Source organism: Pseudomonas citronellolis (genome assembly GCF_900112375.1).
Classification (GTDB): Bacteria; Pseudomonadota; Gammaproteobacteria; order Pseudomonadales; family Pseudomonadaceae; genus Pseudomonas; species Pseudomonas citronellolis.
In genome coordinates, this window is the sequence record NZ_FOLS01000007.1 from 2,620 (window position 1) to 59,154 (window position 56,535).

The 56,535-nt window shown below is 70.5% G+C and carries 47 protein-coding genes (1 of these 47 only partly in view); 16 read left to right on the forward strand and 31 right to left on the reverse strand.

All coding sequences use genetic code 11. From position 1 onward, the window contains the following. Positions 1-374 precede the first annotated feature (374 nt). From ycaC to BM060_RS08370, 3 genes are all read right to left on the reverse strand, one after another. Entirely contained in the window at positions 375-1,001 is a 627-nt protein-coding gene (gene ycaC / locus BM060_RS08360) for an isochorismate family cysteine hydrolase YcaC (protein WP_074979124.1), read from the reverse strand. Positions 1,002-1,054: 53 nt separating this feature from the next. Beyond that, positions 1,055-1,741 (reverse strand): hydrolase, encoded by a 687-nt coding sequence (locus tag BM060_RS08365; RefSeq protein ID WP_074979126.1) that lies wholly within the window; start codon positions 1,739-1,741, stop codon positions 1,055-1,057. A 99-nt stretch (positions 1,742-1,840) separates the two neighbouring features. Beyond that, positions 1,841-2,707 carry a pirin family protein gene (locus BM060_RS08370; RefSeq protein ID WP_074979128.1) on the reverse strand — a complete coding sequence of 289 codons (867 nt, stop codon included), beginning with the start codon at positions 2,705-2,707 and terminating at the stop codon, positions 1,841-1,843. Between the two features lie 84 nt (positions 2,708-2,791). Between BM060_RS08370 and BM060_RS08375 the strand changes: the two genes are divergently transcribed. Next, entirely contained in the window at positions 2,792-3,712 is a 921-nt protein-coding gene (locus tag BM060_RS08375; protein WP_074979130.1) for a LysR family transcriptional regulator, read from the forward strand. A 37-nt stretch (positions 3,713-3,749) separates the two neighbouring features. Here the strand turns inward: BM060_RS08375 and BM060_RS08380 are convergent, their stop codons facing one another. From BM060_RS08380 to BM060_RS08400, 5 genes are all read right to left on the reverse strand, one after another. After that, a complete protein-coding gene (locus tag BM060_RS08380; protein WP_009622089.1) occupies positions 3,750-4,217 on the reverse strand; it encodes an aminoacyl-tRNA deacylase in 468 nt (155 codons plus the stop codon). Between the two features lie 134 nt (positions 4,218-4,351). Beyond that, positions 4,352-5,734: a tripartite tricarboxylate transporter permease gene (locus BM060_RS08385; RefSeq protein WP_074979132.1), complete on the reverse strand. Its 1,383-nt coding sequence runs from the start codon at positions 5,732-5,734 to the stop codon at positions 4,352-4,354. After that, positions 5,734-6,225, reverse strand: a complete 492-nt coding sequence (locus BM060_RS08390; protein WP_074979134.1) for a hypothetical protein — start codon at positions 6,223-6,225, stop codon at positions 5,734-5,736. The genes BM060_RS08385 and BM060_RS08390 overlap by 1 nt, the downstream gene beginning before the upstream one ends. 32 nt (positions 6,226-6,257) lie before the next feature. Beyond that, the gene (locus BM060_RS08395) at positions 6,258-7,184 is read right to left on the reverse strand and encodes a hydroxymethylglutaryl-CoA lyase (protein ID WP_074979136.1); all 927 of its coding nucleotides are present in this window, start codon (positions 7,182-7,184) and stop codon (positions 6,258-6,260) included. Further along, positions 7,181-8,479, reverse strand: a complete 1,299-nt coding sequence (locus BM060_RS08400; RefSeq protein ID WP_074979138.1) for a hydroxymethylglutaryl-CoA reductase, degradative — start codon at positions 8,477-8,479, stop codon at positions 7,181-7,183. The genes BM060_RS08395 and BM060_RS08400 overlap by 4 nt, the downstream gene beginning before the upstream one ends. Positions 8,480-8,617: 138 nt before the next feature. Here BM060_RS08400 and BM060_RS08405 point away from each other — a divergent pair, with 138 nt between their 5' ends. After that, positions 8,618-10,006 carry an aminotransferase-like domain-containing protein gene (locus tag BM060_RS08405; protein WP_074979141.1) on the forward strand — a complete coding sequence of 463 codons (1,389 nt, stop codon included), beginning with the start codon at positions 8,618-8,620 and terminating at the stop codon, positions 10,004-10,006. On the opposite strand, the gene BM060_RS08410 is transcribed toward BM060_RS08405, so the two are convergent. Further along, the gene (locus tag BM060_RS08410; protein ID WP_135499934.1) at positions 9,982-10,527 is read right to left on the reverse strand and encodes a GNAT family N-acetyltransferase; all 546 of its coding nucleotides are present in this window, start codon (positions 10,525-10,527) and stop codon (positions 9,982-9,984) included. The two genes, BM060_RS08405 and BM060_RS08410, sit on opposite strands and share 25 nt — an antisense overlap. A 185-nt stretch (positions 10,528-10,712) precedes the next feature. Between BM060_RS08410 and BM060_RS08415 the strand changes: the two genes are divergently transcribed. Next, complete coding sequence (locus BM060_RS08415) at positions 10,713-11,090, forward strand: hypothetical protein (protein WP_074979143.1); 378 nt, start codon at positions 10,713-10,715, stop codon at positions 11,088-11,090. A gap of 552 nt (positions 11,091-11,642) precedes the next feature. On the opposite strand, the gene BM060_RS08420 is transcribed toward BM060_RS08415, so the two are convergent. From BM060_RS08420 to BM060_RS08430, 3 genes are all read right to left on the reverse strand, one after another. Next, positions 11,643-14,003, reverse strand: coding sequence for a TonB-dependent siderophore receptor (locus BM060_RS08420; RefSeq protein ID WP_371857795.1), 2,361 nt, complete (start codon positions 14,001-14,003; stop codon positions 11,643-11,645). 164 nt (positions 14,004-14,167) lie between these two features. Further along, positions 14,168-15,130: a FecR family protein gene (locus BM060_RS08425; protein WP_074979147.1), complete on the reverse strand. Its 963-nt coding sequence runs from the start codon at positions 15,128-15,130 to the stop codon at positions 14,168-14,170. 52 nt (positions 15,131-15,182) lie between these two features. Further along, positions 15,183-15,680 (reverse strand): sigma-70 family RNA polymerase sigma factor, encoded by a 498-nt coding sequence (locus tag BM060_RS08430; protein WP_074979149.1) that lies wholly within the window; start codon positions 15,678-15,680, stop codon positions 15,183-15,185. A 168-nt stretch (positions 15,681-15,848) separates the two neighbouring features. Between BM060_RS08430 and BM060_RS08435 the strand changes: the two genes are divergently transcribed. The 8 genes from BM060_RS08435 to BM060_RS08470 all read left to right on the forward strand — a co-directional run bounded on the left by BM060_RS08435 (position 15,849) and on the right by BM060_RS08470 (position 26,199). Continuing rightward, the gene (locus tag BM060_RS08435) at positions 15,849-16,358 is read left to right on the forward strand and encodes a DUF4142 domain-containing protein (protein ID WP_074979151.1); all 510 of its coding nucleotides are present in this window, start codon (positions 15,849-15,851) and stop codon (positions 16,356-16,358) included. Between the two features lie 130 nt (positions 16,359-16,488). Further along, positions 16,489-16,803: a hypothetical protein gene (locus BM060_RS08440; protein ID WP_074979154.1), complete on the forward strand. Its 315-nt coding sequence runs from the start codon at positions 16,489-16,491 to the stop codon at positions 16,801-16,803. A 154-nt stretch (positions 16,804-16,957) separates the two neighbouring features. Further along, entirely contained in the window at positions 16,958-17,932 is a 975-nt protein-coding gene (locus BM060_RS08445; protein ID WP_074979157.1) for a DNA-binding protein, read from the forward strand. A 218-nt stretch (positions 17,933-18,150) separates the two neighbouring features. Further along, entirely contained in the window at positions 18,151-20,799 is a 2,649-nt protein-coding gene (aceE, locus tag BM060_RS08450) for a pyruvate dehydrogenase (acetyl-transferring), homodimeric type (protein ID WP_074979160.1), read from the forward strand. Between the two features lie 11 nt (positions 20,800-20,810). Beyond that, positions 20,811-22,421, forward strand: coding sequence for a dihydrolipoyllysine-residue acetyltransferase (aceF, locus tag BM060_RS08455; RefSeq protein ID WP_074979162.1), 1,611 nt, complete (start codon positions 20,811-20,813; stop codon positions 22,419-22,421). Between the two features lie 707 nt (positions 22,422-23,128). After that, positions 23,129-25,126 (forward strand): FUSC family protein, encoded by a 1,998-nt coding sequence (locus BM060_RS08460; RefSeq protein ID WP_083426740.1) that lies wholly within the window; start codon positions 23,129-23,131, stop codon positions 25,124-25,126. Next, on the forward strand, positions 25,113-25,325 hold the full coding sequence (locus BM060_RS08465; protein ID WP_009622113.1) for a DUF1656 domain-containing protein: 213 nt from the start codon (positions 25,113-25,115) through the stop codon (positions 25,323-25,325). Before BM060_RS08460 ends, BM060_RS08465 begins: the two co-directional genes overlap by 14 nt. Before the next feature lie 13 nt (positions 25,326-25,338). Beyond that, complete coding sequence (locus BM060_RS08470; protein WP_074979165.1) at positions 25,339-26,199, forward strand: efflux RND transporter periplasmic adaptor subunit; 861 nt, start codon at positions 25,339-25,341, stop codon at positions 26,197-26,199. 252 nt (positions 26,200-26,451) lie between these two features. Here BM060_RS08470 and BM060_RS08475 read toward each other — a convergent pair whose 3' ends face one another. From BM060_RS08475 to BM060_RS08495, 5 genes are all read right to left on the reverse strand, one after another. Then, positions 26,452-27,582 (reverse strand): MFS transporter, encoded by a 1,131-nt coding sequence (locus BM060_RS08475; RefSeq protein ID WP_074979168.1) that lies wholly within the window; start codon positions 27,580-27,582, stop codon positions 26,452-26,454. Positions 27,583-27,657: 75 nt separating this feature from the next. Continuing rightward, positions 27,658-29,214, reverse strand: a complete 1,557-nt coding sequence (locus BM060_RS08480) for an amino acid ABC transporter permease/ATP-binding protein (RefSeq protein WP_074979171.1) — start codon at positions 29,212-29,214, stop codon at positions 27,658-27,660. Between the two features lie 59 nt (positions 29,215-29,273). Continuing rightward, entirely contained in the window at positions 29,274-30,077 is an 804-nt protein-coding gene (locus BM060_RS08485) for an ABC transporter substrate-binding protein (protein ID WP_083426741.1), read from the reverse strand. Between the two features lie 35 nt (positions 30,078-30,112). Continuing rightward, positions 30,113-31,156, reverse strand: a complete 1,044-nt coding sequence (locus tag BM060_RS08490; RefSeq protein ID WP_074979173.1) for an isopenicillin N synthase family dioxygenase — start codon at positions 31,154-31,156, stop codon at positions 30,113-30,115. Between the two features lie 15 nt (positions 31,157-31,171). Beyond that, on the reverse strand, positions 31,172-32,014 hold the full coding sequence (locus tag BM060_RS08495) for a sugar phosphate isomerase/epimerase family protein (RefSeq protein ID WP_074979176.1): 843 nt from the start codon (positions 32,012-32,014) through the stop codon (positions 31,172-31,174). Between the two features lie 803 nt (positions 32,015-32,817). Here BM060_RS08495 and BM060_RS33245 point away from each other — a divergent pair. From BM060_RS33245 to BM060_RS08515, 4 genes are read left to right on the forward strand one after another with little or no spacing between them, the layout of a single operon-like run. Beyond that, positions 32,818-33,078 (forward strand): PAAR domain-containing protein, encoded by a 261-nt coding sequence (locus tag BM060_RS33245; RefSeq protein WP_074979178.1) that lies wholly within the window; start codon positions 32,818-32,820, stop codon positions 33,076-33,078. Positions 33,079-33,125: 47 nt separating this feature from the next. After that, positions 33,126-33,644: a PAAR domain-containing protein gene (locus tag BM060_RS08505; protein WP_074979180.1), complete on the forward strand. Its 519-nt coding sequence runs from the start codon at positions 33,126-33,128 to the stop codon at positions 33,642-33,644. After that, positions 33,641-34,342, forward strand: a complete 702-nt coding sequence (locus BM060_RS08510; RefSeq protein WP_074979181.1) for a VRR-NUC domain-containing protein — start codon at positions 33,641-33,643, stop codon at positions 34,340-34,342. Before BM060_RS08505 ends, BM060_RS08510 begins: the two co-directional genes overlap by 4 nt. 15 nt (positions 34,343-34,357) lie before the next feature. Further along, entirely contained in the window at positions 34,358-35,443 is a 1,086-nt protein-coding gene (locus tag BM060_RS08515) for a DUF3396 domain-containing protein (RefSeq protein WP_074979183.1), read from the forward strand. A gap of 87 nt (positions 35,444-35,530) precedes the next feature. Here the strand turns inward: BM060_RS08515 and BM060_RS08520 are convergent, their stop codons facing one another. The 6 genes from BM060_RS08520 to BM060_RS08545 all read right to left on the reverse strand — a co-directional run bounded on the left by BM060_RS08520 (position 35,531) and on the right by BM060_RS08545 (position 40,956). Further along, on the reverse strand, positions 35,531-36,448 hold the full coding sequence (locus BM060_RS08520) for a ketopantoate reductase family protein (RefSeq protein WP_074979185.1): 918 nt from the start codon (positions 36,446-36,448) through the stop codon (positions 35,531-35,533). An 81-nt stretch (positions 36,449-36,529) separates the two neighbouring features. Beyond that, a complete protein-coding gene (locus tag BM060_RS08525) occupies positions 36,530-37,291 on the reverse strand; it encodes an ABC transporter permease (RefSeq protein ID WP_069865087.1) in 762 nt (253 codons plus the stop codon). Continuing rightward, positions 37,288-38,487, reverse strand: a complete 1,200-nt coding sequence (locus BM060_RS08530; RefSeq protein ID WP_074979187.1) for an ABC transporter substrate-binding protein — start codon at positions 38,485-38,487, stop codon at positions 37,288-37,290. Before BM060_RS08530 ends, BM060_RS08525 begins: the two co-directional genes overlap by 4 nt. Continuing rightward, positions 38,453-39,289: an ABC transporter ATP-binding protein gene (locus BM060_RS08535; protein ID WP_061561722.1), complete on the reverse strand. Its 837-nt coding sequence runs from the start codon at positions 39,287-39,289 to the stop codon at positions 38,453-38,455. The genes BM060_RS08530 and BM060_RS08535 overlap by 35 nt, the downstream gene beginning before the upstream one ends. Beyond that, the gene (locus tag BM060_RS08540; RefSeq protein ID WP_074979189.1) at positions 39,286-40,347 is read right to left on the reverse strand and encodes an acyl-CoA dehydrogenase family protein; all 1,062 of its coding nucleotides are present in this window, start codon (positions 40,345-40,347) and stop codon (positions 39,286-39,288) included. The genes BM060_RS08535 and BM060_RS08540 overlap by 4 nt, the downstream gene beginning before the upstream one ends. Positions 40,348-40,401: 54 nt before the next feature. Beyond that, positions 40,402-40,956, reverse strand: a complete 555-nt coding sequence (locus tag BM060_RS08545; RefSeq protein ID WP_074979191.1) for a carboxymuconolactone decarboxylase family protein — start codon at positions 40,954-40,956, stop codon at positions 40,402-40,404. A 105-nt stretch (positions 40,957-41,061) separates the two neighbouring features. On the opposite strand from BM060_RS08545, the gene BM060_RS08550 reads away from it, so the two are divergent. Further along, positions 41,062-41,979, forward strand: coding sequence for an AraC family transcriptional regulator (locus BM060_RS08550; protein WP_074979194.1), 918 nt, complete (start codon positions 41,062-41,064; stop codon positions 41,977-41,979). Here the strand turns inward: BM060_RS08550 and BM060_RS08555 are convergent. The 8 genes in view from BM060_RS08555 to BM060_RS08590 are tightly spaced (at most 23 nt apart) and all read right to left on the reverse strand, a layout consistent with a single transcriptional unit that may run on beyond the window. Continuing rightward, the gene (locus BM060_RS08555) at positions 41,961-43,376 is read right to left on the reverse strand and encodes an isochorismate synthase (protein WP_074979196.1); all 1,416 of its coding nucleotides are present in this window, start codon (positions 43,374-43,376) and stop codon (positions 41,961-41,963) included. The genes BM060_RS08550 and BM060_RS08555 overlap by 19 nt on opposite strands. Beyond that, positions 43,373-43,693, reverse strand: coding sequence for an isochorismate lyase (locus BM060_RS08560; protein ID WP_074979199.1), 321 nt, complete (start codon positions 43,691-43,693; stop codon positions 43,373-43,375). Before BM060_RS08560 ends, BM060_RS08555 begins: the two co-directional genes overlap by 4 nt. A 23-nt stretch (positions 43,694-43,716) precedes the next feature. Then, positions 43,717-44,481 (reverse strand): thioesterase II family protein, encoded by a 765-nt coding sequence (locus BM060_RS08565; protein WP_074979201.1) that lies wholly within the window; start codon positions 44,479-44,481, stop codon positions 43,717-43,719. Between the two features lie 5 nt (positions 44,482-44,486). Further along, positions 44,487-45,602 (reverse strand): saccharopine dehydrogenase NADP-binding domain-containing protein, encoded by a 1,116-nt coding sequence (locus tag BM060_RS08570; RefSeq protein WP_074979203.1) that lies wholly within the window; start codon positions 45,600-45,602, stop codon positions 44,487-44,489. Next, complete coding sequence (locus BM060_RS08575) at positions 45,599-51,016, reverse strand: non-ribosomal peptide synthetase (RefSeq protein WP_074979205.1); 5,418 nt, start codon at positions 51,014-51,016, stop codon at positions 45,599-45,601. Before BM060_RS08575 ends, BM060_RS08570 begins: the two co-directional genes overlap by 4 nt. Beyond that, on the reverse strand, positions 51,013-54,504 hold the full coding sequence (locus BM060_RS08580; RefSeq protein WP_074979207.1) for a non-ribosomal peptide synthetase: 3,492 nt from the start codon (positions 54,502-54,504) through the stop codon (positions 51,013-51,015). Before BM060_RS08580 ends, BM060_RS08575 begins: the two co-directional genes overlap by 4 nt. Beyond that, positions 54,494-56,254 carry an ATP-binding cassette domain-containing protein gene (locus BM060_RS08585; RefSeq protein WP_074979209.1) on the reverse strand — a complete coding sequence of 587 codons (1,761 nt, stop codon included), beginning with the start codon at positions 56,252-56,254 and terminating at the stop codon, positions 54,494-54,496. Before BM060_RS08585 ends, BM060_RS08580 begins: the two co-directional genes overlap by 11 nt. Beyond that, positions 56,251-56,535, reverse strand: the 3' end of a protein-coding gene (locus BM060_RS08590) for an ABC transporter ATP-binding protein (RefSeq protein WP_074979211.1). Its footprint extends 1,446 nt past the window's final position; only the last 285 of its 1,731 coding nucleotides appear in the window; its start codon lies beyond the right edge, outside the window; it ends in the stop codon at positions 56,251-56,253. Before BM060_RS08590 ends, BM060_RS08585 begins: the two co-directional genes overlap by 4 nt.

Consider the following 56,535-nt stretch of genomic DNA (forward strand, 5'->3'; position numbering starts at 1 on the left):
GTCCCTGTAGCCCGCGGGGCTCTCGCGACATCCATGTCGCATGACCTCCTGAGCGCCGGTTTCGCTCGGCCTTCTGAAGGGGCGTTTCGGTGCGCGCGGAGGTTTCTCTGGAAATCCGTAGGGCGCATAACACCTACGGCGTTATCCGCCGAATCGCGGACGGAGTCCGCTCCTACGGTTACTGGGAAGCACGGGCGTAGGAGCGGACTTTGTCCGCGATTGGATTCTCCGGCCACGCCGGACGCCCCGGTGGTACGAACGGCGCCCTCTCCCTTCAGGGAGAGGGTTACGGACTTTGCCCTCGAACCGCCGGCCGGGCGTCCCCAGCCGGCGGCCGATTGGAGCGCGCACCGCTGCACCGGTGCGCGCCGGGCTCACTTCCCAGCAGTCAACGTGCTGTAGCTGGTGATCAGGTTGCGGTAGTCCGGGATATGGCTGGAGAACAACGCCGCCAGGCCCTCGATGTCGTTGCGCCAGTCGCGGTGCAGTTCGCAGGCCACGCCGAACCAAGTCATCAGTTGCGCGCCGGCGGCTTCCATGCGGCGCCAGGCGGCGTCGCGGGTGACTTCGTTGAAGGTGCCGGAGGCGTCGGCCACCACGAAGACGTCGAAGCCCTCCTCCAGGGCCGATAGCGCCGGGAAGGCCACGCAGACTTCGGTGACTACGCCGGCGATGATCAGTTGCTTCTTGCCGGTGGCCTTCACCGCCTTGACGAAGTCCTCGTTGTCCCAGGCGTTGATGTTACCCGGGCGGGCGATGTACGGGGCGTCGGGGAAGAGTTCCTTCAGTTCCGGCACCAGCGGGCCGTTGGGGCCGCTCTCGAAGCTGGTGGTGAGGATGGTCGGCAGCTTGAAGTACTTGGCCAGGTCCGCCAGGGCCAGCACGTTGTTCTTGAACTTGTCCGGTTCGATGTCGCGCACCAGGGACAGCAGTCCGGCCTGGTGGTCGACCAGCAGCACGGCGGCCTGGGTTTTGTCGAGGCAAACATAGGGCTTGCTCATTGCGCTTTCCTCTTGCTGGGGGAAACGCCCGGCCCGCGCCGGGCAAGGGGGCATCAGCGCTGCGAATCCAGCGCTTCGTGGTTGCTCACCACCGCCTGGGCCTTGGTGTAGCTTTCGATCAGCAGGCGGTAGTGCGGGAAGATGTGGCTGTAGGCCTCGGCCCAGTCGGCGGCATCGGGGCGGTTCCAGGTGCGCTGGATTTCCGAGCACACCGCGGCGGTGTCCATGGGCACCACGCCGGCCTGCACCACGCGGGCCAGGGTGATTTCCTGGGCGGCCTTGGAGTAGGTGCCGGAGGCGTCGATCACCGCGAACACCCGGTAGCCGGCGTTGACCGCGGCGATCGCCGGGAAGGCCATGCACACGCTGGTGATGGTGCCGGCGATGACCAGGGTCTTCTTGCCGGTCTTCTCCACTGCGGCGACGAAGTCGGGGTTGTCCCAGGCGTTGATCTCGCCCTTGCGCGCCACGTACTGCGCGTGCGGCGCGGCCTCGTGGATCTCGGGGATCAGCGGGCCGTTGGGGCCCTGGGGCACCGAGGCGGTGGTGATCAGCGGGATCTTCGCCAGGCTCGCGATCTTCGCCAGGGTGATGGCGTTGGCGCGCAGCTCGGTCATGGGCATGTCCTTGACCGTCTGGAACAGCCCGCTCTGGTGGTCGATCAGCAGCATGGCGGTGTCGTCGGGGTCGATCACCGGGCGCTGGCCGTCGAAGTTGGCGACGTTGTCGAATCGGCTCATTTTCGTTTCCTCGCAAGTGGGCGTCCTGCCCGAATGGCCCGCGCGTCCCGGGCGGGCGTCCAACCAGACTAGGCGCTGGCCGAGTCCGGCACGTGACGCTCAGCCGGCCATCTGTCCGAAACGCCCGTGGCGGAAGTCGTCGAGGGCCTGCTCGATCTGCTCGCGGCTGTTCATGACGAAGGGGCCGTAGCCGACGATGGGTTCGTCCAGCGGCTCGCCGGACAGCAGCAGCGCCAGGGCGTCGCTTTCGGTCTCGATGTGGATGGCATCGCCTTGCCGTTCGAACAGCACCAGTTGGCCCTCCTCCGCCCGTTGCCCGCCGTTCAGCCGCAGGCTGCCGCGCAGCACCACCAGCGCCGTGTTGCGGCCCGGCTCGACGCGCAGCTCGAAGGCCTTGCCGGCGTTCAGGCGCAGGTCCCACAGGTCCAGCGGACTGAAGCTGTGGGCCGGACCGCGATGGCTGCGGTAGTCGCCGGCGATCACCCGCAGCTGGCCGGCGCCGCCGGGCAGCTCGGCGCGGGGGATGCTGGCGTCCAGCAGGGTCTGGTAGGCCGGCGCGGCGAGCTTGTCGCGCGCCGGCAGGTTCACCCACAGCTGCACCATGTGCAGGGTGCCGCCGCTACGGCTGAAGGCTGGGGCGTGGTATTCCTCGTGGAGGATGCCGGCGCCGGCGGTCATCCATTGCACGTCGCCGGGGCCGATGCGCCCGCCGGCGCCGCTGGAGTCGCGGTGCTCCAGCTCGCCCTGGTAGACCAGGGTGACGGTCTCGAAGCCGCGGTGCGGGTGCTGGCCGACACCGCGGCGCGCGCCGTCGCCGGGGAAGTCCTGCGGCCCGGCGTGGTCGAGCAGCAGGAAGGGGCTGAGCTGGTCGCCCAGGCGGTCGTAGGAGAACAGGGTGCGGACCGGGAAGCCGTCGCCGACCCAGTGCGGACGCGGGGCGCTGTAGATGCCGAGGATGTCTTTCATGGGGTGCCTCCTGAGTGCATGGAGACACCTTAGGACTGCAACGCTACAGCCGGTAGACTGCGAAAATCACCTTCAGCGTTCCATATGGAGAACAGCGCCGTGGAAGACCTCAACGACCTCTACTACTTCGCCCAGGTGGTCGAGCATGGCGGCTTCGCCCCGGCCGGGCGGGCCCTGGGCGAGCCCAAGTCGAAGCTCAGCCGGCGCATCGCCGCCCTGGAGGAACGCCTGGGCGTGCGCCTGATCCAGCGTTCCACCCGGCACTTCTCGGTGACCGAGATCGGCCAGGACTACCACCGCCACTGCCTGGCCATGCTGGTGGAAGCCGAGGGCGCCGCCGAGGTCATCGAGCGCCACCGCGCCGAGCCCCAGGGCCGGGTGCGGCTGAGCTGCCCCACGGCGCTGCTGAACTTCTGGGTCGGCCCGATGCTGGCCGAGTTCATGCTGCGCTACCCGCTGGTGGAGCTGCAGGTGGAAGCCACCAACCGCCAGGTGGACCTGATCCAGGAAGGCTTCGACATTGCCCTGCGCGTGCGCTTCCCGCCGCTGGAAGGCAGCGAGCTGGTGATGAAGGTGCTGGGCGAGAGCCGGCAGATGGTGGTGGGCGCGCCGGCCCTGCGCCAGCGCCTGGGCGAGCGCCCCTCGCCCACCGAGGTGGCGGCGCTGCCGACGCTGCACTGGGGCTCGCCGCAACGTGAGTACCAATGGCAGCTGGACGGCCCCGAGGGGGTACGCGCCCAGGCCCGCTACCAGCCGCGGCTGATCACCGACGACCTGATGGCGCTGCGCCAGGCGGCGCTGGCCGGGGTGGGCGCCGTGCACCTGCCCTCGGTGGTGGTGCGCGAGCAACTGGCCGGCGGCAGCCTGGTCAACCTGCTGCCGGACTGGGCGCCGCGCACCGGCATCGTGCATGCCGTCTACCCTTCCCGGCGCGGCCTGCTGCCGTCGGTGCGCGGCTTGCTGGACTTCCTCGGCCAGGGCTTCGCCCACAGCGACATGGCCTGACGCCCGGGGCCTAGCGGCGCAGGCGCCCGCCATCCCGCTATTCGCAGAAGCGCCCTTGCCGCGCCTCGGGCATCAGCTCCAGGTACTGGCGGCCGCTCATGTGCACCACGGCGTTGTGGTCACCGGCCTCGAAGTAGATGTCCGCCTGCTCGCCCAGGGATTCATCGATCAGGGTTTCCAGGCCGAACAGGCTGCCCACCGCCGGGATGGCGCCGGGCGCGCAGTCCTCGAAGCGCGCGGAGAAATCGCCCTCGCGGGCCAGGCGCCAGTTGCGCCGGGTGAGCTTGTGCACCTTGTGCAGGTCGACCTGGCGGCTGGCCGGCACCACGGCCATCAGCCAGTGGCCCTGGAAGTCGTCGAGGATCACCGGCTTGGCCATCTGCTGCGGCGGCACGCCGGCGCGGCGGGCGGCCTCGCGGGTGGTCATGGACGTGGCGTGGGGCAACAGGTCGTAGCGGCTGCGGTGCTGCGACAGGCAATTCTGCAAGCGACTGGACATGCTCATGGCTCACCTCCGGGAAGCGGCGCCGCCCCACTGCCCCGTGGCGCCGGCGCGGCCGGCTGGCGGAGGCTTCCCGCCCCCGTTTGCTCCAGTCTAGCGCCGCCGCCCCGGCACGGGCGGCGGGCCGACCAGGGGCGTCAGTCGGCCAGCGCGAGCAGCGCCGGCACGCTGAGCACGGCGGTGTAGAAGCCCATGAACTGCACGCCGATGTTGAAGCCCAGGAAGCGCCCGAGCAGGCCGCCGACCAGGCCCATGCTGAGGATCACCAGCAGGCCCAGCAGCCCGCCCTCCCACAGGCCGACCACCAGGATCAGGCCGACGAAGGTGGCGATCACCGCCTCGTGGCTCACGCGCTGCGAGACGAACGCGGCGGCGCGGTGGGCGAAGTTCATCGCGAAGGGATAGGCGACGAGCGCCGCCACCAGCACCGCCAGCAGGCCGACCACGAGGAATTCCCAGGGCCCCATCAGGCTGTGCAGGTTGTGCACCTGGCCGCTGGCGGCATCCACGTGGAAGCGCGGCGGCGCGTTGAACAGCGGCGCCGCCGGGCCCGCGGCCACCGGGCTGAGCGGCAGGCCGAAGGCGATCAGCGGGATCATCGCCTCGGCGATGTAGGTGGATTCGGTCACCCCGTTGCGCACGGCCAGCACCGAGGTCAGGCGGTGGTAGGCGTGGCGGATGCGCGAACCGACGACCTCGCCGAGGATCACCGTCATGGCCACCGGGCTGAACACGAAGGTGGCGCTGGACAGCGCGGCGGTGCCGAGGGTCCAGCCGGTCTGGCGGCGGTCGAGCACCTTGAGCGGGTTGGGGAAGTAGCCGTCCCAGCCCTTCACGTCCGGCGCCAGGGCGAAGGTGCGCGGCTCGCTGCGGCGCATGCGCTGGCGCTCGGCGGGCGCCAGCAGGGCGAACAGCGAGACGATCAGCGGCCCCACGGCGATGCCGAGGAAGTAGCTGACCGTAAGCTTCACCCCGTGCTGGGCGGTCAGCGTCTGCAGCGCCACGATCAGCAGCACGAAGGGCCCCAGGGCCAGCAGCGCGGCCCAGCGCCCGGCGGAGAACCAGGCGATGGCCAGGGCCGCGCAGAGGAACACCCAGGGCGCCGCCTGCTTGATGGCCGCGCCGAAGGGCGCCAGCAACACCGCGAAGAGCACCGCCAAGGGCACGGCGATGAACGCCGCCAGCACCGCGCCGGAGATCATCTTGCGCAGGGCGATGTGCGGCACGCCGAGGTTGCGCAGGAAGTTCGCCTCGCGCATCAGCGGCGTGGCCATGGTGTCGCCGGGGATGCCCAGCAGCGCCGTGGGCACCGCGTGGGTCATGTGCTTGGCCACCGCGCCGGCGAGGAAGAAGGCGAACACCCCGGCCGGCGCCACGCCCAGCAGCACCACCAGCAGGGTCAGCGGCGCCAGGGTGGTGGTTTCGTCGCTGCCGGAGACCAGGCCGATGGCGGCGAACAGCAGCGCCCCGGTCACGGCCATCAGCAGGGCGATGGGCAACTGCTCGATGAAAAGCTCCATCAGGCCGCCCCTCCCGTTGCCGGCGCCACGGCGGGCGCGGGCTTCTCCCGGGGCGCGCTCGCCTGGGCGAACAGCTCGTACAGCTGGACTTCCTTCAGCTCCGCCAGCACCTCCGGCGGCAGTTCGTGCAATTCGCCGAGGCCGCCGTATTCGGCCTCCAGCTCGCGCAGGGCGCGCTCGCGCCAGGCGGCGTCGGCCACGTGCTCGACCACCCGGCGCTTGGGCTTGAACAGCACGGCGCTGATCGCCCCGCCGGCCAGGCAGCCGAGGATGCCCACCAGCATGGCGTAGGCGCGGGCCATCTGCGCCGATTCGACGACGCCGAGGAACAGCCGCTCGGCGAGCAGGAAGGCGCCCAGGCTGACCAGCGCGCCTATGGCGATGGCGCCGGCCAGGTGGCGGCTGTCGACGGTGTCGCCCCAGACTTCGTAGAGCCGGGAGTCGGATTGGGGGTTCGGCGCTGGCAGCGGCGCCGTTTCGTGGATGTTCATGGTGTGGCTCCTGCCCTGCCGGGCTCTTGTTGTTATGGCGCGGTCGCGCAGGTTCGCGGCTGCCGCTCGGCGGCCACCAGGGCGCGGCCGGCGCGCGAGGCGTTGGGCCGGCCCAGGCGGCGGCTGATGAGGGTGCCCAGGCGGGCCACGGCCGGCAGGTCGATACCGGTGGCGTAGCCCATGCCGTGCAGCAGGTGCAGCACGTCCTCGGTGGCAACGTTGCCGCCGGCCCCCGGCGAATAAGGGCAGCCGCCGAGGCCGGCAAGCGAGCTGTCGAAGGTGCGCACCCCGGCCTGCAGCGCCGCGAGCAGGTTGGCCAGGGCCATGCCGAAGGTGTCGTGGAAGTGCCCGGCGAGCGCCGTCAGCGGCAGGCGCTGGGCGCAATGCTCCAGCAGCCGCGCGGTGGCGTCCGGGGTGCCCTTGCCGAGGGTGTCGCCCAGGCTGATCTCGTAGCAGCCCAGGGCATGCAGACGCTCGGCCACCTCGCCGGCCTGCTGCGGCGCCACCGGGCCGCTGTAGGGGCAGTCGAGCACGCAGGACACGTAGCCGCGCACCCGCACGCCCCGCTCGCGGGCCAGGGCCAGCACCGGTTCGAAGCGGAGCAGGCTGTCGTCGATGGAGCAGTTGATGTTGCGCTGGGAGAAGGCCTCGGAGGCGGCGGCGAACACCGCCACCTCCTCGCAGCCCGCCGCCAGCGCCGCCTCCAGGCCCACCAGGTTGGGCACCAGGGCGCTGAAGCGCACCCCGGGCCGGCGCCCGAGGCGCCGCAGCACCTCGTCGCTGCCGGCCATCTGCGGCACCCAGCGCGGCGAGACGAAGGCGCCGGCCTCGATGTGCCGCAGCCCGGCGTCCGCCAGCTGCCGGACCAGATCGATGCGCGCCTCCACGGGCAGCACCTGTGGCTCGTTCTGCAGACCGTCGCGCGGGCCGACCTCGACGATCCTGACGAAGCCGCTCATGCGCCGCGCCTTTCGCGCAGCAGTTCCACGGCGCGGTCGGCGCGCACGTCGCCGGCTTCCACCAGGCGCCGCGCCAGCCAGTCCACTTCCTCGCCGCGGGCGCCGGCCACCAGGGCGATGTTGCGCGCGTGCAGCGCCATGTGGCCGCGCTGGATGCCTTCGCAGGCCAGGGCGCGCAAGGCCCCGAGGTTCTGCGCCAGGCCCACGGCCACGGCGATTTCGGCCAGTTCCTGGGCGCTGCGCACGGCGAGGATGCGCAGCGACAGCTGGGCCAGCGGATGGGTGCGGGTGGCGCCGCCGACCAGGCCCACCGGCATGGGCATCTCGATGCTGCCCACCAGGTGGCCTTCGGCGTCCTTCTCCCAGGTGCTCAGCGAGCCGTAGTGGCCGCTGCGGCAGGCATAGGCGTGGGCGCCAGCCTCCACGGCGCGCCAGTCGTTGCCGGTGGCGACGATCAGGGGGTCAATACCGTTCATGATGCCCTTGTTGTGTGTGGCCGCGCGGTAGGGGTCGACGGCGGCGAAGCAGTAGGCGTCGAGGATGCCCTCGATCACCGCTTCGCCGCTGTAGTCCGGCGACTGCAACTGTTGTGGGGCGATACGGACCTGGGCCCGGGCCAGGCGCAGGTCGGCGAGGTTGGAGAGGATGCGCAGGCGCGCCTGGCCGCCGGTGATGCGTTCCATCAGCGGGGCCACGGCCTCCGCCATGGTGTTCACCGTGTTGGCGCCCATGGCGTCGCGCACGTCGACGATCAGGTGGGCCACCAGCATCGGCCCGCGCGGGCTGTCGGCGAAGCAGTGCACTTCCAGGTCGCGGCAGCCGCCGCCCAGGCTGTTGAGCAACTGGTCCTTGCGGTTGGCCAGCTCGACGATCTCGTCCTTGTGCCGCAGCAGCGCCAGGCGCGCGTTGAACGGGTCGCCCAGGCCCACCAGTTGGACCTGGGCGCGCATCAGCGGCGCGCTGCTGGAGGTCTGGAAGCCGCCGCCGGCGCGGGCCAGCTTGGCCATGTAGGAGGCGGCGGCGACGATCGACGGCTCCTCCACCACCATCGGCACCAGCAGCTCGCGGCCGTTGACCACGAAGTTGCTGGCCACCGCGTAGGGCAGCTCGAAGGTGCCGAGCACGTTCTCGATCATGCCGTTGGCCACCGCCAGCGGCAGTGCGCCGGGTGTGCCCAGGTGCTGCAGTTCGGGCAACTGCAGCAGGGCCTCGAGGTGGTCGAGGCGCTGGCGTGGCGACAGGTTGCGGAATTCGGGAAGGCGGGAATCGATGAGCATCGGGGCGTCCATTGTCATTCTTGTGCGTCGCTCTTGTGGGATGCGGGCGGCGAAGGGCCGCCCGAGGCCCCAAGGTGCTATGACTGGTCCCGCTGTTGAAGGTACAGTTCGCTCCAACAGTACCCACACTGTACCCATGACAGCCCGGAGACCGCCGTGCCCCGCCAGACCCTCGCCGAACAGGTCGCCCAGTCCCTCGCCCGGCAGATCCGCGAAGGCGCGCTGCAGCGCGGCGACCGCCTGCCCTCGCTGCGCGAATACATGCGCCTGCACGGCCATTCGAAGAACACCGTGATCACCGCCTACGAGCTGCTGGCCGCCCAGGGCCTGGTGGAGGCGCGCCACGGCAAGGGCTTCTTCGTCCGCGCCAGTGCCCCACGCAACAGCGAGGCCGAGGAACCCCTGCCCTACACCCGCGCCCTGGACACCATCTGGATGATGCACCAGCAGTTCGTCCGCGAGCCGGCCCGGGCGCCGCTGGGCGAAGGCTTCCCGCCGGTGGCCTGGCTGCAGGACATGCGCCTGGACCGCTTCACCCGCCAAGTGCTGCGCACCGACGCCAATTCGCTGTTCCGCTATGGCAACCGCCTGGGCAACCCGGCCCTGCGCCAGAGCCTGGTGCGCCGCCTGGCCGGCTACGCCATCGACGGCAACCCGCGGCAGATCCTCACCACCCACGGCGCCAACCATGCGCTGGACCTGATCGTCCGGCGCTTCGTCGCCCCCGGCGACGCGGTGCTGGTGGAAAACCCCGGCTACTACCCGCTGTTCGGCAAGCTGCAACTGCAGGGCGCGCGCATGCTCAGCGTGCCGCGCCTGGCCGACGGGCCGGACCTGCAGGCGCTGGAGCAACTGCTGCGCCACGAGCGGCCGAAGCTGTTCTTCCTGCAGTCGGTGGGGCACAACCCCACCGGCTCGGACATCTCGCCGGTGAAGGCGCACCAGTTGCTGAAACTGGCCGACGAGCACGACCTGCTGCTGGTCGAGGACGACGCCATGGCCGACTTCAAGCCCAGCTCGGCGATCAAGGTCGCCACCCTCGACCAGCTACGCCGCACGCTCTACGTCGGCAGCTTCTCCAAGTCGATCTCGGCCTCGCTGCGGGTCGGCTTCATCGCCGGCAGCCGCGAGCGCATCGAGGAACTGGCGGACCTGAAGATGCTGCTGCACACCAGTTGCTCGGAGCTGTGCGAGCGCACGGTGGACGTGGCGCTGGGCGAAGGCTACTTCCTGCGCCACCTCACCCGCCTGCAGGCCCAGGTCGCCACCGCCACCCACGCCGGGCTCGCAGTGCTGGACGCGCTGGGCGCCGAAGTGCTGTGCCGCCCGCAGCAGAGCCTGTACCTGTGGGCGCGCTTCCCGCACATCGACGACGCCGAGGCCTTCACCCGCGATGCGCTGCCCCAGGGCCTGGCGCTGGCGCCGGGCGCGATCTTCAGCACCGACCGCGGCCAGGCCAACCCCTGGATGCGCCTGAACGTGGCCTACCTGCAGGACCCGCTGTTCGCCGCCTGCGTGCGTCAGGCCGGCGGCTCGCGGCGGTAGATGAGGGTGTCCTGGGTGCCGTGCCAGGCATCGTTGCGCACCCCGCGCAGGGTGCGCACCAGGCGGAAGCCGGCGGCCTCGGCCAGGCGCTGGCTGCGCGGGTTGGCCGAGGAGGTGGTGAGGTACAGCCGGGCCCGCGGCAACTGCCCGCAGACCTCGCGCAGCGCCGCGCTCAGGTAGCCCTGGCCGGCGAAGCGCGAACTGGCCCAGTAGCCGATCACGTAGCTGTCGCCCCTGCCCCGCGGCTGCAGGCCGATGCAGCCGATCACCTCGGCGCGGTCGGCGGACAGCAGGAACAGGCGCTTCTCCGCCAATGGCGCGGCGTAGTTGGCGATGGCGCCCTTGAGCGAGCGCAGCACCTGCTCGGCGCTCACCTGCGGGGTCACCCAGTCGAGGAAGGGCGCGTGCTCCGCGTAGCTGTCCTGCAACGCCCGGCGCAAGGGCTCGCAGAGCGCCAGGCTGGGGCGCACCAGCACGGCGTCGCGGGTCGTCAGACGGTACTCCACGGGTGGCGTCGGCATGGCGGGGGTTCTTCGGGCGATGACGGTTCGCCAGCCTACCGCAGCCCGGCGCCGCCGGCACCTGCGCTGACGGCCACCCTGGCGCCTGCTTTACTACGAGCAGGGCCGGCCCGCCGTTCCAGGGAGCCGCGGAGCCACTGAAACACCCACGCGAGGAGACCGCGCGCAGTGACGGAGGCCAAGCCATGATCGACCTGGAACTGACCCGGCGCCTGCTCGACGGCGCCCTTCGCGCCGACGGCGGGCCCTTCCCGGTGGAGGCCATCGCCCGCCACTACCACGCAGAACTGCACCGCCGCCTAGGCGCGGAAACGCCGGATGCCGACGTGGTCATCGCCAACGCCCTGATCCTCACCGACCTGCTGCGCCGCCTGGGGCTGCTGGAGGGCATCTACCACGGCAACGAGGTCGGCACTCCCAGCGACGGCGAACGTGTGACCGAAGATGGCAAGCGTTTCCTGGCCTTGCTGGATGATCCGCGGTTCGTCGAATACCTGGGCAGGCAGCCCTTGCGTGGTGATCGCGATACGGTGCTGGAGGCGATTCGACGGTTCAGCGTGTAGGAGCAACTGTCTTGCATGCCGCGCCGAAGGTGCTCTTCGTAGGAGCGAGCTTGCTCGCGAACAGACTCCGCAGCGGGGGTTCATTCGCGAGCAAGCTCGCTCCTACGAGAAGCCGTGCTAGCCGGAACCCCGGCGTAGGATGGGTTGAGCGAAGCGATACCCATCGCCATGACCGCATGGGTTTCGCAAACTCAACCCATCCTACGGACCTCCGCCATTTCCGCGAACGTAGGGCGTATAACCGTTCGCGGTTATACGCCGTTGGCCCAAGCACCGGAGCCAAGGACAGCAACCCATCCTACGGAGCGCAAGCGCGATGCAGACCTATACGGCTGACTCAGGACTTCCTGTTCACACCGGACGGTCCCCTCTCCCGCTTGCGGGGGAGGGTTAGGGAGGGGGAAACATGGCGTCAGGAGAAACACCATGCCTCGGATCAAGCTCCGTTCCCTCTCCCCAGCCCTCTCCCTGAAGGGAGAGGGGGCTGTCCGGAGTAGCCGGGAGGTTGGGCGTCATCCTGACACCCCGGCGCCCATCCCAGATCAGGCTCTGTCAGAACCCCACACTAGCCTGCACGAAGAACGTCCGCGGCTGACCAACATAGATGCCGGCGTTATTGTCGCTGGAGCGGGTGAAGCTCTCCTTGTCGAAGAGGTTCTTCACCCCCGCGCCGAGCTTGAGGTTGGACAGCTGCGGGCCGAAGTCGTAGCCCACCCGGGCGTTCCACAGGGCGTAGCCGGGGATGTCGCCGTACTGGCCGTCGGCGGTCGGTTCGGTGATGTAGTTGTGGGTGAAGCTGCCGTCGGCGTTGGTGCTCGGGCCGGGGGCGCGTTGGGCGGATTGGGCGAAGGCGTCGACGTTGTAGGTCCAGCGGTCGCGCACGTAGCGCAGGCCCAGGGTGGCCACCTGGCGCGAGTAGAACGGCAGGTCGCGGCCCTTGAAGCCGGGGATCTCGCCTTCGTAGGTGGCACGGGTGTAGGCCAGGGTGCCGTAGGCGGTCAGGCCTTCCAGGCGCGGGTCCAGCGCGGCCAGGTCGTAGTGCGCGGAGGTCTCGATGCCCTGGTGCTTGGTGGCGCCCAGATTGGTCCAGCCCACGTCGTTGCTGATGTACTGCAGCTCGTCGTCGAAGTCGATGTAGAACAGCGTCACCTCGCCGCCGAAGGCGCCGTCGTCGTAGCGCGTGCCGATCTCGTAGGTGCGCGCCTTCTCCGGCTCCAGGCCGTCGGCGGTCTGGTCGCCGCGGCCGCCCTGGCCGAGCTGGAAGTACTGCAGGCTGCCGAAGGAGGTCTCGTAGTTGGCGAACAGCTTCCAGGCGTCGGAGACGTGGTACATCACGCTCAGCGCCGGCAGCGGCTCGTTGTAGTCCTTGCTGCGGTTCTTCGCCTGCACCGGCTTGCCCTTGTTGTCCAGCACCGGGCGGTCCTGCCAGTCGGTGGAGATGCGCTCGAAGCGGATGCCGGGGGTGACCGTCCAGTTGCCGACGTCGATCTTGTCGTCGATGTACAGCGAGTTGGCCTCGGTGCCGCCGGTGCGGTCCTGGTAGATGTGGCCGTCGGCGCCGGGTTGCGGCGTCGGCACGTTGTTCACCAGGGCCACCTGGGAGGCGCGCTCTTCCATGTCTTCCTTCAGGTAGCGGTAGCCGATGCTCGCCTCCTGGGTGGTCGGGCCGACGAAGAAGATCCGCGAGACGCGCGGCTCGAAGCCGAAGGTGTGGTAGTCGCGCGGGTAGGACGCCAGGGTCTTGAGGTCGCGGTTGGCGATGTCGCTGCCGCGGAAGCTGTCGCTGTAGTAGGTCAGCACTTCCAGCTGGGTCAGGTCGTCGATCTTGCGCGTCCACTTGAACGAGCCGTCGCTGCGGCGGCCGCGGAAGTTGTCGTAGTCGCGCACCGACTGGTACGGGTCGTGGTCGTACTGGGCCTGGGTCAGGCCGCCGGGCATGTCGGCGGTGCCGTCGTAGTAGTGCAGGTTCAGGGCGAAATCGTCGGCGTCGGTGGGCGCCCAGTGGGTCTTGAGGGTGACGTCGTCGATGTCGTTGTGGTTGTTGCTGTCGCGGTAGCCGTCGCCCTTCACCCCGGAATACAGCAGGGCCATGCCGATGCCGTTGTCCGCGGTGCCGCCGACGAAGGCGTTCTGCATCTGCTTCCAGCCGCCGTGGCCGGCGTGCTCGACGGTGGTGCCGACTTCGCCGGAGAACTTCTCGGGGATGGCGCGGGTGACGAAGTTGATCACCCCGCCGACGTTCTGCGGACCGTAGCGCACGGAGCCGGCGCCGCGGACCACGTCGATGCTGTCGTAGCTGCCGGCCACGCCGGGGAACATCGACAGCTGCGGCTGGCCGTAGGGCGCCACGGCGGCCGGCACGCCGTCGATGAGGATGGTCGAGCGCGGCGACAGGCGCGAGGTCAGGCCGCGCACGCCGACGTTGAGGGAAACGTCGCTGCCGCCGGTGCCGTTGTTGTCCTGCACCTGCACGCCGGGGATGCCGCGCAGCGCCTCGCGCACGCTGACCACGCCCTTCTCCTGCATGGCCTCGCGGCGCACCACGGTGCGCGCGCCGGGGTGGTTCTGCACGTCGCGCTCCTGGGCGTCGGCCAGCCAGTCGCCGACCACCTTCACCTCGGAGGATTCCATCTGCAGCGGTTCGTCGGCGCCGGCCGCGCGCTTGCGCAGGACGATGCCGTTGCCGACAACTTCGTAGTCCAGGCCGCTGCCCTGCAGCAGGCGTTCCAGGGCCTGTTCCGGAGTCAGCTCGCCGCTGACCGCCGGGGCCTGCTTGCCTTCCACCAGGTCGGGGGTGAAGAACAGTTGCAGCGAAGTCTGCTGGCCCAGTTGCTTGAGCGCGTCGTTCAGCGGCATCGGGCGGATGTCCACCTGGGCGGCCTGGGCCTGGCCGATGGCGGCGGCGATGGCCAGGCTCAGGGCCAGCGGCAGCAGGTGGCGGGCGGTGCGGTTGGAGCGGCGGTGCGAAGGGTTGGTCACGATGTTCCTGTTCCTTGAGGTCCCAATGGCGGCGCGCAGGAAACGGGCCTTGCGAGCCTTTGCCGGGGAAGACGAAACAGGGCGATGAAAACCTGAATCTAACGGAGAATTATTTCGCTTGAGCCGTCGGCCAAGGTCTGCACCTTGACCGGCAACAGGTGCGGCAGCGCCATCAGCAAGGCGTTGGTGTCGTCCACGCGGAACACGCTGGTCAGGCGCATCTTCGCCACTTCCGGGCTACCGACGCGCAGCGGCTGGGCGCGGTAGCGGGAAACCTCGCGGGCCACTTCGGCCAGGCTCGCGCCGTTGAACACCAGGCGCCCGTCGCGCCAGGCGGTCTGCGCGGCAACATCGGTGGCCGCGGCCGGCGCCACCCGCCCCTGGGCGTCGATGTGCGTGCCCAGGCCCGCGGTCAGCAATTGCTCGGCGCTGGCCGCTTCACGCCCGGCGACCCGCACCTTGCCCTCCTCCACCGCCACCCGCACCTCGTCGGCGTCGCGGCGCACGTCGAAGCGCGTGCCGGTAACGGTCACCGCGCCCAGGCCGGCGTCCACCACGAAAGGCCTGTCGGCGGCATGGGCGACGCTGAACATGGCTTCGCCGCGTTCCAGGGTCACGTCGCGGCGTTGGTCGTGGAAGCGTACCTGCAGGCGGGTATTGCCGTTGAGTTCCAGTTGGCTGCCGTCGGGCAACTCCACCTGGCGGCGCTCGCCCAGGGCGGTGTGGAACTCGGCGCTGTAGTCGCGGCCCCAGCCGCTGAACAGCGCGATGCCGGCGGCCAGCCCGGCCACGCAGGCCGCCGCGGCGAACGCCGGCCAGCGCCGCCGGGTCTTTTGCGGGCGCAAGGCGACCGGCTCGTCGGCGGCCAATTCGCGCAGGCGCTGCGCCGGGATCAGGTCGGCGGCGCCCCACAGGCGCTGCAGCTGCTCGAATTCGTCGCGGTGTTCCGGCGTCGCCAGCCACGCGTCGAAGGCGGCCTGCTCGGCGGCGTCCAGGGCGCCGTCCTGCACCCGCGCGAACCAGCGGGCGGCGGCATCGCGCGGTTGTTCGGTCAACGCCATGGGGCGCTCCCCGGCGAGGTGCTTGGGGTCGGTTTCACTGGCTGGTCCTTCATCACGGTGTGTCGCCCAGGCGGTCCCTGAGGTGGCGCAGGGTACGGATCATATATTTTTCCACCATGTTCTTGCTCAGCCCCAGGCGCTCGGCGATTTCCGCCTGGGACAGCCCCTCCAGCTTCTGCCAGACGAATACCTTGCGGCAATTGGCCGGCAGTTCGGCCAGGGCGCGTTCGATGGAACTGGCCAGCTGTACCGCGTGCATGGTGGTCTCCGGGTCGCCGTCGGGCGCTTCGTGCTCGTCCAGGTGCTCGATGCCCACCGGCGGATGCGCCTGTTCGCGGCGGAAGGCGTCGATGGCCAGGTTGCGCGCCGTGCGGTGCAGGTAGGCGCGCGGCTGCGCCACCGTGGCCTGCGGGGCTTCCAGCAGGCGCAGGTAGGTGTCGTGGGCCAGGTCCTCCGCCTCGTGCCGATTGCGCAGGCGGCGGGTCCAGGCTCCGATGAGCTCCTCGTAGTGTTCGAAGAGGCCAGGCTTGCGCGGGGGTTTGGCGGGCATGGGAGGAATAAACGCGAAGAATGAGCAAATGGTAATGCTTCCTGTTTTCCACTTGCAATCTCCGCCCGGCAACTTCCCGCGGCATTTCCCCGGCAAGCCTCCGGAACCCCGGGGCGCCTGCGCCCGTCAACCCAGTAGACACAACGCAACGAGGAAGGAGCATCGAACATGAAAGGCACTGGCATCCTCCGCGGCGCCCTGCTCTGGGGCGCCCTGCTGGTATCCGCACCGCTGCTGGCGGCCGATACCGGGGTGCAGGACTTCGTCAGCCGGGCCTCGGCCACCGGCCTGGCCACCATAGACGCGGCGAAAATGGCGCTGAGCAAGAGCCGCTCGGCGGACGTGAAGACCTTCGCAGTCCACCTCATCGACGACAACACCAAGGCCCAGGTCCAGCTCAAGACCCTGGCCGAAAGCCGCCAGCTGCAACTGGCGGAAGGGCCCGACGAGGCCGACAGCGCCAGGCTGAAGGAACTGGAGACGCGCCAGGACGACTTCGACGCGGCCTTCGCCAGCAGCCAGGTCCGCGCCCAGGAAGAGGCGCTGCAGCTGTTCAGCGAAGCGGCGCAACAGACCGCGGACGAGGACCTGCGGCAATTCGCCCAGAACAACCTGGCGGTGTTGCGCCTGCACCTGCAGATGGCCCGCCAGCTGGCCGAGGCCCATGGCGACGGCTGAGTGGCGTATCGCCGAATCCTCGTCGAGCGCCGGCCGCCATCGGACGAAACCGGCTACACCTACAGGGGACGATGGCTCCGGGCAGTGCAAGAAGGTCCGGAGCAGGCCCATGAAGACACAGGAGAACCCCATGACCCCGCATCGATGGTTTCCCTCCCGCCGCCACGACAGCGTGGCCGAACTGCAGACACTGGTCGACGAGCTGACGGCGCTGCTCGATGGCGGCCGCGAGCTGGCCGCCAAGGACATCCCCGCGTTCAAGGCGCGCCTGCGCCACCTGACCGACGACTGCCAGGCCATCGGCGACCGCCTGGCCTACCAGGGCCGGCGCGCGCTGCGCCGCGGCGGCGACTATGCCAGCGAGCATCCCTGGCAGGTCGCGCTCATCCTCGCCGCCACCTGCGGTGCGCTGGCCGCCGTCTGCCTGGTGAGCCGCCGGCGCTGAACCGACGCCACGCCCGCCCACGCTACTCATCGACCTTCGAATCCCTCCCCCTGCGCGCCGCCCTCACGGGCGGCGCATTGGGCGCTTTCGCATTGTGCATTTTTAGTATGTAATTACATGCTACATAGTACGGTACGAAACGAGCGAAACAGCCATGGCACGGGGCGGAATCAACAAGGCACTGGTACAGAAAGCACGCATGGCCATACTGGCCCGCGGGGAAAACCCGAGCATCGATGCCCTGCGCGTCGAGCTGGGCAACACCGGCTCCAAGACCACCATCCATCGCTACCTGAAGGAGCTGGAAGCCGAGGCCGGCGGCACGGCCGGGCATCCCCTCGCCTTCAGCGAAGAGTTGGGCAACCTGGTGGCGCAGCTGGCCGAGCGCCTGCAACAGGAAGCCCGCGACTCGGTGGCCGAGGACCGCGCCCGGCTGTCCCGCGAGCGCCTGGACTACCAGCAGCAGGTCCGCGGCGCCCAGGCGCGCATCGAGCAGCTACAGGCGCAGAACCAGGCGCTGGAGGCGCAACTGCGGGAAACCCGCGAGCAGCTGGAACAGACGCGCCAGCAGAAGCACCAGGGCGAGCTGACCAGCGCGCGCCTGCGCCAGGCCGCCGGCGACCTGGAAACCCGCCTGCGCGAACGCGACGCGCAGATAGCCTCGCTGGAGGAAAAGCACAACCACGCCCGCTTCACCCTGGAGCAGCAGCGCCAGGCCATGAAGGAACATCAGGAGCAGGAGCAACGCCAGCACCAGGCCCAGCTGCAGCAGCTGACGGAAGAACTGCGCCAGTCCCAGCAGCACCTGGCCGCGCGCCAGGACGAGCTGACGCGGCTGAACCGCGACAACGAGCGCCTGCTCACCGAGGCGCGCCTGCTGCGCGACCAGCAGCAGGAACAGCAGCAACAACTGGCCCGCCACACCCTGGCGATGGAAGCCCTGCGCCAGGAGCGGGCCCAGGCCGAAGGCGCCCGCTCGGTGCTGGAGCAGCGCAACCTGGCCCAGGGCGAGGAACTGGCGCGCCTGGAACAGCACGGCCGCGAGCAGTCCCGGCAATTGCAGGCCCTGCAACAGCGCCTGCAGGAGCTGAGCCTGGCGCTGCGCGACGAAGCGCCGGGCGCGTCCTGAAGGGCCTTCTGCGACTTATTGCCGGTGGCGCCCCGCGTCTTGCCAGCTAGGCTATAGCGACCACCCGGGTTTCTTTCGCAGCGACCAGCAGCCTCCCGCAAGCCGGGACGTCGGCACTGCCGGCGATTGGTCCAGCGGCTTTCCGGCCCCTTCGGCCGGGGGATTGCCCGGGGCGCTGAACAAGCGTGGACCTATCGCAACCGGCAAGGTATTCCGCAATGCACGATATCGATCCCGTTGAAACCCAGGAGTGGCTGGACGCTCTGGAGTCGGTGCTCGACCGCGAAGGCGAAGAGCGCGCCCACTACCTGATGACGCGCATGGGCGAGCTGGCCAGCCGCACCGGCACCCAGTTGCCCTACGCCATCACCACCCCGTACCGCAACACCATCCCGGTGACCCACGAAGCACGCATGCCCGGCGACCTGTTCATGGAACGGCGCATCCGCTCGCTGGTGCGCTGGAACGCCCTGGCCATGGTGATGCGCGCCAACCACAAGGACCCGTCCCTGGGTGGGCACATCTCCACCTTCGCCTCCTCGGCGACGCTCTACGACATCGGCTTCAACTACTTCTTCCGCGCCCCCACCGAGGAACACGGCGGCGACCTCATCTACTTCCAGGGCCACGCCTCCCCCGGCATCTACGCCCGCGCCTTCATCGAGGGGCGCCTGAGCGAGGAACAGCTGGAGAACTTCCGCCAGGAGGTGGACGGCCACGGCCTGTCGTCCTACCCGCACCCCTGGCTGATGCCGGACTTCTGGCAGTTCCCCACGGTGTCCATGGGCCTGGGGCCGATCCAGGCGATCTACCAGGCGCGCTTCATGAAGTACCTGGAAAGCCGCGGCTTCATCCCTGCGGGCCAGCAGCGCGTGTGGTGCTTCCTCGGCGACGGCGAGACCGACGAGCCCGAGTCCCTCGGCGCCATCTCCCTGGCCGGGCGCGAGAAGCTGGACAACCTGATCTTCGTGGTCAACTGCAACCTGCAGCGCCTCGACGGCCCGGTGCGCGGCAACGGCAAGATCATCCAGGAACTCGAAGGCGTGTTCCGCGGCGCCAGCTGGAACGTCATCAAGGTCATCTGGGGCCGCTTCTGGGACCCGCTGTTCGCCAAGGACACCGCCGGCCTGCTGCAGGCGCGCATGGACGAGGCGGTGGATGGCGACTACCAGAACTACAAGGCGAAAGACGGCGCCTACGTGCGCGAACACTTCTTCGGTGCGCGTCCGGAGTTGCTGGAGATGGTCAAGGACCTCTCCGACGAGGAAATCTGGAACCTCAACCGCGGCGGCCACGACCCCTACAAGGTCTACGCGGCCTACCACGCGGCGGTCAACCACAAGGGCCAGCCGAGCGTGATCCTGGCCAAGACCATCAAGGGCTACGGCACCGGCACCGGCGAGGCGAAGAACATCGCCCACAACATCCACGAGATAGACGTCGCCAGCCTGCGCGCCTTCCGCGACCGCTTCGACATCCCGGTCAAGGATGCCGACCTGGAGAAAGTGCCCTTCTATCGGCCCGAGCCCGGCAGCGCCGAAGCCAAGTACCTGGCCGAACGCCGCGCCACGCTCGGCGGCTCGGTGCCGCACCGTCCGGGCAACGCCTTCAGCGTGCCGGTGCCGCCGCTGGACACCCTCAAGGCCCTGCTCGACAGCACCGGCGACCGCGAAATCTCCACCACCATGGCCTTCGTGCGGATCATCTCGCAGCTGATCAAGGACAAGGAGATGGGCCCGCGCATCGTCCCCATCATCCCCGACGAGGCGCGCACCTTCGGCATGGAGGGCATGTTCCGCCAGCTCGGCATCTACTCCTCGGTGGGCCAGCTGTACGAGCCGGTCGACAAGGAACAGCTGATGTTCTACCGCGAGGACAAGAAGGGCCAGATACTCGAGGAAGGCATCACCGAGGCCGGCGCCATGTCCTCGTTCATCGCCGCCGGCAACGCCTACAGCAACTACCGCCAGCCGATGCTGCCGTTCTACATCTTCTATTCGATGTTCGGCTTCCAGCGCATCGGCGACCTGGCCTGGGCCGCCGGCGACGCCATGGTCCGCGGCTTCCTGCTCGGCGGCACGGCCGGGCGCACCACCCTGAACGGCGAAGGCCTGCAGCACGAGGACGGGCAGAGCCACGTGCTCGCCGGGGTGATCCCGAACATCCGTACCTACGACCCGACCTACGCCTACGAGCTGGCGGTGATCATCCACGACGGCGCGCGGCGCATGCTGCAGGAGCAGGAAAACATCTTCTACTACATCACCGTGATGAACGAGAACTACCCGCACCCGGCGATGCCCGCCGGCGCGGAGGAAGGCATCATCCGCGGCATGTACCTGCTGGAGGAGGACAGGAAGGACGCCGCCCACCATGTGCAACTGCTGGGCTCGGGCACCATCCTGCGCGAGGTGGAAGCCGCGGCGAAGATTTTGCGCGAGGACTTCGGCATCGGCGCCGACGTCTGGTCGGTGCCCAGCTTCAACGAGCTGCGCCGCGACGGCCTGGCCACCGAGCGCTGGAACCGCCTGCACCCGGAGCAGAAGCCCAGGTTGAGCTACGTCGAGCAATGCCTGGAAGGCCGCAAGGGCCCGGTCATCGCCTCCACCGACTACATGAAGCTGTACGCCGAGCAGATCCGCCAGTGGGTGCCGGGCAAGGAGTACAAGGTGCTGGGCACCGACGGCTTCGGCCGCAGCGACAGCCGCCGCAAGCTGCGCGACTTCTTCGAGGTGGACCGCCGCTGGATCGTCCTGGCCGCGCTGGAGTCCCTGGCCGACCGCGGTGACATCGAGCCCAAGGTGGTCGCCGAGACCATCGTCAAGCTCGGCCTCGACCCGAACAAGCGCAACCCCCTGGACTGCTGAGGAGAAGCATCGTGAGTGAGCTGATCCGCGTACCCGACATCGGCAACGGCCAGGGTGAAGTCATCGAGTTGCTGGTCAAGGTCGGCGACAAGATCGAGGCCGAGCAGAGCCTGCTGACCCTGGAGTCCGACAAGGCCAGCATGGAAATCCCCGCGCCCAAGGCCGGGGTGGTGAAAAGCATCAAGGTCAAGGTGGGCGACACCCTGAAGGAAGGCGACGAAATCCTCGAACTGGAGGCCGAGGGCGGCGCCGCCGAAACCCAGGCCGAGGCCCCCGCCCCGGCCGCCGAGGAACCCAAGGCAGCGCCGGCCGCAGCGCCCGAGCCGGCGCCCCGGGCAAGCGGCGGTGGCGGCGTGCAGACGGTGCGCGTGCCGGACATCGGCAATGGCCAGGGCGAGATCATCGAGCTGATGGTCAAGGTCGGCGAGCGCATCGAGGCCGACCAGGGCCTGCTGACCCTGGAATCCGACAAGGCCAGCATGGAAATCCCCTCGCCCGCCGCTGGCGTGGTCAAGGCCCTCAAGGTGAAGCTCGGCGACACCTTGAAGGAGGGCGATGAAATCCTCGAGCTGGAGGCTGAGGGCGATGCGGCTCCGGCGCCAGCACCCTCGACACCGGCAGCGACGGAAGCACCTGCGGCGGAAGCCAAGCCCGCCGCCGCGCCGGCGAAGGCCGAGGCGCCGCCTCCGGTGGGCGCGCCCAGCCGCGACGGCACCAAGGTCCATGCCGGCCCGGCCGTGCGCATGCTGGCCCGCGAGTTCGGCGTCGAGCTGGCCGAAGTGCAGGCCACCGGCCCGAAAGGCCGCATCCTCAAGGAAGACGTGCAGCTCTTCGTCAAGCAGCAGCTGCAACGGCCGAAAGGCGCGGTGGCAGGCGCCGGCGGCGCGGGCATCCCGCCGATCCCGGAAGTCGACTTCAGCAAGTTCGGCGAAGTGGAAGACGTGGCCATGACCCGCCTGATGCAGGTCGGCGCCGCCAACCTGCACCGCAGTTGGCTGAACGTGCCCCACGTGACCCAGTTCGAGTCGGCCGACATCACCGAGGTGGAAGCCTTCCGCGCGGCGCAGAAGGCAGCGGCGGAAAAGGCCGGCACCAAGCTGACCATCCTGCCGATCCTGCTCAAGGCCTGCGCGCACCTGCTCAGGGAACTGCCGGACTTCAACAGCTCCCTGGCCCCCAGCGGCAAGGCGCTGATCCGCAAGAAGTACGTGCACCTCGGCTTCGCCGTGGACACCCCGGACGGCCTGCTGGTGCCGGTGATCCGCGACGTCGACCAGAAGAGTCTGCTGCAGCTGGCCGCCGAGGCGGCGGAGCTGGCGGAAAAGGCGCGCACCAAGAAGCTCTCGGCCGACGCCATGCAGGGCGCCTGCTTCACCATCTCCAGCCTCGGCCACATCGGCGGCACCGGCTTCACGCCGATCGTCAATGCGCCGGAAGTGGCGATCCTGGGCGTGAGCAAGGCGACCCTGCAGCCGGTGTGGGACGGCAAGGCCTTCCAGCCTCGCCTGATGCTGCCGCTGTCGCTGTCCTACGACCACCGCGTGATCAACGGCGCGGCGGCGGCGCGCTTCACCAAGCGCCTGGGCGAGCTGCTGGGGGACATCCGAACGTTGTTGCTGTGATCCGCGCCGCCGGCTATCAACGCTTTTCGTAGGAGCGAGCTTGCTCGCGAACAAACGCGGTGCCATGCGGTTCGCGAGCAAGCTCGCTCCTACGAGGAGCCCCCCCGGTGCGGCCTGCGAATCGCGCGCAGGGCGCGCTCCTACATGGGAATGGTGCCCAGTGGGGTACACAGGGGTCCCAGGCAACTCCGACCTCGCCACCCACTCCAAACGGCCCCCTCTCCCTCCGGGAGAGGGCTGGGGTGAGGGCAACGGACTCCGCCGACACTCCACTGCCAAACCTCTACTCCGCTCCCCCACCCTAACCCTCCCCCGCAAGCGGGAGAGGGAACCGTTCAGCGTGAAGCGCAATCACCAAACTCCCTGAACCCACGTGCAAAGCACTGGGTTATTTCCCTTCGGGCCAGCGCAAGCGCTGTTGGTGATGGAGCCGCGTCCCGCGTTCGCGGGAATGGCGGGGGTAGTGAGGAGTAGCAGGACAACTCCGAACTCACCCCCCGCTCCAAACGGCCCCCTCTCCCTCCGGGAGAGGGCTGGGGTGAGGGCGACGGGCTCCATCAACACACCACTGCCGAACCCCTTTCCCTGCCCCCCATGCACCGAGCGAACCGTCCCCATCGACTATGCTTCCCGATAACGGGGCCGCGCCGCCCTTGATGCGCGCCACCTGAGCGGGCCGCAAGCCTCAGCCGGAGCCTGTCGACGCCGTGTTAGCCAGCCCTGCCCTGACCGCCTTCATCGCCCCCAGCGGCCCTGCCCTGCGCTTCGCCGGCAAGACCCTGCTGGCCGGCGGCATCGCCCTCTGGCTGTCCTTCCGCCTGGACCTGGAACAGCCGCAATGGGCGCTGATGACGGTGTTCATCGTGTCCCAGCCGCTGTCCGGGATGGTCGTCGCCAAGGGCCTGTTCCGCCTGCTCGGCACCCTGGTGGGGACCAGCATGGCGGTGCTCATCATGGCCCTGTTCGCCCAGACGCCCTGGCTGTTCCTGCTGGTGGTCGCGCTGTGGATGGGCCTGTGCACCGCCGCCTCGACCCTGCTGCGCAACCACGTCTCCTATGCCTTCGTGCTGTCCGGCTACACGGTGGCGATCATCGCCCTGCCGGCGATCAACGTGCCGCTGCAGGTGTTCGACCAAGCCGTGGCGCGCTGCACGGAAATCTGCCTGGGCATCGTCTGCGCCTCGGTGGTCAGCGCCACCCTGTGGCCGCAGCGGGTCGAGGAAAACCTCGCGCGGGTCGCCCGCGAAACCCTCGACGCGGCGCTACAGGCGGCGGCCAACGCGCTGCGCGGCCAGGCCCGCGAGCCGGAAGGCATCCTCCAGTTGCTCGGCCGGATCGTCGCCGCCGACGCCCAGCGCGACCACGCCTGGTTCGAAGGCCACCAGGGCCAGCGCCGCGCGTTGGCCTTGCGCACCCTGTCGCGCGACGTGCTGAGCCTGCTGCGCACCGCCCGCGGGGCGTCGCGCCAGCGACAGGTGCTATCGCCCGAAGCGCAAGCGCAGCTGCAACCCTGGCTCGATGAACTGCTGGCGCTGCTGCCGCGCCACACCCCCGAACAGTTGCAGGCGCTGCGCTACCGCCTGCTGCAGGCCAGCGCCGACGAGGCCCTGGACAACGACCTGCGCTACTGCCTGGCACGCTGCGCGGTGCTGCTGATCAAGGTCGAAGCCGCCGAAACGGCCGCCGCCGGGGTGGCCAGCGGCGAGTTCAGCGGTGATGCCAGCAGCGGCCTGTCCTGGCACCGCGACTGGCTGATGGCGCTGTTCTACGGCCTGCGCAGCGCCCTGGCGCTGCTGGGCATCGCCGCCTTCTGGCTGGCCAGCGCCTGGCCGGCGGCGGTGGGCGGCATGCTCATGGCCGGCATCCTCTGCAGCCTGTTCGCCAACCGCGACAACGCCGTGGAGCTGAGCATGAGCTTCCTGCGCGGCATCCTCTACGCCCTGCTGGCGGCCATAGTGGTGGACCAGTGGCTGCTACCACAGTGGAACGGCTTCCCCCTGCTGTGCATGGCCCTGGGCGTGCCGCTGTTCTTCGCCGCCCTGGGCATGGCCGGGCCGCCGGCGCTGATCGGCACCGCCACCACCTTCGCCATCCAGTTCATCACCTTCATCGCGCCGCGCAACGACATGCACTACGACTTCGCCAGCCTGCTCAATTCGGCTCAGGCCACGGTCATCGGCGTGGGCTTCGCCGCCATGGTGTTCCGCCTGCTGGCGCTGCCGCCGGACTGGGTGATCCGCCGCCTGGGCCAGGCCATGGCGCTGGACCTGGGGCGCCTCACCCGCTACCCGCTGGACCAGGCGGAAAGCTGGTTCGGCGGGCGCATGGCCGACCGCCTGATCCGCCTGGCGCGGCACTACGCGCTGCTGCCCCAGGCCATGCAGCGGCGCTGGCTCGACGGCCTGCTGGCGCTGGACATGGGCAGCGAGCTGCTGCACCTGCGCCACTGCCTGGCCGGCGCCCGCGGCGTGCTGCGCAAGCGCCGGCAGGTCTTCCTCGGCAGCCTGGGCGACCTGTTCCAGGCCGGCCCGGCCCCGGGGCGCGAGGCGCGCCTGGACGCACTCTGCGACGACCTGGACGCCGCCCTGCGCAGCGACCCTGGCCACCAGGCCGAGAACAACCGCCTGGCCCGCGCCGCGCTGCGCCAGTTGAGCAACACCTGGCGCGTCTGGTGCCACCTGGAGGACGAGCATGGCCCTGGTTGAACAGCCCCTGGGCGGCGTCTACGTTAGCCCGATGTTCCTCTACGCGCTGCTCGCCCTGGCCCTGACCATCGCGCTGCGCAAGCTGCTGCAGGCCACGCCGGCGGGGCGCTGGATCTGGCACGAGGCGCTGTTCGACTGCGCCCTGTTCACCCTGCTGCTGGCCGCCGTCACCTGGTGCGCCGGCGTCGTCAACGGATAACGAGGAGCATTGCGTGCGAGGCTTCCTGCGAGTGCTGACCACCCTGCTGGTGGTCGCCGCCGCCGTGCTGGCGGGGCTCTGGCTGTGGCGCTACTACATGCTCTCGCCCTGGACGCGGGACGCCCGGGTGCGCGCCGACGTGGTGGTGATCGCCCCGGACGTGTCCGGCTGGGTCACCGAGCTGCCCATCGTCGACAACCAGAAGGTCAAGGCCGGCGACCTGTTGATGCGCATCGACCGCGACCGCTACCAGGCCAATCTAGACCAGGCCCGCGCCCTGGCCGAGACGCGCAAGCAGGAATACCTGCTGCGGCAGAGCGAGGCCAACCGCCGCAAGCGCCTGACCAGCGCGGCGATCAGCGCCGAGGACCGCGAGACCGCGCAGCTCAACGCCAACATCGCCAACAGCCAGTACCAGGAAGCCCTGGCCGCGGCGCACCTGGCCGAGATCAACCTGCAGCGCAGCGAGGTGCGCGCCCCGCGCGACGGCCAGGTGACCAACCTGCGCCTGGCCCAGGGCAACTACGCGCAGACCGGCCAGGCGGCCATGGCCCTGGTGGACCAGGGCTCGTTCTACGTCACCGCCTACTTCGAGGAGACCAAGCTGCCCGGCATCCACGTCGGCCAGCGCGCGCGGGTAACGCTGATGAGCGGCGAACGTGTGCTCAAGGGCCGGGTGCAGAGCATCAGCAGCGGCATCACCGACCGCAACGCCCTGCCCGACACCCAACTGCTGGCCAACGTCGAGCCGACCTTCAACTGGGTGCGCCTGGCCCAGCGCATCCCGGTGCGCATCGAGCTGCTGGAGGTGCCGAAGGACATCCACCTCAGCGCCGGCATGACCGCCACGGTCAATATCGAGGCCAGCCGTTGAAAAGGCCCAAGAGCATCGCGGGCGGAGTCCGCTCCTACGATTCCAGGGAAGCACGATCGTAGGAGCGGACTCTGTCCGCGATAGCCGGAGGTCCCGGTGCGATTCGCGGATGAGATCCGCTCCTACGCCGCCCCACCCGCACCATTCCCTGTAGGAGCGGGCCCTGCCCGCGAATCGCGCGCAGGGCGCGCTCCTACAGTTGTCGTGAGGCATGCGCAGAAGCGGACTCCGTCCGCGATCGAACCCACACGATCAACGCCGCCAGGCACACCCCAGTGCGCTGAGCGCCAGCACCGCCGCGGCGCCGGCGTAGGCCCAGAAGGCCGGCACCACGGGCAGCAGCACGCCGGCCAGCATCGGCCCCAGGCCCGCGCCTATGTCGCGCCAGATGGCGTTGCCGGCCAGGGCCTGGATGCGGTTCTGCGGGTTGCGCTGGGCCACCAGGGTCATCACCAGCGGCAACTGCAGGGCGCGCAGCAGCAGGACCAGGAAGGCGCCGGCGAACAGCCAGTGGCTGCCGAAGATCAACAGCGCCGCCGAGGTCGCCAGGGACAGCGTCACCAGCATGCGCAGCGCGCCGAAGTGGTCGGCCAGGCGGCCGCCGAAGGGGCTGAAGAGCATCTCGCTGAGGTAGCGCACCGCCATCAGGATACCCGCCACCAGCACGCCGGTGCCGCCCAGGTGGCTTTCCGCGTACAGCGACAGGCCGAAGATGAACAGGCCGTCGAGGGTCACGCCCTCGATGAAGGACCAGGTGGCGATGCTGTCCGGCAGGCGCAGGCGGCGCCCGCTCGGGGTATGCAGGTCGTGCCCCTGGGCCGGTAGCGAGCGCGCCCGCCACAGGCCCAGCAATGCGCTGGCGAAGAGCACGAAGAACACGCTGCGCGGCCCCCAGGCCTGGGCCATCACCGCCGCCAGCGGCAACGCCAGCATCGGCCCGATGGAGATGGTCGCCCGCGAACGCCCGGCGCGGCGCGCGGCGCCCTGGGCCTCGGCGGTGGCCAGGGTCTGGGTGCTGAGGTTGAAGCTGGCGTAGCTCAGGCCCCACATCAGGCGCAGCACCAGCAACGCGGCGACGCCGGAGAGCGTCGCATAGCCCAGCGCGCACAGCGCCGAGGCCAGCGCCGCCAGGCTGCAGGTGGCGCGGTCGCCGTGGCGGGCGTAGAAGCGCACCACCCAGCCGTAGCCGACGATGCGCACCAGGCGGTTGGCCGCCAGCAGGATGCCCGCCTGGGCCAGGCTGACGCCGAAGTCGGCGGCGTACATCGGCAGCAGCAGGTAGAGCACCACGTCGCCGGGCAGGCACAGGCCGAGGACCTGGGCGGCGCGGCGGGAATCGTTATCGGCGCGGCGCAGGCGCGGCTGCGCGGGGTCTGACGACATGGTCCCTCCCGGACGACAAGGCGAGCGCGCACCTTACCCGATGCGCGCCCGCCTGCCGAGGGGGAAGTGCCCGGCTCAGCCGGCGGCGGTCGCCTGGGCCTGGCCCTGGGCCGGGCTCGACGAGCGCTCCAGGCCGATGAAGCGCATCACCCGCTCGCCGCATTCGCCGTTGCGGATGGCCGCGGGCTCCGCGTCCACCTGCACCTGGCCGTGCTCCATGAACACCACGCGGTCGGAGATCGACAGGGCGAAGTCCATCTCGTGGGTGACGATGACCATGGTCATGCCTTCCTTCGCCAAGTCGCGGATGACGTTGAGCACGTCGCCCACCAGCTCCGGGTCGAGCGCCGAGGTGGGTTCGTCGAACAGCATGATGTCCGGCTCCATGGCCAGCGCGCGGGCGATGGCCACGCGCTGCTGCTGGCCGCCGGAGAGCTGGTGCGGGTACTTGTGCGCGTGGGCCAGCAGGCCGACCTTGTCGAGCAGCGCCAGGGCCCGCTGCTCGCAGACCTCGCGGCCGTCCAGGCCGTGGAAGCGCGGCGCCAGGGTGACGTTGTCGAGGATGGTGCGGTGCGGGAACAGGTTGAAGCCCTGGAACACCATGCCGATGTGCCGCACGCCGCGGCGCAGGCGCGCCGGGTCCGGCTGGCCGGCCTTGATGTAGGACTCGCCGAACAGCACGACCTCGCCGCCGTCGATCCCTTCCAGGCCGTTGACCGTGCGGATCAGCGAGGTCTTGCCGGAGCCCGAGGGGCCGATGATCGACACCACCTCGCCGCTGGCCACCTGGAGGAACACGCCCTTGAGCACCGGGTGGGCACCGTAGCTCTTGCGGATGTCGCGCAGGTGCAGCGCCGGCGGCATGCCCGGCGCGGGTGCCTCGCGGCGCGCGGCGTCCGGCTGCGCCAGGCTGGCGCGCAGTCGCCCGACGGCGGCCTCGCCCAGGGTTTCCGGCTTGCGCGCGTTGAGGTCCAGGCGGTGCTCCAGGTACTGCAGCAGCCAGCCGAACAGGGTGACGATCAGCACGTAGTAGATGGCCACCGCCGAGAGGGTTTCCATCACCAGGAAGTTCTGCGCGTAGAGCTTCTGCCCGACCATCAGCAGCTCGGTGAGGGAGATCACCGAGACCAGCGAGGTCAGCTTGACCACCGTGACGTATTCGTTGATCAGCGTCGGCAGGGCGATGCGGAAGGCCTGGGGAATCACGATCAGGCGCTGGATGCCGAGGGCGCCGACGGCCAGCGCGCGACCGGCCTCTTTCTGCCCCTTGCTCACCGAAAGCAGGCCGCCGCGGTGGATCTCGGCCATGTACGCGGCCTCGGTCAGTACCAGGGCCAGCAGCCCGGAAATGAACGGGTTGGACAGCAGCGCCCCAGTGCTGGGGAACAGTTGCGGCAGGTTGTAGACGAACACCACCAGCACCAGCAGCGGCACGCTGCGGAAGAACCAGATGTACAGCCCCGCCGGCACCCGCAGCCAGCGCGATTCGGCGAGCTTGGCGCTGGCCAGGAGAAAGCCCAGGAGCATGCCGATCAGCCAGGCCAGGGCGCTCAGCTCGACCACCGTGACGCAGGCCTTCCAGAAATCCGGGAGGGAGAACAGGGAAAAGAAATAGGACCAGTCGAACTGCATGGGCACCTCGGCGGACGGGCCCGGCGCCGGGCCCGTCTCTCATCTTGCGTTGAAACGGATTACTCGGCCGCGGCTTCTTCCAGGGCGTACTTCTGCAGGATGGCGGCGAACTCGCCGCTGTCCCTGGTCTTCTGGAAGGCGACCTTGAGCGCGTCGTACAGCGCCTGGTTGCCCTTCTTCACGTACATGCCCAGGGTCTGCTTGTAGATCAGCTCCTTGGAAGTGACCACCACGCGGCCCTTGGAGCGCTCGGCGATCATGTGCGCGGCGCCGGAAATCTCCACCTGGGCCTGCACGTGCCGGGACAGCAGGGCCTGGGTCACTTCCGGGGCGGACGGGTATTCGCTCACCGTGATGGCGCCCTTGCCGTTGGGTTCGCAGTAGCTCTTCGACAGCTCGGCGAACTTGGCCACCCAGGTAGTGCCCTGCTCCAGGCCGACCTTCAGGCCGCAGAGGTCCTCGGGCTTCTCCGGCTTCAGCTCGCTGCCGGCCGGCACCATGATCGCCGCGCCGGTCTGCGCGTAGGGGATGGCCATGGCCTGGGCGGTGCGCTCGGGGGTGATGTACATGCCGGAGATCACCGCGTCGAAGTGCCCGGCGTTGAGCCCGAGGATCAGCCCGGAGAACTTGGTGTTCAGGTAGCTGGGCTCCAGGTCCATGTGCCGGGCCAGGGCCGCGGCCAGCTCGGGGTCGGAACCCACCACCTTGTCGCCGTCGTAGGACTCGAACGGCGGGTAGGTGATTTCCATGCCGATCTTCAGTTGGCCGGGCGTGGCGGTGACGGCGGCGCAGGCACCGTGCACGGTGCCCAGCAGGGCCGCGCCGAGCGCGCCGGCGGCCAGGAGGGTGCGGGTGGTTTTCATCGTGATTGCTCCAGGGTCGAGTGGGAATGCGCAGTTCAGGAAGGCTGCGTCTGCTTTTTCAGGTGGCCGAAGCTGGACGGCTTGCGCGCCCGCTCCGGCAGTTTCAGCTCGCCGTCGGCCACCTTGCGGCGCAGGTAGCTGTAGGTCTGCAATGCCTGGCTCCACATGTGCTCGCCGATGGCGATGGTTTCGTAGCCCTGGCCGCCGTCGTCGAACTGCGGTAGCGGGCGGATCTGCGTGTGGTAGTCGCAGGCGTAGAACAGCGGGAAGGAGTAGCGCTCCTCGCGCACCGTGCGCACGCGATGGGCGGTGGCGACGAAGGCGCCGTTGCTCATCACCTCCAGCATGTCGCCGATGTTCACCACGAAAGCGCCCGGCACCGGCGGCGCGTCGATCCACTGGCCGTCCTCGTTCATCACTTCCAGGCCCGGCTCGGTGGCGTGGAGGATGGTGAAGCACTCGTAGTCGGTGTGCGCGCCTATGCCCGGGGCGTCCTGGGCCTGCCCGTCGAACGGGTAGTGGATCAGCCGCAGCTTGGACGGCGGGCGGCTCACCAGCGGGTCGAAGTAGCCCTCCTCCAGGCCCAGGGCCAGGGCGAAGCCGTCGAACAGCTTGCGGCCGAGGGCGAACACCGCCTGGTAGTAGGCGCTGACCCGCGCCTGGAAGCCGGGCACCTCGGGCCAGCGGTTGGGCCCCAGTAGCGGCGTGCCGGCCAGCACCAGCGGGTCGTCGGCAGGCACTTCGAAACCGACGTCGAAGGCTTCCTTGTGGTCCGGCTTGCCCTTGGAATAGACCTCCTCGCCTTCCGGGACGAAGCCCTTGTGGCTTTCCGAGGCGCCGATGTAGTGGCGCATCTTGGCTTCCAGCGGCTGGGCGAAGTAGTCCCGCGCGGCGGCCTGCAGGCCCTCGATGAGCTCCGGGTCCAGGCCGTGGTTGCGGATGTACAGGAAGCCCACCTCGCGGGCCGCCTTGCCCAGTTCGGCGGCCACCGCCCGGCGGTCCTCCAGCCTGGCGCTGAACAGCCCGGCGATGTCGACGACGGGGATGGATTGGAAGGCCTTGCTTGCATGCTCCTGCATGGGTCGTGCTCCGGCTCAGGATTCGAGGAAGGTCTGGAAATGGCGGCGTTCTTCCGTGGCCATCCAGCGGTTGAGGTCCCACAGGTCGGCGATCGGCGCCCCGGTGAAGGGAAGCCGATGCAAATAGCCGTCCGGGCCGAACTCCGGGGTCAGGGTGGTCACCTGCAGGCCGCGCGCCTGCTGGGCGCGCCACACGGCTTCCCAGTGGCGCTGGTGGAACGCCAGCGCGGCGGCGTATTCCGGCGCGCCCGGGTGCGGCACCTGCGGGCCCTGGTCGTAGCCGACGCGTGCCTGGATGTGGTGCACGCGCTCGACGAAGGGGCCGAGGTCATCGGCCGCGTCGTCCAGCAGGCGCTCGCAGACCACCACCCAGTGGCTGATGTCGCTGGTGAAGCGCAGCCCGGGCACCTGGCGGATCAGCTCCAGGGTCACCCAGGGGCTGTACAGCGAGCGGGCCCGGTGGATTTCGAAGCAGCAGGTCAGCGCCTGGCCGGCGGCCAGTTCCAGGGCGCGGCCGAAGAAGTCCACCTGCGCCGCCAGCGGCCAGCGGTCGTTGCCGCCGAGCACGTTGACGAAGCGCGGCGCCAGCTCCGCGGCCAGGCCCAGCTTGCGCTGCAGGTCGTCGAGGTGGACCTGCGGCGTGGCCGCCTGGTCGGGCAGCACGTCGTGGGCGGTGAACAGGGTGCAGATGTAGGGCACGCCCTCCTCCGCCAGCAGCCGCGCGTAGTCGGCGCGCACGGCGGGGTCGAGCGGCAGGCGCGCCTCCAGGCCGTCGAAACCGGCCTCGCGCAGTTCGGCGATGGCCTGCGGCCAACCATGGGCGTAGCCCCACAGGGTGCGGAAGATATCGAGTCGCATGGACGAACTCCGGGCAGGATGAGCCGCGCCGTCGGGCACGGCGAAAGGCGAGCCGCGTCTTAGCGCGACAGGACGGAATTCAGGGGTATGGAGACGGTTGCCGGTCCAGGGAGTGGCGGCGAAGCGGGGAAGCGGGAAAAGCGCGCAAGCATGGACACGGTGGTATTCCTCTGACAGACCGGCAGCATTGACGGGCTGGTGCCCGCCGATTGTTGTTGTGCGCCTGGCCTGGGGCCGGGCGTGCTTGGGCAGTAAGGAACAGCGCGGCGCGCGGATGTTGTGGGGGCTCCGCTGCGCCGGCGCCAGGGCTGGCCTGGCGTCGGTGCAGTTGTCGCAGGTAGGGGGCGGGGGAAAAATAGCGGCGGGCAAATAATCAGTTCAGAGATTCGTGAACTATCGGAGGGGCGGGTTCGCGAACAGGCTGCTCCTGTAAGAACGGCTAACCCCTTTTCTGGTGCGGGAAGGTTGCCAGGACGCTCAAAAGTGCGATCCGCTCACGCTGGCGAGGCATGAATAAAGGGTTACAAATTTCTCTTGCATCCTATCCATGCGAGCTAGAGGGGAAGCGCGCAAGAAGTTGCGCACTTTAGCTTTGTTACTTTCGCACTCCCTATATTTGCGCACGAAAGTGCGCTCGCCCCACAGGAAGGATGTGTCGTGAATTACACCGTAGAGGAAGCACAACGCCTGGTTTCCGAGTCCATGGCGAAGCTCGCCGCACGGCCCGTGAAGGCCACCTATGACCTTGCCACGCTGGGAGCCCGTACCCGTTTGGGCGGTGAGTCGCTACGGCCAGCACCAGCGTGAAAATCCATGGCTACCCGATTGCCTGCGTGGGCGACCTGGTGCGCTATCCGGACAACAGCGAAAGCAGGATCGTCTCCGGTGCCGGTGCGGCGCTCTCTCACAACGGCCAACCGATGGCCATCGTGGGTAGCGCCACCGACAACGGCGACACCATCGTCAGCAGCTTGCAAAGCTCCGGGCAGATTCGCGAATACGCCGACGATAACGGCATCCCCGGCCTGCTTCAGCCGGACTACCAGGCTGTAAAGCCCGACTAGCCGACAGCGTTTCGCCCTCCATCTCTGGCTATCGCAAGGAATCGCACATGAGTGGGAAACCCGCAGCCCGCGTCACCGATCCAACGGCCTGTCCACTACCAGGCCACGGCACCAACCCCATCGTCAGCGGCTCGCCTGACGTTATCTTCGACGGCCTGTCCGCGGCGCGACAAGGCGATGTCACCGCCTGCGGCAGCCCGATCGTCTCCGGCGTTTCATCGAGCGTGTTCATCAATGGCCAGCCCGCCGCCACACTGGGCAGCCTGGGTGCGCACGGCAACGTCATCATCGGAGGCTCGGGCACCGTCATCATCGGCGATACGTTCACCCCCGCGCCGGTTACTCCCGTGGCGCCGTTCCCTGGCAGCACCGCGCCGTACTCCGGGCGCTTTCAGCTGATCGACCAGGAAACGGGCAAGCCCGTCGCCGGCCGCAGGGTCAAGCTCTGGTCCAGCACCGGCTGGTCCGCCATCGACACCACGGATGCCGAAGGCATGACGTCATGGGTCAGGCACGAGACGGCGGAAAACATCTACATCGACCTGCTGCCAGGGGGGGAAGCATGAGCGATCAGCCCAGCCTCGCCCAGGGCGGCATGAGCCCGGAAGGCCAGAACAATCCGCTGAACATCCTGGAACCCAAACTCGCCCCGCAGGACAAGAAGGTATTGTGCTCGGCGATCTGCTATTGCAGCAGCACGCCCAACGTCAGCCAGGATGGCAAGAACCTCAAGCAGGCCTGCGTGGCCCAGCGCCTGGGCGAGTTGGACGAAATCCTGCAAGGCCGTAGCCCGTACAAGCCCGAGGTCAGTTACGACATGACCAAGAACCCGCCGCAGCCGATTCTCGACAGTCAGACGGGCACCGGCGCACACGGCTGGATACCGGGCTGGATCAGCAAGTACTGGAATGAAGACCCGGAGCATCCGCCATTCAAGCCGGGCAAAGGCATGATTCGCCGGCCCGATGTGGTGATCGTCAATGATCCGAAAAAGCCACCAACCCAGGACAATATCAAGCAGGTGGTGGAGATGAAGTTTCCGCCTGATCTGCATAACAAGGAGCAGGCGCAGGACTATGGAAAGATTGCAGGTGACGAGAACAAGGTTATTGAGATGCAATCTACCGATTGCGACTGCAGCCAGGAAAATCAGCAGTCCAAAGTGCCAGTGAAGCAGTTGGGATGGGCCGCGGCTATCGCCAGCGGTGTGATGTTTATCCTGACCCGTGGCCGCTCCCCTCGACCAATGATCCCAGCCCACTGATTCGGAGAAAATCTCATGGAACCGGAATTCAATCTGGCCGAGGAGTTGGCCAAGAACTCTCACCTGTTGGAAATTCCCGGCAATCTGCTGATGAAAGGCGGCCCCGAGGACTATATCGGCGCCGTGCTCTGCCTGCGCGGCACTCTCTATTTCAAGGAGGCCCATACCCCTCTGGTACGCGAAGCGCTGTGCCAGTGCTTCGACGAGTTCAAGCGACTGGCTGAGCCCCACCTGACCTGGCTCTGGCGCGAGGAACCCCCGCAGGGAAAACCACTGACCGCTTACGCTGACACCAAGTCGCTGCGCGAGATGATGGGGGTAATGGATGAAGACGACCATCTCAGCTTCTGCTACACCAGCGGCAAGCAATCTCGAGATGCCAGCGCCTGGCTCTTCGATGTTTTTGGCATGCGAGGCTGGAAGGCGAAGATGGGAGACGATCTAAGCGTCCTGGAGTTCTCCGTGCCGCTGCTGTACCAAGAGCAGAATCCGCTGAATTTCCTGCGCCTGTTCCTCGACTTCGCACGCCGACTAGCTCCGGAGCAAGGCTATGCCGGACATGCCTACAATCTGTCACCGACCAGCCGGGACCGCAACGAACCCACCGAAGCCTTTATGGCTGCGCGCATGCCAGGGCTTGATGCCGGTACAGCCGGTTTGCTGGCTAACCGCCCGAAATTCAAACATACCAAGATCAAAACCGTCAGTTGGCTGACCTTGCTCGATCAGCAACGCCTGGACCTGGCCGGCGGCCTGGAGGCTTTGCGTTCGCAATTACCACCCAGTCATTTCGCTTTCTACGACTACGATGGCGGCGTAGTGATCCAGGCCGGTGCCTATCCGTCAGGGGGCGACGGTGACGACCCGAAGCCGGCCGCCTACGTGCTGCTCAACCATATGCTCAAGGGTATCCGCTACGATACCGTCGGTTCGCTGCACGGCGGTTCGCACGACGGCGAACTACGCCTGGTCGGCTGGTCCGCCGATCAGTGGCTCAAGCGCCTGGATGTCGAGGACAGCGAGATACCCGCCTGGCGCGCCAAGTTGCTGGCCAACGAACCTACTCTGAGCGCAGCCAACACCCTGGAAGAACGCTTATAGCCCGGGATGCGGCCTGAAGTCCGGGGAGGACGCACTTAGCTTCCCGGCCAATCCAAGTGCAGGAAATCGCCACCCTGACTACGCCAATCACCCCATCCCCTGCTCGTACACCGCCAGGTGCACGAAGGCCGCCTGCAGCAGGGGCAGGTCCAGGCCAGCTGCCTGGCCGCGGCCCAGCAGGTCGCCGATGATCTGCTCGGCCTCCACCGGGCGGCCGCCGACCAGGTCGCGGTACATCGACGAGGTCTGCGGCGAGCCGTGCAGGGTCAGTTGCCGGCGCGCTTCGGCGAGGAAGGCTTCGCGCGGTTCCAGGCCCACCGCGCGGACCACCGCCACCACCTCGTCCAGCAGGCGGTTGACGAAGGCCTCGCCCTGGGGCGCGGCGACCACCGAGCCGACGTTGCCGCGCATCAGGCAGGTGATGCCGCCCAGGGCGGCCAGCAGCACCCACTTCTCCCACATCTCGCGGTGGATATCGGGGCTCAGGCGGGCGTCGAAGCCGGCGTCCTGCAGCAGTGCGTCCAGGCGCAGGATGCGCTCGCTGCGGGCGCCGTCCATTTCGCCGTAGGAGAGTTCGTTGAGGGTGCCGTACTGGACGATGCGGCCGCGCTCGTCCAGGGTGCTGGCGATCTTGCACACGCCGCCCAGCAGCGGCCCGCGGCCGAAGTGATCGACGATGGCGTCGACCTGGTGCATGCCGTTGAGCACCGGCAGGATCATCGTGCCCGGCCCCACCGCCGGGGCGATGTCGCGCAGCGCCGCCTCCAGGGCGTAGGCCTTCACCGTCAGCAGGATGAGGTCGTAGGGCCCGTCCAGGTGCTCGGCGCCGACCAGTTGCGGCGTCAGCACGAAATCGCCGTGGGGGCTGAGCACCTGCAGGCCTTCCTGCTGCAACTGGTGCGCCCGCCCGGCGCGCACCAGGAAGGTCACGTCGCGCCCGGCCCGGGCCAGGCTCGCGCCGAAGAACCCACCCGTGGAACCCGCCCCGACCACCAGAATGCGCATGGCCCACCCTCCTCGGCTGCCCGGCACGATGGCGCCGGCTCATTGCCTGTATATAGACGCAGTGCCGGGAAAATGCATGGCCTAGCCCGCCCGCCGGCGGTACAGGCTGCGCGCCAGGGCGTCGAGGGCGAAGCCCAGGGCGCCGATCAGCAGGACCATGGCCATCAGTTCCGAGTAGGCCAGGCGGTCGCGGGTGTCGAGGATGTAGTAGCCCAGCCCGGCGCTGACGCCGAGCATCTCGCAGGGCACCAGGACGATCCAGAGGATACCGATGGCCAGGCGCACGCCGGTCAGCACGTGGCCGAGCACGCCGGGCAGGATCACCTTGCGCAGCGTCTCCCAGGGCGTGGCGCTGAGGCTGCGGGAGAGCTGCAGCCAGCGCGGGTCGAGCTGGCGCACGCCGGCGGCGGTGTTGAGCAGGATCGGCCAGACTGCGGCGAAGGCCAGCAGGAAGTAGATCGGCTGGTCGCCCACGCCCATCAGCATCACCGCGATGGGCATCCACGACAGCGGCGAGATCATCCGCAGGAACTGGAAGGCCGGCGTGGTGGCCGCCTCCAAATTGCGCGAGGCGCCCACCAGCAGGCCCAGGGGCACGCCCACCGCCAGCGCCAGGAGCAGGCCGAGCAGCACGCGCCTGAGGCTCACCAGCACGTGCTGGTACAGCTCCGCGCGGCCCAGCAGCTCGCCCAGGCTGGCCAGGGTGGCCTGGGGCGAGAACAGCTGCCCCAGGCCGTCGCCGCCGAACAGGCGCACGCCGCTCCACCACAGGCCGAGCAGCGCCAGCAGCCCAGCCAGGCCCAGCAGCCAGTGGCGACGGCCGGAGAGTGCCGGCGCCGTCACGTGGTGATCTCCTCGCTGCGCGCGAAGCCCTCGGGCAGGCCGAAGGCGCCGAGGCCGCCGACCTGGGCCAGGGCGTTGCGCACGAAGCGGTCGTCCACCAGGTCCTGCGCGGTGTGCGCCGGGTCCAGCGCGGCGAGGAAGCCCTTGTCGCCCTGGATCAGGGTGTCCTTCAGGCGCCTGACCAGTTCCTCGGTGTAGCTGGGGAACGGGTACGGCTGGAAGTCGATGCGCTCCTCGTGCCAGTCGGCATGGCGGATGGCGCCGTCGGCCAGGTACTTCTCGCGCTCGCCGGGCGCCGGTGCCAGCACCCTGCCGAGCACTTCCGGCGCGTGCGGGGTGTAGCGGTTGGCGCCGTCCTTGGACAGCAGCTTCGCCGCCTCGGCGCGGTTGTCGCGGGTCCACAGCTGGGCCTTGACGATGGCGTTGACCACCTTCTGCGACCACTCCGGGCGGCCGTTCAGGTCGTGCTCGTGCATGAACACCACGCAGCAGGCGTGGTTGCGCCAGACGTCGCCGGTGAAGCGCTGGATGCGCCCGACCTTGAGGTTCTCCGCCAGGGCGTTGAACGGCTCGGCGACTATGTAGCCGGCGATGCGCCCGCTGGCCAGGGCCGGCGGCATGTCCGAGGGCGGCAGCACCACCAGGTTGACCTCGTTGGCAGCCAGTGCCGCGTCGGCCGGCTTGCTCACCGCCGCCAGGCCGTTGTCGCGCAGCAACTGCTGCAGCACCACGTTGTGGATCGAGTACCAGAACGGGATGGCCAGGGTGCGCCCGCCCAGCTGCTTCACCTCGGTCACGTCCGGCGCCACGGTCAGGCCGGAGCCGCCGACGTGGTTCCAGGCCACCACCTTGGCCGGCACCTTGCTGCCGTAGCGGGCCCAGACGGTCATTGGCGACAGCAGGTGGATGACGTTGACCTGGCCGGAAATGAAGGCCTCGATCACCTGCGCCCAACTGCGCAGCAGCACCGGGCGCTCGGCCTTGATGCCCTCGGCCTCGAACAGGCCGTTGGCGTGGGCCACCAGCAGCGGCGTGGCGTCGGTGATCGGCAGGTAGCCGATGCGCACCGGGGCGTCCGGTTCGGCGGCGGCGCGGGCGCGCAGGCTGGTCAGCAGCGGCAGCGCGCCGGCCGCGGAGAGCAGCGCGCCGAGTTTGAGAATGTCACGTCGAGAATGAGTGGGATCGTCCAGGCACATGGGCAGCCTCCGGCGCAGGGTGGGAATTCGCGTGGGATCGGCTCGCCCGCCGTAGGGTTTTGAGGATCTCGACCCGCAGCGCGCCCAGTTCCTCGACCAGTTCCGCACGGGGTTGCGGCAGGTCGATGCGCCATTCGCCCAACGTCCGCGCCGGGGTGTCGCCCAGTAGCAGGATGCGTTCGGAGAGCAGCAGGGCCTCGTCGATGTCGTGGGTGATGAGCACGGCGGCGGTGCGCCGTTCGTGGATCACCTGCAGCAGCAGTTGCTGCATGTCGGCGCGGGTCACTTCGTCCAGCGCGCCGAAGGGTTCGTCCAGCAGCAGCACCTGCGGCTGGCGCGCCAGGCAGCGGGCCAGCGCGGCGCGCTGGGCCATGCCGCCGGAAAGCTGCGCCGGCAGGTAGCCGCGCGCCTGTTGCAGGCCGACCGCGGCGATCGCCTGGTCGACGCGCTGGTGCAGCGTGGCCTTGTCCAGCTTCGGCTGGCGGGCGAAGTCCAGGCCGAAGGCGACGTTCTTCTCCAGGCTCAGCCAGGGCAGCAGGCTCGGGTCCTGGAAGGCCACGGCGACGCGCGGGTGCGGGCCGTCGATGGCCTCGCCGAGCAGGCGCACGCTGCCCGCCGCCGGCTTCTGCAACCCGGCCAGCACGCGCAGCAGGCTGGACTTGCCGACGCCGCTGGGGCCGAGGATGGACACCACCTCCCCCGGCGCCAGGCTCAGTTCGAAGCCTTCCAGCACGCTGCGCCAGCCCTTGCCCTCGGGGTAGCCCAGGGCGACGCCGGCGGCCTGCAGCAGCACCTCGCTCATGCCCGCGCCTCCTGGCGCTGCAGCTCGGCGCGCAGTTGCACCAGGCTGGGCGTGACGATGGGCACGAAGGCCGACTCGCGCCAGCGCCGGGCGAAGGCCGCGCCGTGCCGGCTGAGGTAGGCCTTGCCGCCGCTGGCCTGCAGCTCCAGCTGCACCGCCGCGGCGGCGCCTTCGGCCAGGCCGATGCGGATGCGGAACAGCCGCGCCGGTTCGGCGCTGAACTCGCCGCTGGAAAGCCCCGCGCGCAGGCGCGCGACCAGGCCGTCCAGTTCGCCGCGCAGGCGTTCCTCTTCCTCGCGCAGCACCGAGCGGCTGCCGCCCAGGTGCTCGCGCACCGCTTCCAGGGCCCGGCGCGCGAGGCCGATGGTCATGGCGCACTGCAGGCCGAGGAAGGCCGGGCGCACCTGCGGCAGGTAGCGCCGGGCGTCGTCGTGCAGCAACCACTCGCGGGGCAGCGCCACGCCGTCGAAGTCCAGGGCGGCGGTGTTGCTCGACTGCAGGCCGAGCAGTTGCAGGTCGTCGGAGCGTTCCAGGCCGGCGCTGGCCGAAGGAATGGCCGCCACCAGCGGCGCCGCGCCCTCGCGCTCGATGGCCGCGGCCACCACGAAGTGGCCCTTGCGCAGGTTGGTCACCCAGGGCAGGCGGCCGTCCAGGGTCCAGCCGTCGCCGGCCGGGGTGGCCCGCACCTGCAGGCTCTCGATGCCGGAGAGGAACTTCATGGCGTTGGACAGCCCGGTGGCGCCGGCCAGGCGGCCGTCCAGCAGCTCGCCGAGCAGGCGCTCGCCCAGCGCCTGGTTGGGGCTCTGCAGCAGGTATTCGATGAAGGCGCGCTGGCCCCAGAAGACGAAGGCGGCGGTCAGCGAATGGCCGGCCACCGCGGCGATGGCCTCCACCGCATCGAGCAGGCTGCCGCCGGCGCCGCCGCGCGCCTCGGGCACGCCGATGCCGAACAGCCCGGCGCTGGCCAGTTGCGGCAGCACCGACTGCGGGTCGGCATGGCCGAGGTCGAGAGCCTCGGCCTGGGCGTCGAGCCAGTGGCTCAGGGTCGGATCGAGCATGGTCGCTCTCCTTTTGGCGGGCAGCCGCGGGGCAGCCACCCGGTCATGCGCAACTCAGGCCTTTTCCCAGCGGTACTTGCCCAGCTCGGGGTTGAGCGGCGTTTGCGCCAGCACGTTGGCGAAGTTGCAGAGGGTCGCCAGGCTGATGCCCAGCAGCACTTCCAGGGCATTGCCGTCGCTGAAGCCGGCGGCGCGGAAGGCCGCGAGCCCCGCGTCGCTGACCGCGCCGCGGCTGGCGATGGCCTCGCGGGCGAAGGCGGCCAGGGCTTCCAGGCGCGGCTCCGGCAGTTCGCGTTGTTCGCGCAGGGCGGCTATCACTTCCTCAGGGAGCTTGGCCTTGTTGGCCGCCACCGCGGTGTGCCCGGCCACGCAGAAGTCGCAGCCGTGGGTGGTGGCGGCGATCAGCTGGACCACCTCGCGCTCGGCCAGGCCCAGCTCGGCCTTGCCGTTGAGGCCGGAGACGGTGACGTAGGTCTCCAGCGCGGCCGGGGCGTTGGCCAGCACGCCGAGCAGGTTGGGAATGAAGCCGGAGTTCTTCAGCGCGTTCTGCAGGAACGGCTTTGCCGCTTCCGGGGCGCTGTCGAGGGTCTGGATGGGCAGGCGGGACATGGGTTCGACTCCGTGTGCGGTAGGTGTCGAAAAAGTCTGTTGGTAATAAGAAAACCGTTCAATATTCTAAAGTCGCTATCACTTGCTCCTGAGTCTTTTCATTAGATGATTTCGTCGAGCCCCCTTGTCGATTGGTTATTAGACAGCCTGGAGCTGGACGCCAGCCTGTTCCACGTGGGCCGCTACTGCGGCGGCTGGCACGCCTCCACCCAGGGCCTGGCCCGGGCCAGCTTCCACCTGGTGGTGCAGGGCCATTGCTGGCTGCACCTAGAGGGCGAGGCGCCGGTGCGCCTGGAGGGCGGCGACGCCGTGTTCCTGCTGCGCGACCAGCCCTACCGGCTGTCCGACGCTGCCAGCGCCGAGGCCGCCGCCTGCCAGCCGCGCCAGGCCATGAGCGCCCTGGAGCTGCAGGCCGAGGACGGCGTCGGTCTGGTCTGCGGCTTCTTCCACTTCCACTCCGGGCTCTCGGCGCTGATCATCGAGGCGCTGCCCGCCTATCTGGTGCTGCGCGCCGAGGAACCCTCGCAACGCGCCGCGCGCAGCCTGTTCGAACTGATCCTGGAGGAATGCGCGCGCCAGCCGGCGCCCTCGCAGCAGTTGCTGGAACGCCTGAGCCACCTGCTGTTCCTCTACGTGCTGCGCCAGCAGGTGCTGGACAACCCCGGCCTCGGCGGTCTGGTGGCCCTGGCCCGGCAGCCGCAGTTCGCCGGTCTGCTGGAACGCATGATCGAGCAGCCGCAGCTGCCCTGGACGCTGGAGGACATGGCGGCCTGCGCCGGGCTGTCGCGCTCGGCCTTCTTCAAGCGCTTCAACGAAACCTGCGGGCAGTCCCCCGGCCAGGTGCTGCTGGCCTTGCGCATGGGCCAGGCCTGCCGCCTGCTCAAGGCCGACCAGAGCGTGGCCGAGGTGGCCGCGGCGGTCGGCTACCAGTCGGTGGCGGCCTTCACCCGCGCCTTCCACAAGAGCACCGGGCAGCAGCCGGGGGCGTACCGGCGCGGCCGCGATCAGGACAGCCGGCGCTGAGGCACCTGCGCCAGCGGCGCCAGGGCATCCTGCATAGTGCGCAACTTCAGGCAGGTTTCCCGGTACTCGGCCTGCGGCTCGGAGGCCGCGACTATTCCGCAGCCGGCGAACAGGTGCGCCGTGTCGCCGCGCACCAGGGCCGAGCGCAGCGCCACGCAGAATTCGGCGTCACCCGCGGCATCCAGCCAGCCCACCGGCGCGGCGTACCAGCCGCGCTCCATGCCCTCGTGGCGGCGGATGTGTTCCAGCGCCGCCTCCCGCGGCAGGCCGCCCACCGCCGGCGTGGGGTGCAGGGCGGCGACCAGGTCGAGGACGTCCACGCCTGGGCGCAGCCGCCCACGCACCGGCGTCAGCAGGTGCTGCACCCGCGCCAGGCGGTGCAGGCGCGGCTGCGCCTCGATGTGCAGGCGCTCGCAATAGGGCGACAGCGCCTCGCGCAGGCATTCGACCACCAGCGCATGTTCGTGGCGGTCCTTGGCGCTGTTGAGCAACGCGGCGCCCAGGCGGGTGTCCTCCTGGGGCGTGGCGCCACGCGCCAGGGTGCCGGCCAGGGCCACGGTGTCCAGCTCGCCCGCGGCGACTCGCAGCAGGCGCTCCGGGGTCGCCCCGAGGAAACAGCTGCCGCCACGGTCGAAGGCGAACAGGCAGGCCGAAGGGCCGGCCTGGGCCAGGCGCTCCAGGACCTGCCCGCAGGGGAAGCCGCCCGCCGCGTGCAGACGCACTTCGCGGGCCAGCACCACCTTGCGCAGCTCGCCCTGGACGATGCGCGCCACCGCCGCCGCCACCCGCGCCTGCCAGTCCCCGGCGTCCAGCGCCTCGCTCGACTCAGCCTCCTCCAACGCTGCCGGGCAGCGCGGGCGGTGGAGGTAGCGCGCCAGCAAGGTGCTCCAGTCGGCGCGCAGCTCACGGACGGCGGCGTCGACGTCGGCGCCCGGCTCCAGCCAGCGGCTGAACGCCAGGAAAGAGCGTCCGGCCCGGCGCAGGTAGAGGATGCGCGGCAGCACCAGCGAGGTGCTGGCGAAGGCGCGCCAGTGCGGCGCAGCCGGCGCCCGGGCGTCGAAGGCGAAGCCGCCGCACAGGCGCGGCGGGCAGGCGCCGCGCCAGCTCGCGCGCGCCAGCAGCTCGCGCCAGGCCTCGGCGCTGGCGGCGAAGCGCCCGGCCGGCGGCGGGCTGATCTCCTGGGTGCAACCGAAGCCGGCCATCGCCTCGGCGCCCTCCCCGACCCGCCACAGCAGGCTCTGGCCGAACACCTGGCGGTTGGCGGCGAACAGCCGGACGGGGTCGAGTTCCGCGCAGGCCGTGCTGCTCACCGCCAGCACCGGGCGGCCCTGTTCGCGGGCCTGGCTCGCGGCCGCGCTGAAGCTCGCCCGCAGTTCGTCGAAGGGCTCCGTGCTCATGCCTGCCCGCCCTCCTGCTGCCCGTGCCGATGGCGCCAGTGGCGCACCTGCTGGTCGATGTTCCACTGGATGATCTGCGCATACAGCGGGCCGATGAACGCCGGGTCCAGCCCGGCGGCGCTGGCCCAGGCGCGGCGCTCGGGCAGCATCGCGGCGACCCGCTGCGGCGCGGCGATGCTCGCCTCGTCCGGCTTGAAGCGGGCCGCCGCCTTGACGTAGGCCAGGCGCCGCCCGAGGGCGGCGATGATCTCGCGGTCGAGGTTGTCGATGCCCAGGCGCACATCGTCGAGGCTGCCGCATTGTTCCGGGGTTTTCATTGCGTTCGCTCCTTGCGAGGGTCTCAGGGCCACAGTTGCCAGGCCGGCTCGCGGTAACTGGCGAGCCAGCCGCCGAGGTGGTCGAGCACGGCGCGGCGCTGGGCGCGCAGGTAGAAATGGCCGCCGGCGAAATGCCGCACATCCAGCCCACAGCGGCTGGCGGCGGCCCAGGCCAGGGCCTCGTCATCGTTCACTTCGTCGTCGTCCTCCCCCAGCAGCAGCGAGACAGGGCAATCCAGCGGCTCGACGCGCTCGCGCCGGTAGCGCTCGATCAGCCGGTAGTCCGCCCGCAATGCCGGCAGGAACAGCTCGCGCACGGCCGGCTCGTCCAGTGCCCAGGGCAGGCCGTCGGACTGCCGGCGCACGTCCGCCAGCAGCGCCGCGTCCGCCTGCCGGTGCAGGCTGCCGCCACGCTGGCGATGGGGCGGCGGGTGCGCGGAGACGAACAGGTGCAGGGGCGCCCGCCCGCGCCCCTGCAGGGCCAGGGCGACCTCGTAGGCCACGGCCGCCCCCATGCTGTGGCCGAACAGCGCCAGCGGGCGCTCGTCGAGGCCGGCGCAGGCTTCGGCGATGCAGGCGGCCATGGCCTCCAGGCTGGCCGCCGGCGCCTCGCCGTGGCGCTCTTCCCGCCCCGGGTACTGGACGGCCAGCAGTTCCACGTCCGGCTCCAGGTGCTTGCGCCAGTCGCGGAAGAAGCTCGCGCTGCCGCCGGCATGGGGCAGGCACAGCAGGCGGAAGCCGGGGCTCGGCAATCCGGAAAAGCGGCGCAGCCAGGGACTTTCCGGCATCCCTCTCACAATGCGCCCTCCACTGCCTGGCCGCGCTCCGCGGCGGCCTCGCCCAGGCCCAGGCGCAGCTCGGGCAGCCAGGCCTGCAAGCGCTCCAGGCAGCTACTTGGCGGCAATACCTCGGCGGCGAAATGCAGCCCGGGAGGCAATCGCTCCAGGCACTCCACGGCGAAGGCCGCCATGGCCGCCGTCAGGCGCGAGCCGTCGCCAGCGCGCAACCAGGCGCTGCGCTGCACCTCGCGCCCGCCGCTGCAGCAGCTCAGCTCCACGGCCAGCAACTGGTAGGGCGTGCGCCCGGCGGCGTCCAGGCGGCTGGCGGCGACCAGTTCGGCAACCCTCCCGGCCCTGTCGCTTTCCGCCGCTCCGCGCCCCTGGATGCGCCGCAGGCAGGCCAGCAACTGGCCGTCCTCGAACAGATTGAAGGCACTGCCGCGGGCCACGCCCAGCGAGGCGAACAGCCGCTGCCCCTCCGCGCCCAGGTAGGCCGTGGCCAGCAAGTCGCGGTTGCCGCTCCATGGGCGCCGCAACGCCTCGACGGGCGCACCGCTCCAGGCCACTGCGCGCCCGTCGCACCAGGCCTGGCGGGCCCGCCCGAAACCGTAGGCCGGGTCGAGGCTGAGCAGGAAGTCCTCGGCGGCGCTGGCGGAAAGCACCCCCAGGCCGCCGGCGTAGCAGCGCATCTCGTCGATGCGTTGCAGGCCGGCGGCCAGGTAGCGCGGCAGCAGCCCGGACAGCCCCGGCAACATGCCGGCCGAGAGCAGCGCGCGACGGCCCGCGGGCACCTGGCCTTCGAGGCGCTGCCAGAGCAGGTCGTCGCCGCCGACGTCCAGGTAGTCGGCGCCTGCCGCCAGGGCCGCCCGCGCCACGCGGTCGAGCACCCGGTAGCTGGGGCCGGCGCAGTTGACCACCAGGCGGCAGCCGGCGACGAAACCGCGCAGCGCGCCTTCGTCGTTCAGGTCCAGGGGCTGCGCCTGCACGGCCCCTGGTTCCCCGGCCAGGCGCTGCAATGCCTGCGGGTCGCGCCCGCCGATGCGCAGCCGGTGGCCCGGCCGCAACAGCCGGACGACCTCGCGACCAACGCTGCCGCTGGCGCCCAGCAGGCCTATGGGTGCGTCATTCATGCCGGTGTCTCCTGCCGTTGGCCGCAGGCCCGCGCCACCGCCTGGACGTGGGGCGCCTGCATGCAGCTGAAGTGGTCGCCGGGCACGTCGACCACCTGCAGGCGGCCCAGGCACAGCTCGCGCCAGTAGGCGCTCATGTCGCGATGCATGCCCGGCAACACCTGGACCTCGCCGGTCTGGCGGACGAACAGCATGTCGCCGTCGTAGGGCGTGGCCTGGTGCAACGCCACCGCCGCCAGGCTGTGGCGCAACACGCGCAGCTGCTCGCCGAGCCAGTCCAGGTCGCTGAATTGCGAGCCGGCATGGCGCATGGCCAGGGCGATGGCCTGCAGGCGCTGCCCGGGCGAGCGCGCCGCCAGCCGGCGCATGGCCGCCAGGGCGTCGCGGGTCTGCGGGCGCTCCTCCAGTTCCTGCCATACGCCCCGCGTCACCCGCCCCGGGGTGCGCCGCAGGGCCTCGGCGATGGCCTGCTCCAGGCCGGCTTCGTCCAGCGGGTAGCCCAAGGCGCGTGGGTCGGCCTGCATCACCCGGGCGAACACGTATTCAGCCAGCAGGTCGTCCTCGATCAGGAACGGCACGCGGTAGCTGCTGATCACCGTCAGCGCCTCGACCGCCACGCCCCGCGCCTTCAGGCAGCTCGCCAGCTCGCTGGCCAGCAGGCCGCCCAGGCAGTAGCCGACGATGCTCAGGCTACGCAGCCCGGCGGCTTGCAGGGTGTCGGCATAGCTTTCGGCCAGTCGGCGGATGGCCTGCTCGGGCTCCAGCGCCAGGTAGCCGGCCACGTCGGCCAGCACCAGCCCGTCGGCGCCGCCTTCCAGGGCGCCGAACAGCGCGCGGTAGGGCGCCAGGGTGCCGCTGCCGTCGTGGACGAAGATGCGCTTGTGGCCTGCCGCCTGTTCGCGGATCGAGACCAGCGGCGAACCCGGCCGCAGCTCGTCGCGGGCGCGGACGAAATCGGCCAGCGCGGCCACCGTCGGCTGGTTGATCAACTGGCGCAGCAACTGGTCCCACTGCACGCTGCGCAATGCCGGCAGCCGTTCGCGCAGGCGGCCGACCACCTGGGCCACCAGCAGCGAATCGCCGCCCAGCTCGAAGAAGCCCTGCTCGCGGCCTACCGCCGGCACCCGCAGGGTTTCCTGCCAGACCTCGGCGATGGCGCGCTCCAGCTCGTCCCGCGGCGGTTCACCGCTGGCGGCGGACTGCTCGGCGCCGCGGGTGCGCAGCGAGGCCAGGGCCTGGCGGTCGACCTTGCCGTTGGCGGTCAGCGGCAGTTCGTCGAGCACCAGCAGCTCCGCCGGCAGCATGTACTGTGGCAGGCGCAGGGCCAGGTGCTCGCGCAGCGCCGCCGGCTCCAGGCGCTGGCGGTCGGCCTTGAAGCGGGCGATGAACAGGTGCTGGCCGATGCAGGACATGGCCTCCCCGGCCTCCGGCAGGCAGAGCGGCGCTTCGGCCCCGGCCTCGGCCAGCAGGGCCTGCCATTGCTCGCGGCGCAGAAAGGTGGTGTCCAGCTCGCGGCGCAGGTCCTCGAACTCGGTGAGGCCTTCCTTGAACTCCATCGACGCCATGATCTGGTAGGTGTCGCGGGTGGCCTCGATGAACACCAGCCAGCCGCCCGGCGCCAGCATGCGCCGCAGGCGCGCCAGCACCCGGCCGGCATCGCGGGCGTTGTGCAGCACGTTGGCGCAGAGGATCACGTCCAGCGAGTTGTCGGCGATGCCCTGGCACCAGGGCTCCTGGTTGAGGTCGAACAGGCCGTAGCGCACCCAGGGATAATCGGCGAAGCGTTCGCGGGCCTCGTTGAGGAAATACTGCGAGAGGTCGGTGAACTGGTAGTCCACCGGCAGCCCCGCCAGCGCCGGGATCAGGTCGCAGCTGGTGCCGCCGACGCCGGCGCCTATCTCCAGCAGGCGCAGCGGCCGTTCGGCGTCGAAGTCGGCGGCGATGCGGCGCAGCGCGGCGCACACCGCGCGGTTCAGGTACTGGCTGATGAGGTTGCGCCGGTAGGCGCCGTCGGCCACCTCGGTGCGCCCTTCGGGGAACAGCAGGTGCAGCGGGTCCAGCCGGTCGCTCATCAGCTCGGGCAGGCGCTCCTGGCTCTCGCGCAGGTAGCGCAGCACCTCGGCCCCCCAGCCCACCTTCGGCTCCAGCTCGTCGATGCGGGCCCAGGCCTGGCGCAACGCGTCCTCGCGGACCTGCAGGCGGCAGTAGCCGCCACGGGCCTCGTCGAAGGCCAGCAGGCCCTCCTCCGCCAGGGCGCGCAGCCAGCGGCGGATCAGCCGGCGGTTGCGCGGGGCGACCTCGCAGGCTTGGCAGATGTCGTCCAGGGAGTGCCCACGGCCGTCGTCGTCGAACAGCCCCGGCCGCTTCAACGCGGCGGCCATGGCCAGCAGCGCGGCGCGCTCGACCTGCTCCGACATCTCGCGGATATGCCCTGGGTCCAGCCCGGCGCCGACGCCCTGCCCGGCCGCCCGCGCCTGCCCGGCCAGGTCCCCGGGCCAGGCCGCCGGTGTCGTTGCGGGCGCGGCGCAGAGGAAGGCCACCAGGCGCCGCTCCAGGGCCTCCTCGCCCTGGGCCACCACCACCGCGGACTGCACGCCCGGGTAGTCGAGCAAGGCGCTCTCGACCTCGGCCAGTTCTATGCGGTGGCCGCGCACCTTCACCTGGAAGTCCTCGCGGCCGAGGAACTCGATGCTGCCATCCGCCAGGTAGCGCCCCAGGTCGCCGGTGCGGTACAGGCGCTCGCCGCTGACGGGGTGGCGGATGAAACGCTCCGCGGTCTTCTGCGCATCGCCCAGGTAGCCCAGGGCCAGGCCCTCGCCGGCGATGTAGAGTTCGCCGGCCACGCCGTCCGGGCGGTCGCGCAGGCGCTCGTCGAGCACATGGAAGCGCTGGTTGGCCAGCGGCCGGCCGTAGGGAACGCTGCGCCAGTGCGGCGGCACCTCGTCCAGTGGCTGGATGATCGACCAGATCGCCGCCTCGGTGGCGCCGCCCAGGCCCACCAGGCGCAGGCGCGGCAGCGACGCGGCGCTCTCCGCCGCCAGGTTGAGCGGAATCCAGTCGCCGGAGAGCAGTGCCAGGCGCAGGCGCTGCGGCGCCGCACCGGGCTCCGAGCGCAGGTAGTGCAGGAGCATCTGCAGTTGCGCCGGCACCGAGTTCCACAGGGTCACGCCCTGCTCGCGGGCGCAGGCCGCCCAGTGGGAGGGATCGCCGCGCCGTTGCGCGTCGGGCAGCACCAGGGTGGCGCCGGCGGCCAGCGCGCCGAAGATGTCGTAGACCGACAGGTCGAAGCCCAGGCTGGCCAGGCCCAGGATGCGGTCGTCGGCGTCGACCTGGAAGCGCTCGTTGATGTCCGCCAGGGTGTTCAATGCCGCCTGGTGGCTGATCATCACGCCCTTGGGGACGCCAGTGGAGCCGGAGGTGTAGATGACGTACGCCAGCTCCCCCGGCTGCGCGGGCGAGGCCGGCAGCGGCGCGCCGGCATAAGGCTGCAGGCGGTCCACGGCGAGCGCCTGGACGATCCGCGCCGGCCAGGCCAGGCGGCCCTCCAGCGCCGAATGGGTGGCCACCCGCCACACCCCGGCATTCTCCAGGATCAGCTCGCGGCGCGCCTCGGGCTGGCTGGTGTCCAGCGGCAGGTAGGCGGCGCCGGCCCGCAGGATGCCGAGCACGGCGATGATCTGCTCGATGCCCTTGTCCATGCACACCGCGACGCGCTCGCCGCGCTGGCAGCCGGCGTCGAGCAAGGCGGCGGCGACGGCCTCGGCGCGCGCGGCCAGTTCGGCGAAGTCCAGGCTCCGCCCGCCCTGCACCAGGGCCGGGTGCCGGGGCGCCAGGCGCGCCCGGGCGAACACCGGCTCGTGCAGCAGGCCCTCGGGCAGCGGCGCATCGGTCTGGTTGGCCAGTTCGCGCGCCAGGCGCTGGGTGGCGGGCAGCTCCAGGCAGTCGTCCAGCGCCCAGGCCGAGGGTTCGCGCGCCAGGCGCAGCAGCAGCGCGCAGAAGGCATCGAACATGGCGCGCAGCACGGGCTCGGCAAAGGCGCCTTCGCGGTAGTCCCAGTTCAGCCACAGGCCGCCGTCGCGCTCGGAGACCTGGCAGTCGATCAGCACCTGGGGCGTCTGGCTGATGCCATGGACCAGCTCGGCGCCGGGCATGAACGGGCCGCGACCGGCCTCGCCGCCGGCGCCCAGCGTGCTGGTGAAGGCGTAGGGCAGCAGCGCGGCGTCGCGCCCCCGGCGGCGCGCCAGCTCGCGCAGCACCTCGATGCCGGAGAACAAGCGGTGGTCCATGTCCTCCCACAGGCGCGCCTGCAGTTGCGCGGCGCGCTCGGCGAAGCTGCCGGCCTGGCGGGTGTCCACCTGCAGCACCTCCACCGAGCTGAAGTCGCCCACCAGGCGCTCCACCTGGGGATGCAGCGCCAGGCGATTGAGCAACGTCAGGCTCAGGCAGAAGTCGCCGCGCCGGCTCCAGCGCCCCAGGGTTTCCGCATAGGCGGCGAGCACCGCGGCGGAGACGCCGATGCCGGCGCCGGCGGCGTTGAGGCCGAGGGCGCGGTAGTCGCGCTCGTCCACCTGCAAAGCCAGGCGGCGGAAGCGCGCCCCCGGCTGCGCGTCGGCCAGGGGCAACTCGGGCGCGCCGGGCAGGCCGTCGATGCGGGCCAGCCAGTAGTCGCGGTCGCGGCCGTAGCGCGGCCCTTCGCGCAGGCGGCGCTCGGCCAGGACGTAGTCGCGGAAGCTGATCCGCGCCGGCTCCGCCAGGGTGCCGCCGTGGTACAGCTGGTGCAGTTCGCCGAGCAGCATGCGCACGCTCTGGTAGTCGCACACCAGCAGGTCCACCGACAGGTGCAGGAAGTCGCCGGCAGCGCCGTGGCTGACGCACAGCTCCACCAGCGGCCAGCAGTCCGGGCCGGCGCGGCGCAGCTCCATGCGTTCGCGCAGTTCGGCCAGGCGGCGCCCTTCGGCATCCAGCCTGTGCTCCGCCAGCCGGTAGCAAGGCACCTCGGCCAGGATGCGCTGGTGGCCCTCGGCGCTGACCACGGCGCGGAGCATGGGATGGCGTTCGATCAGTTGGTTCCAGGCCCGTTCCAGGCGCGCGACCTCGAGGCCGGGGAAGGCGAACTCCAGGTAGCCGTGGCAGGCGACGCCGCCGTGGGCGAAGGCCGTGCTGCGGCCGAGCAGGTAGGCGGCCTGCACGTCGGTCAGCGGGAAGGGCTCGCCCTGCTCCGCCGGATCGCCCTGCAAGGCCTGCTCGCGTTCCGCCGCCAGGGCGCGCAGCAATTCGTCGCGGGCCTGGCGCAGGCGCTGCAGCAGCGCCTCGTCCAGGGCCCCGGCCGGGGCCCGGTAACGCAGCAGGCCGTGCTCTTCCCATAGCTCGACGCCCAGCATGTCGAGCTCGTTGCGCAATGCGTGGATATTCATAGTGCCCCTTCCTCCAGTGGGTTGGCGCCCGCCCGCCGCTGCGCCTGCCGGGCCGCCACCAGGGCGGCCTGGGCGGCGACGCTGGCGGCGCCGAAAAAGTCCTTGAGTGTCAGTTCCACGCCGAAGCCACTGGCCAGGCGCTCGATCAGGCGGGTGGCCAGCAGGCTGTTGCCGCCCAGGGCGAAGAAGCCCTGGTGGCGGCCCACCCGCGGCACCTCCAGCAGCGCCTGCCAGTGCCGGGCGACCGCGCTTTCCAGTTCGCCCTGCGGCTCCTCGTCCGGCGCCAGGGCGCTGCCCTGGAGCTGCTCCTGCAGCAGCCAGGCCAGGGCCTTGCGGTCCACCTTGCCGTTGCCGCTCAGGGGCAGCCGGGGCAAGGCGAGCATGCGTTCGGGCAGCATGTGGGGCGGCAGCCAGTCAGCGGCCCAGCCACGCAGCTGTTCTTCCGCGGGCGTCTCGCGGCCGCCGGCCGGCACCACCGCGGCGACCAGGCTGGCCCGGGCGCCGGGCAGCACCAACGCAACGGCGCGCGCCAGCGCCGGGTGGCGTTCGAGCACCGCCTCGACTTCGGCGAGTTCCACCCGGTGGCCGCGCAGCTTCACCTGCTGGTCCAGGCGGCCGAGGAATTCCAGGGTGCCGTCGGGCCAGTAGCGGCCCAGGTCGCCGGTGCGGTACCAACGTTCGCCGCCCTGTTCGACGAAGCGCTGGCGGGTCAGCGCCGCTTGCCCGCGATAGCCCAGGGCGACGCCGGCGCCGCCGATCCACAGCTCGCCGGGGACCCAGTCCGGGCAGTCCCGGCCGAGGCCGTCGACCACCCGGTAGCGCTGGTTTTCCAGCGGCCGCCCGTAGGGGATCGAACGCCACTGCGGCGGCACCTCCGCGACTTCCTGGGCATTCGACCAGATCGCCGCCTCGGTGGCCCCGCCCAGGGCCACGAAGCGGCAGCCGGGGGCGACCTGGCGCAGACGCGGCGGCAGGTCCAGGCCGATCCAGTCGCCGGAGACCAGGGCCAGGCGCAGGCCGCCCAGGCCGAGGCCGCCGCGGTTGCGCAGCAGCAGCATGTCGAGCAATGCCGGCACCGAGTTCCACAGGGTGACGCCGTGCCGGCGCAGCAGCTGCAGCCAGTGCGTCGGTTCCTTGCGCAGGGCCTCGGCCGGCAGGACCAGGGTGCCGCCGACGCCGAGCACGGCGAAAAGGTCGAATACCGAGAGGTCGAAATCCAGCGCCGAAACCCCGAGCAGGCGGTCGCTGGCCGCCAACCGGTAGCGCCGGCGCAGCGCATCCAGGGTGTTCTGCGCGGCGCCGTGGGCCACTTCGACGCCCTTGGGCTCGCCGCTGCTGCCGGAGGTGAAGATCACATAGGCGACAGCCGAGGGTTCCACCGGCAAGGGCTTGGCCAGGGGCTCGTAGGCCTGGCTGGCGGCCAGCTCGCGCACCACCGTGCCGGCTGGCCAGGCGTCCTCCCCGGCCCGCTCGGAGTCGGTCAGCACCAGGCGCACCCCGGCATGGCGCAGGATGGCCGCGCGCCGCGCCGGCGGCTGTTCGATCCCCACCGGGACGTAGCACGCGCCGGCGGCAAGCGCGCCCAGCACGGCGATCACCTGGCCCGCCCCCTTGGGCAGCGTGATGGCCACGCCGTCGCCGGCCGCCACGCCCCATTCGCGCAGCGCCGCGGCCAGGCGCAGGGCGGCCTCGGCCAGTTCGGCGTAGCTGTACTGGCGTTCCTGCTCGTCGTGGGCCACCAGGGCCAGGTTATGGGGGTTGTTCCGCGCCTGGGCGAAGAAGCCCTGGTGCAGCACGCCGGGCTCCAGGTCCGCGCGGGTGTCGTTGACCTGGTAGCGCACCTGCGCTTGCGCCGCCGGCAGTTCCAGCGACACGGGTTGGCCCCAGTCCTGCTCGGCCAAACCTTCGAGCAGGCGCTCATAGGCGGCGAACATGGCTTCCAGCAGGCCGTCGGGAAACAGCCCCTCGACCGCATCCCAGTTCAGCAACAGGCCCTCTTCCAATGGGTAGGTCTGGTGGTCGAGCCAGACCTGGGGCGTCTGCGACAGCGCCCAGCCGGGACGGCCAAGGGTTTCGCGGCAACGCGCGTCCACCAGCGGCTCGCCGAGGTTGCAGGCGAACACCACGGGGGCGCCCAGGCCTTCGCCGTCCTGGCGCTGGGCCAGCTCGCGCAGCACCTCCATGCCCGACCAGGCCGCGTGGCCCAGGTCCCGGTGCAGTTGCGCCTGCAAGGCGGCGGCCTGCCCGGCGAAGCTGCCCGCGCGGGAAAGGTCCACCTCCAGCAGCACCAGGTTGGAGAAGTCCGCGACCATGTGCGCCACGCCGCTGTCCAGCGGCTGGCGGTCGAACAACGGCAGGTTGAGGAGGAAACGCTGGCTGGCGCTCCAGCGCGCCAGGACCTGGGCGTAGGCGCAGGCCAGCACGCTGGCCAGTGTCAGGCCGTGCGCCCGGGCACGGGCTTCCAGGCGCGCCAGATGCGGCTTCTCCAGCAGGAACTGCAGGCGGCGGAAGCGTGGCCGGCCCAGTGACTCGGGGGCCTGGGCCAGGGGCAGTTGCGGCGGGCCGGGCAGCGTGTCCAGGCGCGCACGCCAGTATTCGCGCGCACTGGCCAGCTGCGGCCGGCGCAGCTCGCGCTGGGCCGCCAGGTAGGCCGGGAAGTCCATGCCCAGCATCGGCAGCGTCTCGCCCTCGCCCCGGTAGAAGGCTGCCAGGTCGCGCAGCAGGATGGCGAAGCTGAGCACGTCGGCGACCAGCAGGTCCAGGTTCAGGTGCAGCCGGCTGCGGCCATCGGGCAGCAGGCTCAGTTGCAGGTCGAAGACCTGCCCGCTGGCGACGTCCAGGCAGCGGTGCGCCAGCGCTTCGCGCAGTTGCGCCAGGCGCGCTTCGCGCTCGGCCCGCTCGAGGCGGCGCAGGTCATGCACGCGCAGGCCGGCCCAGGCCGGTTCGCCGCGGATGCGCTGGCGCCCGTCGGCGAGGAACTGCGCACGCAGCATGGCGTGCCGCTGGCACAGCGCGCGTACCGCGGCTTCCAGGCGCGGCGGGTCGAGCTCGCCGGCGTCCAGTTCCTGGTACAGCTGGCAGGCCACCCCGCCAAGGCTGCGCTGCTCGTCGCGGCCCAGCCAGTAGGCCTGCTGCAGGGCTGTCAGTTCGAACCCCTCGCCCGTCTCGGGCACAACCGGCGACGGCCCGGCCACCTCGCCGGCGCGCTCGGCGAACAGGCGCAGCCAGGCCTGCAGGGTCGGCCGCTCCATCAGTTCGGCAACGCCGACGCGCACGCCGTGGCGGGCCAGCAGTGCGGGCAGGCGCATGAGATTGATGGAGTCCAGGCCCTGTTCGATCAGCGACAGTTCGGCGTCGATGTCGGCGGCGTCGCAGCCCAGGGCCGGCGCGAGCCAGTCGCGCAGGCTGTGTGGATCGGTGCCGGCGAGGCAATCGCCGGGGCGCGCCCGGGGTGAATGAGCGCATGCCAGTGCTGGGTCATCGTTCATGGTGGGCAATCCTTGCGGAAGCGGGGTGGATGGGGCCACGCAGGCGCCAGCGGTTGACCGCTTCGCGTTCGTGGAACAGCTCTCGGTAACGGCCCGGCTGGGCCAGAAGCTGACGGTGGGTGCCGCGCTGCACCAGGCGGCCCTGGTCGAGCACGAGGATCTGCGCGGCGTGTTCGGCGAGGCTCGGCCGGTGGGTGGCCAGCAACAGCGTGTGGCGGCCGGCGAGGCCGAGCAGCAGGCGGTTGATGCGCGCCTCGCTGGCCGGGTCCAGGGCCGCGGTGGGTTCGTCCAGCAGCAGCACGGGGGCGCCCTTGAGCAGCAGGCGGGCCAGGGCCAGGCGCTGCCGCTCGCCGCCGGACAGGCCGGCCCCGGCCTCGCCCAGGGGGCTATGCCAGCCCTCGGCCAGGCGTGCCGCGAGGCTTTCCAGGCCACAGGCGCGGGCCGTCGCCAGCAGGGTCGCATCGCTGGCCGCGGGGTCGCCCAGGCGCAGGTTGTCCAGCAGGCTGCCGGGCAGGACCCCGCAGTCCTGCGGCAGCAACGCCAGGTAGCGATCGCGCTCGGCGGCGGCCACCTCGCGCAGGTCGACGCCGCCCAGCAGCACCCTGCCCGCATCCGGGTCGGCGCAACGCGCCAGCAGGCGCAGCAGGCTCGACTTGCCAGCCCCGGAGGCGCCCACCAGCAGGTTGAGCGAGCCGGGCGCCAGGTCGAGTTCGATGCCGTCCAGCACCCGCCGTTCCTGGCGCACCAGGCCCAGGCCGTGGGCCTGCAGACGCGGGTCGGCGGGCAGCCGCGGCCGGGCGGGCTCGGGCAACGGCGGCACCTGCAGCACCTGGCGCAACTGGCGCAGGCCGTGGCGCGTCTGGCGCAAGGTGGCGCCCAGGTTCACCAGCGTGCCCATGGGCTCCACCAGGCAGGTCGCCAGCAGCCCCAGGGCGAGGAACTCGGTGGCCGCCAGCTGCCCGCCGAGCACCGCGTGCAGCCCGCCCAGCAACAAAAGCGTGTACAGCGCCTGCAACGCGCCGGCCAGGCCCAGCGCGGCCGGGAAGGTGCGCCAATGGGCGCGGCGCTGGGCGCGGCGCTGTTCCTCCAGGGCCTGTTCGAGCAGGGCGAAGCCGGCCTCGGTGCGCCCGCTGACGCGCAGCAACGCCTGCTGGCGAACGAACTCCAGGACCCGCGCCGCCGCCTCGGTGCCCGCCCGCTCGCCACCCTCCTCGGCCTCGCCGCCCCAGCGCACGCCCCAGCGGTAGAACAGCCACAGCGGCAGCGCCGCGGCCAATCCCGCCAGGGCCAGGCGCGGCATCTGCAAGGCCAGCACGCCGAGCAGCGCGAGCGGCGTCAGCACCGCGTTGAGCAGCGGCTGCAACAGGTGCGCCGGGACGCTCATCACCTGCAGGACGTTGTAGGTGACCAGGCGGTTGAGCTCGGCGGCGCGGCGCTCGGCGAACCACTCCAGGGGCAGCCGCGCCAGGTGCTGCCCGAGGCGCCGGTTCAGCCCGCGGGCGGCTTCGGCGCCGGCGCGGTAGCCGAGCAACTGGGCATGCCGGCGCAGCCACAGGCAGAGCGTGGCCAGCCCGGCGAAGGCCGGCGGCCAGTGCCACGCCGGCGCGTCGCCGAACAGCTCGCCGAAGGCCAGCGGCAGCAAGCCCAGGGCCAGCCCCTGGGCGCCAGCCGCGGCGGCCATGGCCAGCACCGCCAGGCGCAGGCGCCGGGCCTGGGCCGGCTGCAGGCAGCGCAGCAGTTCGACGATCATGCGCCGCCCCCCTGCTCCGCCGCCCACAGCCGGGCGTAGGTCCCGCCCTGCTGCAGCAGCGCCTCGTGGCGCCCCCGCTCAAGCACCCGGCCGCCACCGAGCACGACGATCTGCTCGGCGTCGCGCAGGCTGGCCAGGCGGTGCGCGATCACCAGCAGCGTGCGGCCGGCCGCCAGCACCGACAGGGCCTGCTGGATGGCCGCCTCGGATTCCGGGTCGGCCGCGGCGGTGGCTTCGTCCAGCACCAGGATAGGGGCATCGGCCAGCAGCGCGCGGGCGAT

Bases quoted from the DNA above. Each gene is read 5' to 3' on its own strand.
- ycaC (WP_074979124.1), bottom strand. From the start codon at position 1,001: ATGAGCAAGCCCTATGTTTGCCTCGACAAAACCCAGGCCGCCGTGCTG.
- BM060_RS08365 (WP_074979126.1), bottom strand. From the start codon at position 1,741: ATGAGCCGATTCGACAACGTCGCCAACTTCGACGGCCAGCGCCCGGTG.
- BM060_RS08370 (WP_074979128.1), bottom strand. From the start codon at position 2,707: ATGAAAGACATCCTCGGCATCTACAGCGCCCCGCGTCCGCACTGGGTC.
- BM060_RS08375 (WP_074979130.1), top strand. From the start codon at position 2,792: ATGGAGAACAGCGCCGTGGAAGACCTCAACGACCTCTACTACTTCGCC.
- BM060_RS08380 (WP_009622089.1), bottom strand. From the start codon at position 4,217: ATGAGCATGTCCAGTCGCTTGCAGAATTGCCTGTCGCAGCACCGCAGC.
- BM060_RS08385 (WP_074979132.1), bottom strand. From the start codon at position 5,734: ATGGAGCTTTTCATCGAGCAGTTGCCCATCGCCCTGCTGATGGCCGTG.
- BM060_RS08390 (WP_074979134.1), bottom strand. From the start codon at position 6,225: ATGAACATCCACGAAACGGCGCCGCTGCCAGCGCCGAACCCCCAATCC.
- BM060_RS08395 (WP_074979136.1), bottom strand. From the start codon at position 7,184: ATGAGCGGCTTCGTCAGGATCGTCGAGGTCGGCCCGCGCGACGGTCTG.
- BM060_RS08400 (WP_074979138.1), bottom strand. From the start codon at position 8,479: ATGACAATGGACGCCCCGATGCTCATCGATTCCCGCCTTCCCGAATTC.
- BM060_RS08410 (WP_135499934.1), bottom strand. From the start codon at position 10,527: ATGCCGACGCCACCCGTGGAGTACCGTCTGACGACCCGCGACGCCGTG.
- BM060_RS08415 (WP_074979143.1), top strand. From the start codon at position 10,713: ATGATCGACCTGGAACTGACCCGGCGCCTGCTCGACGGCGCCCTTCGC.
- BM060_RS08425 (WP_074979147.1), bottom strand. From the start codon at position 15,130: ATGGCGTTGACCGAACAACCGCGCGATGCCGCCGCCCGCTGGTTCGCG.
- BM060_RS08430 (WP_074979149.1), bottom strand. From the start codon at position 15,680: ATGCCCGCCAAACCCCCGCGCAAGCCTGGCCTCTTCGAACACTACGAG.
- BM060_RS08435 (WP_074979151.1), top strand. From the start codon at position 15,849: ATGAAAGGCACTGGCATCCTCCGCGGCGCCCTGCTCTGGGGCGCCCTG.
- BM060_RS08440 (WP_074979154.1), top strand. From the start codon at position 16,489: ATGACCCCGCATCGATGGTTTCCCTCCCGCCGCCACGACAGCGTGGCC.
- BM060_RS08445 (WP_074979157.1), top strand. From the start codon at position 16,958: ATGGCACGGGGCGGAATCAACAAGGCACTGGTACAGAAAGCACGCATG.
- aceE (WP_074979160.1), top strand. From the start codon at position 18,151: ATGCACGATATCGATCCCGTTGAAACCCAGGAGTGGCTGGACGCTCTG.
- BM060_RS08465 (WP_009622113.1), top strand. From the start codon at position 25,113: ATGGCCCTGGTTGAACAGCCCCTGGGCGGCGTCTACGTTAGCCCGATG.
- BM060_RS08475 (WP_074979168.1), bottom strand. From the start codon at position 27,582: ATGTCGTCAGACCCCGCGCAGCCGCGCCTGCGCCGCGCCGATAACGAT.
- BM060_RS08480 (WP_074979171.1), bottom strand. From the start codon at position 29,214: ATGCAGTTCGACTGGTCCTATTTCTTTTCCCTGTTCTCCCTCCCGGAT.
- BM060_RS08485 (WP_083426741.1), bottom strand. From the start codon at position 30,077: ATGAAAACCACCCGCACCCTCCTGGCCGCCGGCGCGCTCGGCGCGGCC.
- BM060_RS08490 (WP_074979173.1), bottom strand. From the start codon at position 31,156: ATGCAGGAGCATGCAAGCAAGGCCTTCCAATCCATCCCCGTCGTCGAC.
- BM060_RS08495 (WP_074979176.1), bottom strand. From the start codon at position 32,014: ATGCGACTCGATATCTTCCGCACCCTGTGGGGCTACGCCCATGGTTGG.
- BM060_RS08505 (WP_074979180.1), top strand. From the start codon at position 33,126: ATGAGTGGGAAACCCGCAGCCCGCGTCACCGATCCAACGGCCTGTCCA.
- BM060_RS08510 (WP_074979181.1), top strand. From the start codon at position 33,641: ATGAGCGATCAGCCCAGCCTCGCCCAGGGCGGCATGAGCCCGGAAGGC.
- BM060_RS08515 (WP_074979183.1), top strand. From the start codon at position 34,358: ATGGAACCGGAATTCAATCTGGCCGAGGAGTTGGCCAAGAACTCTCAC.
- BM060_RS08520 (WP_074979185.1), bottom strand. From the start codon at position 36,448: ATGCGCATTCTGGTGGTCGGGGCGGGTTCCACGGGTGGGTTCTTCGGC.
- BM060_RS08530 (WP_074979187.1), bottom strand. From the start codon at position 38,487: ATGTGCCTGGACGATCCCACTCATTCTCGACGTGACATTCTCAAACTC.
- BM060_RS08535 (WP_061561722.1), bottom strand. From the start codon at position 39,289: ATGAGCGAGGTGCTGCTGCAGGCCGCCGGCGTCGCCCTGGGCTACCCC.
- BM060_RS08540 (WP_074979189.1), bottom strand. From the start codon at position 40,347: ATGCTCGATCCGACCCTGAGCCACTGGCTCGACGCCCAGGCCGAGGCT.
- BM060_RS08545 (WP_074979191.1), bottom strand. From the start codon at position 40,956: ATGTCCCGCCTGCCCATCCAGACCCTCGACAGCGCCCCGGAAGCGGCA.
- BM060_RS08550 (WP_074979194.1), top strand. From the start codon at position 41,062: ATGATTTCGTCGAGCCCCCTTGTCGATTGGTTATTAGACAGCCTGGAG.
- BM060_RS08555 (WP_074979196.1), bottom strand. From the start codon at position 43,376: ATGAGCACGGAGCCCTTCGACGAACTGCGGGCGAGCTTCAGCGCGGCC.
- BM060_RS08560 (WP_074979199.1), bottom strand. From the start codon at position 43,693: ATGAAAACCCCGGAACAATGCGGCAGCCTCGACGATGTGCGCCTGGGC.
- BM060_RS08565 (WP_074979201.1), bottom strand. From the start codon at position 44,481: ATGCCGGAAAGTCCCTGGCTGCGCCGCTTTTCCGGATTGCCGAGCCCC.
- BM060_RS08570 (WP_074979203.1), bottom strand. From the start codon at position 45,602: ATGAATGACGCACCCATAGGCCTGCTGGGCGCCAGCGGCAGCGTTGGT.
- BM060_RS08575 (WP_074979205.1), bottom strand. From the start codon at position 51,016: ATGAATATCCACGCATTGCGCAACGAGCTCGACATGCTGGGCGTCGAG.
- BM060_RS08580 (WP_074979207.1), bottom strand. From the start codon at position 54,504: ATGAACGATGACCCAGCACTGGCATGCGCTCATTCACCCCGGGCGCGC.
- BM060_RS08585 (WP_074979209.1), bottom strand. From the start codon at position 56,254: ATGATCGTCGAACTGCTGCGCTGCCTGCAGCCGGCCCAGGCCCGGCGC.